Genomic DNA, 48,966 nt, shown 5'->3' with positions numbered 1-48,966 from the left:
CCCAGGACCAGCCAGAACTACACCATCCACGCCACCGTCACGTTCTTCGAACACGGACTCGCAAACCGCTCACGGACGTAAACGCAACGGTGTTGATGTCCATCCCCGCAATCGATCACCAGACGAAGTCCTACAATCTGCAGCACGCCTACTGGATGTGCCGGGCTTCCGAGCTCGCCTACAAGGACGAGGCCACTATCGAGGCCCAGGCCGAGCGGTGGGGCTTCGATCGAGTCCATCACCACCACACGGCATTCACGCCGCCCTTCCCCCTCCAGGACACGCAGGCGTACACCATGGCGAGCGACCACATGATCGTCCTCGCCTTCCGGGGGACTGAGCCACTGAACATGAAGGACTGGCTCTCGGACATCACCACGCCGCCGTGGCCTGGTCCGGGGCAGAAGGGGTTCGTCCACTACGGCTTCGGCGAGGCCCTGAACTCAGTCTTTCCGCAGGTCAAGAAGGCGCTGGAGACGTCGCGGACCAACGGCCAGACGGTCTGGATCACCGGGCACAGCCTCGGGGGCGCTCTCGCCATGCTCGCCGGCGCGCGGCTGCACTTCGAGGAGCCGAATCTGCTGGCCGACGGCATCATCACCTTCGGTCAGCCCCGCGTGTGCGACCGGGTGCTTGCCGCCGCCTGTGACAAGGCGTTCGCCAAGCGCACACACCGCTTCGTGAACAACAACGACATCGTGCCCCACCTGCCACCCGAGCCCGTCTACACCCACACCCAGCTGCTGCGGTACCTCGACTCCACCGGCAAGCTGCGCGAATCCCTGCCTCTGCTGAGTGGGCTGACCGACCGGGCCAAGGGCCTGACGGCCGACCTCCTCGCTCCGGGAAGCGATGGCATCAGGGACCACTTCATCTTCAACTACATCAATGTCATGGAGAAGAACCTGGTCCGGAGCTGAGCTTGGCGGCGGCTGGTGCAGAGTGACCGTCAGCACCAGCGGGGTGCTGGGCATACCAGCTTCAAGGTGGGGTGATCCAGACGCTGACGCGACAGCTTCTGGACAGGCCAAGCCTTCAGACGGACAGGTATCGCCCCGTACCCGTACAACAGAGCTCCAGCACCCTGCAGGAAGGCTTTGCCATGGAGCTCGGAACGACAGGTATCTGGAGCCTGGCGTTCACCCACGGGGATCGCATCGAGGCGAGGGACGCTGCAGCTGAGCTGGAGGAGCTCGGGTACGGTGCCGTCTGGCTCGGCGGCAGCCCGGGGGGAAATCCCCGCGGGGACTTGGTCACGGCAGCTGAGGTCCTGGCCGCGACCAACCGAATCGCTGTCACAACGGCGTGCATATCCATCTGGGAAAGATCCCCGGACCGGCTCGCCGCCACCTACCACGGGCTCCCGCAGCAGCAACGGAACCGGCTTCTGATCGGACTCGGCGTCAGCCACGCCGACTTCGTCAACCGATACCGCGAGCCGTACCACGCGCTGCGCTCCTACCTGGACGAATTAGACGCGGCGGCTCCTCCCCTGCCGTCAGCGGCACGGATTGTCGGTGCGCACGGGCCGCAGATGACCCGGCTGGCAGCCACAAGATCGACGGGAGTGCACCCCTATCTCGTCGACCCGGCCCACACCGCGTGGGCCAGGTCGATGCTGGGTGAAGGCCCCCTGCTGGCACTGGAGCAGACCGTCATCCTGCACACCAGTGCCGAAGCAGCCCGCGCCAAAGCCAGAACGATGCTCGCTCCCTACCTCAAGCTGCGCAACTACCGTTCAGCGTGGCTACGCGGGGGATTCACCACCGAGGACTTGGCCCTTGGCGGGAGCGACAGGATGATCGATGCGCTGTTCGCCTGGGGAAGCCCGGACAAGATCGCTGCCCGGCTCACCGAGCACCGTCAGGCCGGCGCCGACCATGTTGCCGTCCAGGTGGTCACTGACACCCCAGGTACCTTCGCCCGTCAGGCGTGGCGTGACCTCGCCCCAGAACTGGTCACCGCACAGGCACAGCCCGAAGCGTAGATGGAGACGGTCGGCGAGGTAGTTCACCTGGATCGGCGTTGGCTCCGCGATCGTCCTCACTCCGGGCGACGGCGGATGAGTCGTGCGCGAGGGCAGGCTGGTGAAACCGTGAGAGCGGATCGAGCATGTCCCGACCGACTACGGTGCTGTCGGCCGGGGCCGGCAACCATAGCTTCCACATCTACGGCTGCGGGCAGCACCTGCGGCACCCGCAACTGAGCGGCGGGGTCGTGGTGCTGCTGGACGGCACCCTCGCGCGCACGCGCCGCCGCACCGGGGCGGACGACCGGAAGAACCTCTCCGGCAAGCACAAGGCCCACGGTGATATCACCCTCGGCGGCTCGCTCGTGCGACGGACGGCACTCGGGCTTGTCCACCCGACCTGCCCATCCGGCTTTGCGTAGACACGGACCCGGCCGTGGCCGCCCGGCGCGCCGGCACCAGAGCCGGGGTCTCTCTCCGGCCCCGCCGCCGACTACCTCACGACCGGCATGACGTCGCTCCAGACCCTCCGCATCACGTCGAACCCGGGTGTCGCGAGGCGCGCTGAACAGCGTGCTCCGGCGCCCGGAGCGCCCGGAGTAATGCTGTTGCTGCCTCCTTGCGCCCGTGGTCGTCACCCGGATGGCGGAGTCACCGGACCCGTCCGCACGCGAGCCTGTCGGTGACCGATGGTTACCAACTGCCGTAGGGGTGTCGCCTGTGCCGACCGAATCCTCCCATCCCCGAACCGTCGGACCGACCGAAGTCGGGCCCGGCGACCTGCGCTACGAGGCACTGCGCCGGGGATTCAACCAGCGCTGGATCGCGAACCCCGAATACATCGTGGTGGCCTCCACCACCACGGACGTGGTCACCGCCCTCGACACCGTTCTCGCCCGCACCGCCGCGGGCTCGTCACCGGGCCGGATCACCGTCCGCTCCGGCGGGCACTGCTACGAGAACTTCGCCTGCGGCGACGATGTCGGCGTCATCATCGACGTCAGTACCATGGACCGCGTCTACTACGACGCGGAGATGGACGCATACTGCGTCGAGGCCGGCGCGACGAACTGGCAGACCGTCACCCAGCTCTACCGCCGGTTCGGCCTCGCCGTACCCGGTGGCTCGTGCTACTCCGTCGGCGCGGGCGGCCACATCTGCGGTGGCGGCTACGGGCTGCTCTCCCGGCTGCACGGCCTCACGGTCGACTACCTCTACGCGGTCGAGGTGGTCACCGTGCGCGATGTGACCCACGCCGAGGTCACCGTGGCCCGCAAGGACTCCCCCGAGGCCGCGCTGCGCGACCTGTGGTGGGCGCACACCGGCGGCGGGGGCGGCAACTTCGGCGTGGTCACCCGGTACTGGTTCCGCGGCCTTCCCCAGCCGCCCGCCCAGGTACTCACCAGGGCGCTGTCCTGGAGTTGGAGCAACTTCGAGAACGATCGGGACAAGTTCAAGGCCCTGGTGCGCCGCTACGGCGCGTTCTTCGAAGGCGAGCGGACGGGCGAAGGGCCGGACATTCTCCGCGAGTTCGACTTCCGCGACATGTTCACGCTGCTCAAGCTGACCAATCGCGCGGCCGGCAAGGTCGGCCTCATCCTCCAGCTCGACGGCACCCGCGAGGACTCGATCCACCGCCTCAACCAGTTCCTCCACTGGCTCGCCCCCACCGACGAATACCCCCAGAGCCCGTTCGACGTGCAGATGGGTGAGCACCCCGCGCTCTACGAGCACTACATCCCCACCAGGCTGCCCTGGCTCACGGCGACCCAGAACCTCAACGACTCCGGCCCGAGCCGGTGCGGCAAGTACAAGTCCGCCTACCACACCTCGAACTTCACCGAGCCCCAGCTCGACACGATCTTCGACCACCTCACCGACCCGGTGTACAAGAACGACCAGGCCCTGCTCCAGGTGGACTCCTACGGCGGGCGGATCAACGACGCCACCACGTCGGCGACAGCGGTACCGCAGCGCTCGTCCGTGCTGAAACTCCAGTACCAGGCGTACTGGTCCTGGGGCGAGGACGCCAACCGCGACGGCGTGTACGACTACCAGGACGCCCTGGAAAACCCGGGCATCGCCGAGCCTCACCTGGACTGGATGCGCACCTTCTATCAGGACATGTACGCGGCCACCGGCGGCGTTCCGGTCGTCCCGGCCCCGGAACAGCTCGAACCGCCCAACACCGACGGCTGCTACATCAACTATCCGGACATCGACCTCGCCGATCCCGACCTCAACACGTCCGACCAGCCGTGGTCCCACCTGTACTACGGCGCCAACTACAACGGGCTCCAACGCGCCAAGGCCCACTGGGACCCACGGAACGTCTTCCGACACGCACAGTCGATCCGCCTCCCGGCAACGCAGTAGCGCGCACGCCGGTCCAAGCAGGAACGGAACAGGGAACCGGGGCTGCGGCGGCCGGGACCGGTGGCCCTCGCGACGGCCTCGTCCCCGAGCGTCACACAGCGCCGCACCTCTGCTCGCCGTAGCCCTACGAGGAAAGGGCACAACGGGAGAAGAATCGGGCTCCGGCGGGAAGACATGGCCTGTGACCAGTGAAAGAAGAGGTACGCCCCTGAACACCGGGCCGATGCCGTCCGACTGCCCGTCGCCGCTGAGCGAGCCCGCGCGGAGTTCTCCCAACTGCGGGCCCGACTGGGGCCGGTGTGGGGACGAGACGGTCGCTCACTCATCTGTCGGATGCTCAACCACAAGAATGTTGACGGCCCAGTACAGGTCGTTGTCCTTGAGTGTTTCGTCGAACTTGAGGTAGAGGGGGTAACGGTCGGACGGCAGGCCCATCTGCTGAAAGGCCCACCCGTGCTCGCCGATGCCGCCCTGCAGCGGCCGGATGGCTCCTTCGCCAGTGTTCGGGTTGTAGTTGTCGAGGGTTCCCTGAGGCATGATGTTCCTCCTGTAGGTGCTCGCCAGATCAATGCCATGGACTCGCACCCACCTGGGCCGGCGCCGGTCGAATCAACACCCGGACGCGCGTCCGGGTCATCCAACTGGCCGCCGATACTCATGTCGTCCGGTACGAGTGGATCCGATTCCGGCGGAGGAGATCACCCTCACGCGGTGATCAAGACTCTGGCCTGCTGGAAGAGCGTGAGAACCTTGGACGACTTCCTCCGCCGGTAGGCCCTCGTGCGGCACCGCGGCGAGCATTGCACCGTGTCTGTTGCGCTTCCGCAGGGGCTTCGGGACCTCTCCGGTCAGCCACCGGCTGTGACGGTTCTCCTGCAGGCGTTACGGCTGGCCTGCCGGTGCGGCACGCCCTGCGCCATCGAACGGATGACCTAGCTCCGGGGTGGGGGCGGACCTGCGCCGGCCGGCCGCACGACGTCACCGCGCGGCCCCCGCAGTGAGCCCAGCTCAGCGACCTGGGCCTTCGCCTTCGGCGAGGGTGCGGTTGAGGACCCTGCGGCGCGGGCGGGCAGGGCCGCGACCCCGACAAGGAGAGCGCGCAGCTCGTCGTTCTGGCACAACTCCGATGCCAGCCTGGGCCCCTGGGTAATGACGTGGCCGCCGAGGGTGGTCATGCGGTCTCGCCCGCGGGCCGCCCGGAGCGTGGCGCGTCTTCGTCACCCGAGCGGTGCGCGACGGCGGTCCCTGCGGAGGTCGAGGGTGGCGCAGTGGAAGGAGCCGCCCAGTGCCTGGACGTTGCGGAAGGGCAGGGGGAGCGGAGTCATCCCGTACGAGTCGAGCAACGCCTGGAGCTTCTCGTCGCGGGCCTCGACCAGGACGTGCTGGTGGTCGACCACCAGCAGGTTCATGCTCACCCAGGGGCTGGTCATGTACAGCGGCGGGTCGTCGCGGGCGTCGGGGAAAGGAGCGGGGACCAGCTCCCAGCCGCCCAGCGGGCCGTCCGCGAGGAGGGCGGGATCGATCCGCTCCGGGTTGTACAGCGCCAGGCCCTCGCGCAGCGGGCACAGCGTCGCATCGATGTGCATGGCGTGCGGATCCCGCACCGGCAGGAGGTACACCGATACGCCGGCTCCCAAACGGGCGCGCAGGTGGGCCACGCCGGAGCGGTTGGTGACATGGCTGAGCTGGCCCACGACCGTGTCCGGGCCCAGTCGCAGGAAATCGGCGGCGTCCCATGCCGGTCTGGCGTCCCCAATCGCCCACCGGCCCAGTGAGGACGGCCCGCCGTCGAGGGGATCAACGCGGAGGTCCACCTCCGACCGCAGCCAACGCGCCCCCGAACGGCGCAGCTGCTGAAGCAGTGGCCGGTAGGCGAGTAGCTCGCGGCGGCGGCTGCGCCAGGCCATCGGCGCCTCGACCACCCTGTCCCCCATGACGAGCAGGGCGTCGCGGGGCATGGCCGCGCAGTAGCCGCCCAGTTCGGACCAGGGCACCCTGTGCGGCCGGTGTACGACGCACCCCATGCCCTCCAGCAGTTCGGCCAGAGTCTGCAGCTCCTGCTCCGCCGCCTCGACGATCCACGGCGGGAAGGGGTGGCCCGGGCGGAACTCGTCCCAATGCTCGCGGGGCATGGTCGCCTCGACCATGCCCCGGTCCTCGGCGGGGAACATCGCCCCGTACGCGATGCCGACCACCGACTCGCGCAACGGACTCCACTCGTCGCACGCACCCACCACGGCCATCCCGCCTCCTTGGGCTCGGCCGCTCGCGCCCGCGAGCCGCTCCGCCATCATCCAAGGAACCGGCCTCTACGGGTGATCCCCGCGCCGAAGCGTCCACCCGAACCGGGGAGACGACAACGACGCCGGCGGACCGGCGCCCCTTCTGTTCGTCGTGCGGCATCCCCGGCCGCGACACGCCCACCCACAATCCCTGAGGGAACCCCGCCATGGACAACGGCACCCGGCGAACGGCGCCAGGTGGGTGGGCCCGTGGTATCCGTGGGCTTGGGGAGTGCCTTCGCGGTTCTCGCCTACGAAGTCGCCCTGTTGTGCGGGTTTCTCCTGCGGTCCGACGGAGGCCCCGGCGGTCGGCCCAGGGCGCGACGATCAAGGGCAGGCAGTTTTCACGGTCCGGGGTCGGGACCCTCCGGTTCATCCTGAGGGGAGCGGGCGAAAGGCAGGCTGTGACGTTTCCTTGATCGAGTACGCCTGGCGCCGGACATGGCTTGTGGGGCCCAGGCCGTCCAGGGTCTGAGCCATCTGCACGAGGCCCCGCCCGTCGGCTGTGGCATCCACGACCGTGATCGTCGCGGCGTCGATGTCTTCCGGACGCAGGCGGTCCAGCGTCGTCACGGCACGCACTCGTAGGGTGGTGCGAGCTGCCTGTGTGATTGCCGCTCTGGTTGCGGGGGTGGTGTCGCGGCCGACGACCAGGAGTCTGTCGGACTGGGCGAGTGCTGCCCCGACCGCTGTGTGCAGGTCGTCCATGGTGTAGCACCACTCGTGTGGATGCTGGCCGCGCAGGCGCGGATAGCGGCGGCGCAGCACGTTGAGGATGTCCGCTGCCTCGGACACGACGGCACCGGGAGCGACGACGAAGGCGAGGCGGTCCGGGTCGGTGACGGCGAGGGTCTCGGCCTGTTGCGGGGTGCCCACTGTTTGGGGGTTTGGTTGGAGGGTCCGGCCCGCCCATGCGCCGGATCCGGCGGCGGGTGTGCCCACCACGACCACCTCGTCCCCCCGGTCCAGAAACCGGTGCAGCGCGCGTTCCGCGTTCTCGGCCGAGGGGCACGCGACGCCGGTGGGGCAGCCGCAGATCCGCCACCGGTTACGGGAGTCTGCGGGGGGCTGCGCCGGTACCGGGGCGCTCGACGGCCCCGGGGCGGGGGAGCTCTGCGCGGCCACGTGGAGCACTCGCCGCGTGCGCAGTACCGCGCGCCAGGACTCGATCTGACGGCGGGCGAAGGAGACCGCGGTGGCATCATCGCTGTGGGCCGCGAGAGCGAGGCCGCGGTGTCCGCCCTCGGGCCGCTCGTAGGAGACGGTGAAGACGGTGGTCGGCGCCGTCGTGAGGCCGTCGCGGAGGTCCTCGTTCGGTAGGGAGCGGGAGTCGGCGGCGAGACCGGACTGCCGGGCGTGTGCGGCGAGCAGGTGCTGCGCCGGACAGTCGACCGGGCCGCGCGTGGGGTGCTGCCAGGAGGTGGCCACGGTGAGACTGCCGGGGGTGACGTGGAGGCTGGTGGAGTGGAGTACTTCCGTGAGGACGCTTCGGTTCATCTTCCTGGTGGGGGTCGAAGGAGCGCGAGTACGGCAACGTCATCCAACAGGTTCGCGCGGCTCTGCCCCTCCCCTTGCCTGCGGGTGTCACTCCAAGGGGCCCCTGTGTCGTCCGTGCGGGCGTATTGGACGTGCTCGTGCGAGGAGTGCCGCGGCGGAGGGGTTCGCGGCGTTCGGCCGGAGTGCGGCGATCAGGGCGCGCAGGCGGTCGTCGGCGCGGGCGCTGCGTATGCCGGGAAGGATGTCGAGGAATTCGTGCCAGGTCCGGCATGCGTGTTCCAGATGGCCGGATGCCAGCTGGGTCTGAGCCAGTTCGGCCAGGCTGAGGGCCCGGGAGCGGCGTTCGTCGGCGGGCCTGTGGCGCAGCGAGAGGGCGAGGGCCCGGGCGGCCGTAGGGTGGTCTCCCTGGTTCTTGGCCACGGTCGCTCGCTGGAGCGCGAGTGAGCCGGTGTGGAAGGCGCCGACGGCGGAGGCGCCGTCTGCCGACTTTTCCAGGCACTGCTCGGCCGCTATGAGGTGGCGGGTGTGGCGGCGGTCGCCCCGGGCGGCCTGCGTGACGGCCAGCTGGCCGAGGAGGAAGGCTTGTTGGTGCGGCGGTGCGTGACGCGCGCCGGTCTGTACGGCGTGTTCGGCGAGCTGGTCGGCCTGGGTGAGGTGTCCCAGTTCGTGGGCCTGCACGCTGAGGCCGCGCAGGGCGAGCGCACAGCTGATGGTGTCGCCCGCCTCATGGGCGAGTTCGACGCTCGTGAGATAGAGACGCTGCGCCGCGGCCTGGTGGTTCATGTCGAAGTGCGCGAACGCGCAGAGATAGGTGAGCTGTGCGGCCACCGTGAACAGATCGCGTCGGACGGCGGGTTTGATGTCGCTTCTGAGCCAGGGAAGCAGCGTGGTGGACAGGTAGTGGCGCAGGGGTTCGCGCACCGATCCGGCTCCGAAGACGTTGTCGCTGCGGGAGCACACGGTGAGCAGCTGCCGGGCGGAGGCCACGTGTGCCGGGCCGACGGGCGACGGCGGGGACAGCGCGGCGGGCCGGCCTTCTCCGGCGGCCGGCAGAGGGGACGCCATCGCCAGGGCCGCCAGCGAGTAGGCGCCGACGAGGGCGAGGCGGCGGCGGTCGGTGTCCTGCAGTATCCGGTCGAGGTGGTCCACGGCGCTCCCTTCACCGGAAGGCGCCCCGGCGCCATGTCCCGGCTGCCTGGTGTCGAGTAGCCCAGCGTCCTGTAACAGGACCGGTCTGCCGAGACGTCGGGAGAGAGCTTCCGCGACGAGGGCGGGCACCGGCGGGCGGGGGCGGCTGCCGGCCAGCCAGTGGGCGACCGTGGTGCGGTCGTAGTGCAGCGGGGTGCCCCGCTCGGCGCCGAGTGAGTTGACCTGGCGGGCGAGTTGGGCCCCGCTCCACCCGGCCTCGGACAGGAGGAGTCGCAGGGCTTGGTTCGGCGTACGGGGCGATCGCACACCCCTCCCCTTGTCCCGCTCATCCGTTTGCGAGTACTGCCGTTCAACGTCCGCATGTGTTCAACACGCTTGCCGCCCGCATACGCGGTGCAAGCGCTTTCGTTCAGGCAGGCTCAGAGTGCGGCCCCGCTCGGGGCAGCACACAGTGCGCACCGCGGGCGCATCCTGGGCGGCCGTACGCCCCTTGTGCACCATTGACCTGTCCGAAGAGAGGGACGAGATGCGCACCAACGCCCCGCGCGGACCCGATCGCCTGTCCTCATGGTGGCGCTCCGTCCATCTCTTCCCAGGGCAGGGCGACTTCTCCGCCGCGTCCCTGGCACGCGCCGTCCATGCCAACGGCATGGGCTCGGCCGTCTATGAGGTCTTCGAGCAGATCGACGAGGTCGCGGTCGAGCGCGGTCTGCGACCCCTGGGCCCCTGGCTGCTGGGACAGGACCCGCCCGGCGGACGCGAGTTGGCCGAGGCGGCCACGGGCTCCTCCCAACTGGCCCTGTTCGGCGCCTCGGTGGCGGTACACCGAGCGCTGAGCAGCTCCTACGGTGTGCCGTCGGCGGTCGTCGGGGTGAGCTTCGGGGAGATCGCCGCACTGACCGCCGCCGGGGTCCTCACCGTCGGCGACGGCACCCGCGTGGCCCACGACCTCGCCGTCGTGCTGTCCTCCTGTCCCGGGGGGCTGAGCCTGCTCGGCTGCGCGGAGGAGGCGGCCCGCGGACTGCTGGACCGCGCCGGAACGCCGGACGCGGTCCTCGCCGTGGTCAACGACGACCGGTCCACGGTGATCGCGGGCCCCGCGCCCGCCCTGCTCCGGGTCGAGAAGGTGGCCGCCGACGCGGGGGTGAGAGCCGTACGGCTGCGGCTGCCGTTCTCCTCCCACCATCCGGCCCTGGCCGCCCAGTCCGAGGTGTTCGCCGCGTCGGTGCGCGCCTACCCCCTGTCCGCGGCGCGCATTCCCGTCTACTCGGCCGTGGCCAGACGCGCCTACCGCCCCGACGACGACCTGCCGCGGCGCCTGGCCGACTGTCTGGTGCTGCCGGCCGTGGTACCCACCGCGCTGCGCCAGGCTGCGGCGCACCGGCCGGACGTCTTCTTCGAGGCGGGCACGGGCGACGCCCTGGCCTCCAGTGCCCGCAGGGTCCTTTCCGCGAGCCTCGCACCGCCCGTGCACGCCCCAGTTGCCGAACTCGATTTCCCCTGGTGAGACCCGCTCCCGGTCCTGGAGGACCAGCGATGCCCCATGCGCCCCTGCCGACGACCACTCGGGACGAGATACAGCGGCTCGTCCACGGTCCCTGCGACCCCGCCTTCCTTGCCGCCCTGCACAAGGCTCTGACCACCGACATCCCGGCCGACAGCGGAGGCAGACAACTGCTGCACCGCCTGAGCCTGTTGGGCGAGACATTGCCGGACGACCTCTTCGACGACCCGGCACGGCTGGCCGCCGTCCACGCCTGGGCCGCGGTCGCCGACCCCTCCCTGTGCCTGGCGGCACTCGTCCATCACCTGCTCTGCCTGGGATCCATGACCCAACTCGGCGACGAATCCGGCGCCTTGACATCCCGCGTGGAGGCCCTGCGGTCCGGCCGGGCCAAGGGCGTCTACCTGATCACCGAGGCCGGACAGGCCAACAGCCACCTCGCCACCCAAACCCGGGCCGAACTCGACCCGGTAACCGGCGAGTTCGTCCTGCAGACCCCCAACGCGCGGGCCGCCAAGTTCGGCAGCGCCGGGACTGTGGACGTACCGCAGACAGCGGTGGTGCTCGCCCGTCTGGTCACGGACGGCACCGACCGCGGGGTCTTCGCGATCGTGGTCGACCTCACCGACGACGAGGGGCTGCTGCCCGGCGTCGAGGTCTCCTCGCCCATCGGCCTGGGCGCGCTGCCCCTCGACTACGTCCAGGTACGCTTCCACCACGTCCGGCTGCCGCACACCCACTGGCTCGCCGACGGCGCCCGCATCGCACCCGACGGCACTTTCCACGACCCCGCAGGGTCGGCGCAGCGGCGCCTGCAACGCACCCTGCGCACAGGCCAGGGACTGTGGGCGACCATGCCGGCGGTCGCCGCCGCCACCAGCCGCCAGTCCGCCGTACAGGCCGTCACCTACGCGCAAGGGCGAAGCACCCAGGGGCGACTGGCCCCTGGCGTGCCGTTGCTCACGTACCGGACCCAGCAGCGCGCCGTGCTGGGCGCGCTGGCCGACGCGTTCGCCCTGACCTGCGCCGCTCAGGGCGCGCGCGCCCTGTGGGAGGAGTCGCGCGCGACCCCCGCCGACCGGAGCGGTCCGGAGATGGGCTTCACCCCGTGGACCGCCGTCAACCAGCCGCTGGCCGCGTACAAGGCCGCGGCGGTACGGCTGGCCGCCCGCGTCAGTGCCGAATGCCAGCGCCGCTGCGGCTTCTCCGGACACCTGGACGCCAACCGGCTGGCCGCCTACCACGGCTTCCACCACGCCTTCGATGCGGCCGGCGGGGACAGCCAGCTCATCTTCTACGACATCGGACGCGCCCTCGCCGAAGCCGGAACAACTGGGCAGACAGCACAACCCCCGCCGCCGGCCGGTACACCGCCCACGTCCGCGCACTGGTGGCCGGCGGTCGTACGACGCCACCAGTACGACCTGACCCGGCACATCGCCGAGCGGTCGCACGCCACGGACCCCGGCACCCCCTTCGAGCGGTGGAACCCCCTGCTGGAGGATGCCGGTCTCCTCGGCGAGATCTACGCCAACGCCCTCGTCGCCGGGGATGTCACCCGCACCCTCGCCGGGATCCGGGACCACGAACTGGCCGACGCTCTGCGGGCGTTGGCGGCCCTGCACGGCGTCACGGCGGCCCGCCGCTGGTCGGGTCCCCTGCTCGCCCTCGAAACGCTGCGCCCGGCGGACGTCCAGGCGCTGTCCGATGCCGCCGACGAACTCTGCGACGAGATCCTTCCCCATCTGCCGCTGCTGACCGAGGCGTTCGCCCACCCCGACGACATCGCCCCGACGGCCTGCGACCCCGCGCTTGCGGCCGAGGGCGCCTGGACCCGAGGAGGCACGGCATGACGGGCGAGCGCCCTATCGGGATCCTCGGCATGGGCACCCACCTGCCGCCCACAGTGCGCACCAACGCCGAAGTAGCGCGCGGCGCCGGCGTGACAGCCGAATGGATCAGCGAACGCACCGGAGTCCTCAAACGCCATGTGGCCGGCCCCGAGGAGGCCGCCTCGGACCTGGGGGCGCACGCCGTCCGGGCGGCGGCCGACGCCGCCGGCATCGATGTGGCCGACATCGGTCTGCTGATCTGCGGCACCTCCACCCCCGACGAACTGGGGCCGTCGACCGCCTGCCGCATTCAGACGGCGGTGGGCGCCACCGGCGCGGTCGCCCTCGATGTCGTCGCCGCCTGTTCCGGCTGGCTGTTCGCGGCGAAGGTGGCGCACGACTGGTTGCGCGGTGACGCGGGGGTCCGGTACGCGGCCGTCGTCGGCGTCGAGGCGTACTCGAAGTTCGTCGACCCGGCCGACCGCGCAACCGCGGTCCTGTTCGCCGACGGGGCCGCCGCGGCCGTGCTGGGGCCGGTACCGGACGGCCAGGGCTTCACCCACTTCAGCCTCGGCTCCGACGGCGCGCTCGCCGACCGTGTCCTGATCCCGGCCGGTGGCAGCCGCCGCCCGGCCAGCACGGCCACCGTGACCGCCAACGGCCATCGCATCCACATGGACGGCCGCACCATCGGCCGGTTCATCACCGACGTCTTCCCCCGGCTCATCACCGACGCCCTCGACCGCGGCGGGCTGAGGATCGAGGACGTCGACTGCTTCGTCGCCCACCAGCCCAACCCTGTGCTGCTCAGGCGTATCGGCGCCGACCTCGGCATCCCCGCCGACCGCTTGGTGGTGGTCGGCGACGAGGTCGGCAACATCGGTGCCGCCAGCGCACCCTACGCACTGGCCCGCGCCGCCGGAGGCCGACTACGGCCAGGTGACCGTGTCCTGCTGGCCGTCTTCGGCGCCGGTATGACCTGGGGCAGCGCCCTCCTCACCTGGAGCGGGGCACCCGGCCTCACCTCGGCACAGACCGCCGTACGTCCCGCATCAGAAGGAGTGTTCCGATGAACGCCCTGGACCTGTTCCGCCTGGACGGCGCCCGCGCCCTGGTGACCGGCGCGTCCCGCGGCATCGGCAAAGCCGTCGCCGAGGCGCTGGCCGACGCGGGCTGCGACCTGGCGGTCACCGCCCGCACCCTGCCCGCGCTCGACCGCACCCGCAAGGCCGTGGAGGAGCGAGGCCGCACGGCGGTGGCCCTCGACGGGGACCTCGCCGTACCGGGCACGGCGGCCGACCTGGTCGACCGGGCGGCCGCCGCACTCGGCGGCCTGGACGTGATCGTCCACAACGCGGGCACGCTGCCCACGGCCGAGGACGGCAGCCCCCGGCTGGCGCCGCTTCAGCACGCCCGCCAGCAGGACTGGGACACCGTCGTCACCGTCAACCTCAACGCCACCGCCGCCCTGTGCCGGGCCGCCCACCCGCACCTGGCCGGCTCGGATCGCGCCAGCCTGATCTTGATGTCGTCCGTCGCCGGACTCGTCGGTACCCCCATGATGGAGGCGTACGCCGCCACCAAGGCCGCGCAGCTCTCCCTCACCCGCAGCCTCGCGGTCGGCTGGGCCCGCCAGGGCATCCGCGTCAACGCCCTGTGCCCCGGCTGGACCCGCACCGACATGACCGCGTTCGCCAGCGAGACCGGCCCGCTGTCGGACTGGCTCACCAGCCACGTCCCGATGGGCCGCTGGGCCACCGCGGACGAGGTCGTCGGCGCCACCCTCTTCCTCGCCTCCCCGGCCGCGTCGTTCGTCACCGGACACGCGCTCGTCGTCGACGGCGGACTCGCCGTACCCGACGGCGGCCTGGCCGGTCACCCCAAGCCCGCCTCCCCCTTCACCGTGGCATGAACACCCTTACCTCTACCGGCGGTTCCATCGCGGTGATCGCGGGAATCGGCGCCTGCCTCCCGCCATACGTGATCGACAACGCCACGGTCGTCGCGCGCGGCGCCCTGCGCACCGACGACACCTGGATCCGCGACCGCACCGGCATCGTCCGCCGCCGCCACGCCGAGCCCGGCACCAGCACCGGCGACCTCGCGGTCGGCGCCGGTCGGGCCGCGCTCGCCTCCGCCGGGGACCTGCGCCCCGGCATGCTGCTGCTCGCCACCAGCACACCCGACCACCCCTGCCCCGCCACCGCTCCCTCGGTGGCCCACCGGCTGGGCCTGGGCACCATCCCCGCCTTCGACCTCGGGGCGGTCTGCTCGGGTTTCCTGTACGCCCTGGCCACCGCGACCGCACTCATCCGCAGCGGTACCTGCACGACCGCCCTGGTCATCGGGGCCGACACCTACACCACCATCGTCGACCCCACCGACCGCGAGACCGCGCCGATCTTCGGCGACGGCGCCGGAGCCATCCTGCTGCGCCCCGGCACCGCTGACGAACCCGGGGCCGTCATCGCCACCGACCTCGGCGCCGACGGCAGCGGCAGCGACCTCATCACCGTCCCGCACGGCGGCTCCCGCCACCCGCAGCACCTGCCGCCCGCCACCCCCCGGGACCGCCACTTCCAGATGCAGGGCCGCACGGTCTACGCCCACGCCGTACGCCACATGACGCAATCCGCCAACTCGGCGATCCAACAAGCGGGTTGGGCCCCGAACACGGTACGGGCCTTCGTCGGCCACCAGGCCAACCAGCGCATCCTGGATTCCGTCGCCGAGCGCCTGGGCATCGCGCCCGCCCACCGCTTCGGCAACATCCGCGACCTCGGCAACACCGCGGCCGCCTCCATCCCCCTCGTCCTGGCCGACCCGGCCGTCCACCAGGCCGTCCCACCCGGCGAGCGCTCCCTGCTGACCGCCTTCGGCGGCGGACTGACCTGGGCCTCCGTCGCCCTGCACTGGCCCGCCTCCGTCCCGGCCACCGAAGCACCGCCCACCGACCTGGCCACCGCCCCCCTGAGCACCCCCGACCTCTCAAGGAGCCACCCGTGGACCGCTTCTACGACCACCTCGTGACCCTCCTCAGCGACAAGTTCGAAGTCGACCCCGACCGCATCGCCCCGGACGCCACCCTCGACACCCTGGACCTGGACTCCCTCGCCGTCGTCGAGCTCTACGTCACCCTCCAGGAACAGTGGCAGATCCCGCTCGACGACTCCGCCGCCTCCGGCGAACTCACCGTCGCCGACGTGGCCCGCGCGGTGACCGCGCTGCTGGACGCGGGCGAACCCGCCCAGGAACACAAGGCCGCACAGTGAGCAACGAGGTGGCCGTCACCGGCATCGGCCTCGTCACCCCCGGCGGCATCGGTGTGACGGACACCTGGGAAACGGTCTGCGCCGCCCGGCCCACCGCGCGCACCGACCCCGTGCTGAGCGACCTGCCGGTGACCATGTCCTGCCGCGTACCGGCCCTCCCGCCCGGCCGGGGCCGCCTGTGGCGCTTCGACCGCGGCACCCGGTTCCTGCTGACCGCAGCCAGGGAGTCCCTCGACTCCGCCGGCCTGGACCCGGCCGACTGGGACCCCGCCCGCGTGGCGGTGGTCATCGGCACCGCGGCCGGCGGCATCGACAGCCTCGAAGCCCAGCACCACAAGTTCCTCACCACCGGCCCCACCGCCCTGTCCCCGCTCACCATGCCGGCCTTCCTCCCCAACATGACGGCCGGCCACCTCGCCCTCGACCTCGGGATCACCGGCCCCTCCATGCAGACCTCCACAGCCTGCGCCTCCGGGGCCACCGCCCTCATCACCGCCTGTCTGCTCCTGAAGGCCGGGGCCTGCGACATCGCCCTCGCGGGCGGCACCGACGCCATGGTCACCCCCCTGTGCGCCGCCGCCTTCGCCAAGATGGGCGCACTGTCGAAGCGCAGCCACGACCCTTCTCGTGCCTCCCGGCCCTTCGACAAGGACCGCGACGGCTTCGTCCTCGGCGAGGGATCCGGCATTCTCGTCCTCGAACGCCGAGGCCACGCGGACGCCCGCGCCGCCCGCACACTGGCCCACCTCGCCGGCCACGGCACCACCAGCGACGCCCACCACCCGACGGCCCCGCACCCCCGAGGAGCGGGCCTGCGGGCGGCGACCCTGACCGCCCTCGCCGAGGCCGACGCGAGGCCCGACGACGTCGACCACATCAACGCCCACGGCACCAGCACCCCGCTCAACGACAGCGTGGAGGCCGCGGTGATACGCGACCTCTACCCCCGCCGGCCTCCATCCGTCACCTCCGCCAAAGGCGCCCTGGGACACACCATGGGAGCCGCCGGCGCCATCGAGGCCGCCCTCACCGTCCTGACCATCGCCCACGAAACCACGCCGCCCACCGCCAACTTCACCGCTCCCGACGACGCCACCACCGGCATCGACATCATCGCCGCGGCCTCCCGCCCCCACCCCGCCCGCCTCGCACTGAGCCACTCCCTGGGCTTCGGCGGCCACAACACGGTGCTGGCCTTCACCGCCCCGTGACGGCGTTCCCGCCGGGGCCCGACCCAGCCGCCGCTCACTCTCCCGAGTTTATTCGAGCATGAGCACGACATCGGACGGCCGCGCGAGGCCCTGGCGCAACAGCCACCCCAAGCCACCGAAGGCCAGGCAATCGGACATCATCCGCGCTGGTGTGGACGGCTCCCCGGCAGCCCCTTCCAACGGCGAGCTGAAGTACCTGTGGCGAGCCGTCGACCAGGACGGCAACGTGCTCGACATCCTCGTGCAGAACCGTCGGGACACCGCCGTGGCCAGGCGTTTCTTCCGCAGGCTGATGAAGAAGACGCGTTCGGTACCGCGGGTGGTCGTCACCGACAAGCTGCGCTCCTACGGCGCCGCCCACCGCGAAGTCATGCCTTCTGTCGAGCACCGCTCGCACAAAGGACTGAACAACCGGGCGGAGAACAGCCACCAACCGACGAGGCAACGTGAACGTGCGATGCGGGGCTTTTGCAGCGTCGGCGCCGCCCAGCGGTTCCTGTCCGCGTTCAGCGGCATCTCACCCCACTTCCGGCCCCGCCGCCACCTGATGACCGCTCCCGAACTCCGTCTCGAGATGACCGTCCGCTTCACCATCTGGGACCAGATCACCGCCGCTGCCGGCCAGCCCACCACGGCCTGACCACAGGCCCGGAACACGGCACCACCACACCCGGACGCAACGTCAAGTACTCACGCACTCAACAACGTGACAGTGCCTGCCGGGCGCCGCCTGGCAGCTGAACAACGCGCTGCGCAACTGCCCTAAAGGTCCGTTCTGTGGGTGTGCCCTGACCCCGTTGGCGAACCGGCGACCAAGACGAATTGACCGTTCCTGTGGTGAAAGCTGCCGTCCACCTGGGTGAGGACTCGGTGGGTCCGCCTGGGGCTCGCAGTCCGGTCCCGCTACATCCGGTGTGTGATCAAGAACCTGTTGCGCGCTCTGCCCGCGCTCGTCCTGTCCGTTGTCTCTCTGGTTTGTCCCGCGACGCCCGCCACCGCGCGGTCGGCCGTTGGGTCTGCCGCTCCCGGCCCGGCTGCTGCGGCCGTCAAGGAGGTCGCCCCGCCCACAGGGATGGACGTGCCGCTGTTCCAGGCGCTTGCCTGGATCGAGGAGGCCGAGGAACCGGAGCCGCGTACCGGCTACAGTCGCGCACAGTTCAGGCACTGGAATAAGGGACTGAACGCCACCGACGGCTGTGATACCCGCAGGGAGGTCATCCTTGCCGAGGCACTGCTGGCCCCGCAGGTCGGTCCGAAGTGCGCGCTGGCCGGCGGGCGGTGGTGGTCGGAGTACGACCAGGTGTGGATCACTTCGGCAGCCTCGCTCGATGTCGACCACCATGGTCCCACTCGCCGAGGCGTGGGACTCCGGCGCGGATACCTGGACTGCGGCCCGGCGTGAGGCGTACGCCAACGACCAGGGCGCCCCGAACAGCCTGATCGCCGTTTCCGGCACTTCTAACCGCGCCAAGGCGGACAAGGACCCGGCGGACTGGCGGCCTGTGCCGGCGGCCCGGTGCCAGTACGCCGCAGACTGGGTGGCGACCAAGCTCCGTTGGCAGTTGACGGCGGATGCCGCCGAGCGGGACGCGTTGAGCCGCCTCGCCGAGGTGTGTCCGACCACCACCGTCGCTTACGAGAAGGTCCCGTAGCCGGTCTGAGGCCGCACCTCTACCGGCTGCCTCAGGTTCGGCCGTCCAGCACCCCGTGACAAAGTTCGCCTCTGCCGGAGGGACCTCGACCTCGAGACCGCGAAGATGGGTGAATCGTGAAATTTAGATGTATAGCAGTTACTTCATCCAACAGGATCCCGAATGGGCCGCACGCCGACCCGTGTCCCGGCTGAACGAACTCCATGACCGGGTCACCCGCTATCCGTTGGAGACCGTTGGGTGAACCTGCGAGGGGAGGACCCAAGTGGTTCTGACCGGGGTGACACCCTTGCCAGATAGAACCTCTACCTGCGGCTGCTAAGCGCCAGAGTCAAGGTGAGAGGCGTGACGGAGGGGAGCCGTTCGGTTCGTCCCCTGCTGGGCGCACCCCTGCGCCCCCGCGGTCTCCCGCACCCCCTGTTTCCCTGCGATTAAATGATCGTGCTGACGGTAGGAATGACGTTGCTTGGGGGAGGGCCACCGGCGGCGGAGGGATGGTCTTCGGCAGTGCGCGTGAGACTGCGAGAGCGATTGCGGTACTGGTTCGACGGGACGATGGCTCGGGGGACGCGGGCCCTGATCGGCTGGCTGGGCCTGGCCTGCGTCGTGTTGATTGTCCTGGTGACGTCTGTGGTGGTTGTGTTCACCGACGAGGACACCGAGAAGAACGGCGGCTGGCTGGGCGTGGCCTGGATGAGCCTGCTGCGTACGCTCGATCCCGGCACGATGGGCGGGGATACCGGAGGCCCGCTGTTTCTCGGCCTCATGCTCGCAGCGACCCTCGGCGGGATCTTCATCGTCAGTGCACTCATCAGTGTGCTGACCGCCGGTCTGGAGGCCCGGATCCACGAACTGCGACGGGGGAAGTCCCGGCTGATCGAGCGCCGGCACACCGTCGTGCTCGGCTGGTCGGAACAAGTCTTCACGGTGATCGCCGAGTTGGTCGAGGCCAACCAGAGTGAGCGGCGTTCGTGTGTCGTGATCCTCACCGAGCGCGACAAGGTCGAGATGGAGGACGAGATCCGCAGAAGGATCCCGGACACCGGACACACGCGGGTGATCTGACGCTGCGGCAGCCCACTTCAGCGGGCGGATCTGGAACTGGTGGGCCTGGACGCAGCCAAGTCCATCATGGTGCTGCCGCCCGGCGGGGACGACGGGGACACCGATGTCATCAAGACCCTGCTGCTCCTGAACAACCGGCTGTGGAAGGGCCCGCGCCCGAATATCGTTGCGGCCGTGCGCAGGTCGCCCAACCTGGCGGCGGCCCGCCTCGCCGCCGGCGAGGACGCCCTGGTGATCGACGTCGACGACATCGCTGTGCGCCTCATCGTGCAGTCGCACCGGCAGACGGGCCTGTCCACCGTCTTCAACGAAATGCTCAGCTTCGTCGGTAATGAGCTGTATCCCTACCCTGTGACCGGGCTGGCCGGCAGCGCGTACGGGGAGGCGCTCAACAGATTCGACCTCGGCATCCCGGTCGGCCTGCGCAGGAAGGACGGTGAGTCCCTGGTCAACCCGCCGATGAACACGGTCATCGCCCGCGATGACGAGATGCTCGTCCTGGCCGAGGACGACCTGCTCATCCGCCTGGCAGACGCCCGGCCCACGATCGTCGGCTCGGCGATCACCTCGGCACCCGGCCGGCCCCCGACACCCGACCGCACGCTCATGATCGGCTGGAACTCCCGCTCGGCAAAGATCATCACGTTGCTGGACTGCCTGGTCGAGCCCGAATCGCTGATCGACATCGCGGCCATTCAACGCCCCGAGAACGACCTCCAGGAGCACTTGGAGAACCTCACCGTGGGCTACAAGCCCTGTCAACCCACCCTCCGGCCATCGCTGGAGTCCCTGGGACTGGACGGCTACCGCAACATCATCGTCCTGACCGATGACGACATCGACCCCGAATCAGCCGATTCCCACACCTTGGTGACGCTGCTTCACCTCCGCGACATCGCCCTCCGGTACGGCAGTCCGTACTCGATCGTCACCGAGTGTGTGCGGAAGTCCACCCCGTACACCTGCATCACCAGGTAGCCGTCCCCGACGGGCTCCCGGTCCACCTCGAATCGCTTCTCGGACGTCTCCTGCCCGGCATAGTGAGACGACCCAGGGTTGAAATTACTGGGGGGTCTGATCGTCCATGACCGCCGCCCGTCCTTCCGCTCGATCTGCTGGACCCGCAAGTCCCCGACCACCACGTGCCGTGCCACTCGTCCTCCGTACCGACTCCAGAACATGACAGACGTCCCGGACACGGTCGGTAAACAAGCCTGGGACGTGCTGGTCACAGTCCCAGACGGACATCACGGGCAGGACTACCTGCGGTCGGTAAACTCCACGATCACGGGCGCGCCGTTCTCGTCCAGCCCGAGCGAGTCGATACGCCCGCCGTCAACGCAGTCGATCACGTACTCACTCGCGAGGAACGTGACGCCCAGCATCGTCTCCATGTGCGCCTCGACGAGATCCTGCACATCCGCCTCGACCGCAGCAAGATGCGGCGTGACCTCAGTCACGCCGCTACTCGTCGTGTGGAACAGCTTCAGGCCCGACACCTTCCCCTCCTCGACTAGGAGATCGACAACGTCGGGCGGGTGCAGATTTGTTTCCGCAGGAGGCCACGAAGCCGTGAAGAAAGCGTGTAGGCGGAGCCTCGAACCACCCACCCGCGCACCGGGCAGATCACTGTCCGAAATCCAGCACGGGCGCCCCCATCCCATCCCAGCACGACCCCAGCACGGTAGGGATGAGCAGGGGTGATGACAGGTGACGAGGGGTCAGCTATCCCAGCACCATCCCAGCACGGGAAAAAACCAAGGGCCCGACCCCGGAGAGTCGGACCCTATCTGACCTGCATGTTTGCCAGATCATCGACGTGGTGATATGTCACCCGCTACACGTTGAAGCGGAACTCAATCACGAGGCTTTGACCTGCGGAAATGCGGTGTCATCCCAGCACCATCCCAACACGGGCGCCGCGACAAAGTACAAGAAGACCCAAGGCCACCAACGCTACCCGCCAAACGGCCGCACGTGTATGAAGTCGGTGCAACTCCCGCGCAGGCCGTATCAGGCTCGCGGGCCGGCGACAGCGTGTCGTTTCCTGTCCAGAGGCCAACGTCCCGATCCGCCCTGACGGGCGCTCACCCCGAGCCCCTGGTCGCCCTCGCGAACGCCGATGCGTACTTGCGTGCGCCCACACCCGCGTTCGTACGGTTCCGAACCATGTCAGCATCCACGGAAGAAGTCCTCGTCCGGCTGCGCCGGAAGCTCCCCGTTCGCATCAATTCGACCAGCACTTTGGTGACCGACACGGACAAGGCTGCAGCCGCCATCGACCGGCAGCGCGCACGCAAGAAGAATGGGCAGGACGGACAGGAGCAGGGTGCACGCAAGCCCGGTCTACGGCCGTTACGAGGCGCCGACCGCGAGGATCTCGTCCTCACGCCCTGGGAGTTACTCGGTGTCTTCGCCCGCGCCACCACGCTGGCTCGCCAGGGACGCGGCAGAGGGCTGGCCGAACACTGGCAGGGCCTGAAGTACTGCCAGGCACTGGCCGCCGGCGCCGCAGGACATCTGACCCTCACCGAGGAGGGGCAGAGTCCGGAACTCTCCTACCGGGCCATGCAAGCACGGGAGTTGGGGCGCACCTTCGGCCTCGCGGTCGCGGAGCGCGCCGTTCGGAACCGCTTCCCGGATCACCTGGTCTCCACCCTCGACGCAGAGGCCGTACTGCTGGCGGGCTTCGCGCGCTCCGGCCCGCGGCCGACCCTCGGCGCCCGGCCACGGCCCGACTTCTTCATCGAAGCGTGGCAGCCGGGTGAGCCGTCCCGTGCCTTCGCCGTCACGGTCAACGGAAACCACCAAGTGGCCACCAAACGGACCGGCAAGGCCGACCGCTCGGCTTTCAAGCAACTGGCCCGGGGCAGCGAGCGCGCGGAACACTTCCACCTCGCCGAGTGGGACACCACACCCTGCCTGCTGATGTCCACCGAACTGCTTGCGACGAACGGCATCACGGTCAACGCCCTGCAAGCGCCCGGGGAAGGGCTGATACCGGCGAGGCCGGACGCGGGGAGGGGAAGCGCGGATGCCGTACTGGGGGAAGCGAACCCTCCATATGCCGGCGCCGTACGCATACCCGCCGCCGACGGCCGCAGAGAGCGCGTCCAGGACGGGTTCCTGATCCCCCGCAAGGAGGTGGGCTGGTTCGGGCGGCTGTTGGCACGCACCGGAGCCGCGGGACAACTGGCGTTCGCCGGGGCGGGCACGGAGGTCGCCCAGTACCTGACCGACAGCCAGGGCCACAAGCACTACAAGCAGCAGACGTTCGCGGGCTCGGCCAGCGTCCGGGACGCGCGGCACGAGATCGGCTCTGCGTGGTTCGTCGGCACCGATCAGGTGTTCCGTCTCAACCACGTCCGCGTGGAGGCGTTCTCGGGTATGCCCGAGGAGCTGTACGAGCTCCTCGTCAAAGGGAAGGTCGAGGCGTACCGGCACCGGGCCTACGACCTGCGCGACACTCTTCCGACCGGTACGACAGCCTCGAAGTGGGGCCCCGTCTCCTTCGGCGCCGACGGCACCGTCATGGCGCTGCGCATTCTCCCGAAGAAGTACGACACGAGCAGTTCCTGAATGAGAAGGGCTCCTGCAAGGAAGTTCCTTGCAGGAGCCCTTCGTTGTGCAGCCTGCCGGTGAAGGTTGAGAAGACGATCACGAGGCAGGACATCTGTGCGGACGCGGCTACGGCGTCACGGCGCGAGCAGCAGGCTGTCGCCGCGCTCCTTGGCGGCGGCGTAACGCTTGGCCACGTCCTGCCAGTTGACGACGGCCCACATAGCGTCGATGAAGTCCACCTTCTGGTTCTTGTACTGCAGGTAGAAGGCGTGCTCCCAGGCGTCGAAGACCAGGATCGGGGTGGAGCCCTGGCCGACGTTGCCCTGGTGGTCGTAGACCTGCTCGACGATCAGGCGGCCGCTGAGGGGCTCGTAGGCGAGGACGCCCCAGCCCGAACCCTGCGTGGTCGCCGCGGCCTTGGTCAGCTGCCCCTTGAAGCCGGCGAACGAGCCGAAGGACTCGGCGATCGCGTCCGCGAGGTCGCCCACGCCGTCGGCCTCCAGCGGCTCGCCGCCGCCGTCGCCGGTCATGTTGTGCCAGTAGATCGAGTGCAGGATGTGCCCGGAGAGGTGGAAGGCCAGGTTCTTCTCCAGGCCGTTGATCGAGCCCCACGTCTCCTTGTCCCGCGCTTCCGCGAGTTGCTCCAGGGTGTCGTTCGCGCCCTTCACGTACGCCGCGTGGTGCTTGTCGTGGTGGAGCTCGATGATCTGGGGGTTGATGACCGGCTCGAGCGCCGCGTAGTCGTACGGAAGCTCCGGGAGCGTGTAAACCGCCATGTCCAACGTCCTCCGACGTTATTGCCAATGATATGCATCTGCACGCTAGCAGCAGGAACGATACCTTGCCGATCAGGCGTTGGTCCTAGGACCTCTCGCGTGTCAAGGAAGGACAGTGGTGTGAGCAGGGCCTCTCAGTCAGCACACTCCGCCGCGGCGGCCGGGCCGGATCCCGGTGCACTGCTGAGGCGGCACGGCCTGCGCCGCACCCCGAGCCGGCTGCGGATACTGGGCCTGTTCACCGCGTCGGGGCGCCATCTCTCCCCCGCGGAAGCATGCGCGCAACTGGCCCGGTCCGGGGAGCCTGTCCACTACACGACGGTCTACCGCACACTGGAAGCGCTGACCCTGGCCGGCCTGGCGCACGCGGTGCACGGACCCGGCGCGGTGCGCTACGGCATCACCGTAGAGCCGCACCACCACACCGTGTGCCAGCAGTGCGGCGATGTCTCGGCCGTCGCGAGCGAGCATCTGACTCAGGCGGTGGGAACCATCGAGGCACTGACCGGACTGCGGCCCGATTCCTCGGGATCCCTGCTGGTCTACGGCCGTTGCGCCCGCTGCAGCGGCCAGGACTGAAGGCCGGATGGGTGCGAGGCGGCGTCATGGAACGGACGCTGTCAGGCGGGACGACGCCCCGCACCCGCTGCGTGTCGGCAGTTCCGTTGGGACTCGACCGGCCGGCACTTATTGCAACATAGAGGTTATTGCGAACGGATCGCAATAAGAACTCCGGGGTATCACTCCTCGCCTTCGAGATCCCCCTCCGTCTCCAGGTACACCTGCCGCAGTTCCTCCAGGACCGCCGGATCCGGCTTCTCCCACATGCCGCGCGACTCCGCCTCCAGCAGCCGCTCGGCGATGCCGTGCAGGGCCCAGGGGTTGGCCTGCTGGAGGAACTCGCGGTTGGTCGGGTCGAGGACGTAGGTCTCGGTGAGCTTGTCGTACATCCAGTCGGCGATCACGCCCGTCGTGGCGTCGTAGCCGAACAAGTAGTCCACGGTGGCGGCGAGTTCGAAGGCGCCCTTGTAGCCGTGGCGGCGCATCGCCTCGATCCACTTGGGGTTGACGACGCGAGCGCGGAAGACCCGGGACGTCTCCTCGACGAGAGTGCGGGTGCGCACCGTCTCGGGGCGGGTGGAGTCGCCGATGTACGCCTCGGGGGCCGTGCCGCGCAGGGCGCGGACGGTGGCCACCATGCCGCCGTGGTACTGGAAGTAGTCGTCGGAGTCGGCGATGTCGTGCTCGCGGGTGTCCGTGTTCTTCGCGGCCACCTCGATGCGCTTGTACGCCGTCTCCATTTCGTCGCGGGCCGGGCGGCCGTCGAGGTCACGGCCGTAGGCGTAGCCGCCCCAGACCGTGTAGACCTCGGCGAGGTCGGCGTCGGTGCGCCAGTCGCGGGAGTCGATGAGCTGGAGCAGGCCGGCGCCGTAGGTGCCGGGACGGGAGCCGAAGATGCGGGTGGTGGCACGGCGTTCGTCGCCGTGGTCCGCCAGGTCGGCCTGGGTGTGGGCGCGCACGAAGTTGGCGTCGGCCGGTTCGTCGAGGGACGCGGCCAGGCGTACGGCGTCGTCCAGCAGGCCGATGGTGTGCGGGAAGGCGTCGCGGAAGAAGCCCGAGATGCGCAGGGTGACGTCGATGCGGGGGCGGCCCAACTCCTCGTAGGGGATGGGCTCCAGGCCGGTCACTCGGCGGGAGGCGTCGTCCCAGACCGGGCGGATGCCGAGCAGGGCGAGGGCCTCGGCCACGTCGTCGCCCGCTGTGCGCATCGCGCTCGTGCCCCAGAGGGAGAGTCCGACCGACGTGGGCCAGCCGCCGTTGTCGGCGCGGTAGCGCTCCAGCAAGGACTCCGCGAGGGCCTGGCCGGTCTCCCAGGCCAGGCGGGACGGGACCGCCTTGGGGTCGACGGAGTAGAAGTTGCGGCCGGTCGGCAGGACGTTGACCAGGCCGCGGAGAGGGGAGCCGGAGGGGCCGGCCGGGACGAAGCCGCCGCCCAGGGCGTGGACCGTGTGGTCGAGTTCCGCAGTGGTCGCGGCGAGGCGCGGGACGACCTCGCGGGCCGCGAACTCCAGGATGGCGGCGACCTGTTCGCCCCGGTCGGTAGGGACGGCGGCCGGGTCCCAGCGCGCGTCCTCCATCGCCTGGACCAGGGCGCGGGCCTGTTCCTCGGTCGCGTCGGCCGCCGCGCGGCCCGGCGCCGACTCGTCGAGGCCGAGGGCCTCGCGCAGGCCGGGCAGGGCCGTGGCGCCGCCCCAGATCTGGCGGGCCCGGAGGATGGCGAGGACCAGGTTGACCCGGTCGGCGTCGGCGGGCGGGTTGCCGAGGATGTGGAGGCCGTCGCGGATCTGGGCGTCCTTGACCTCGCAGAGCCAGCCGTCGACGTGGAGGAGGAAGTCGTCGAAGCCGTCGTCCTCCGGGCGGTCGTCGAGGCCGAGGTCGTGGTCGAGCTTGGCGGCCTGGATGAGGGTCCAGATCTGGGCGCGGATCGCGGGGAGCTTCGCCGGGTCCATGGATGCGATCTGGGCGTACTCGTCGAGGAGTTGCTCCAGGCGCGCGATGTCGCCGTAGGAGTCGGCGCGGGCCATCGGCGGGACCAGGTGGTCGACGAGGGTGGCGTGGACTCGGCGCTTGGCCTGGGTGCCTTCGCCGGGGTCGTTGACCAGGAAGGGGTAGACGAGCGGGAGGTCGCCGAGGGCTGCGTCGGGGCCGCAGGCGGCGGACAGGCCCGCGTTCTTGCCGGGCAGCCACTCCAGGTTGCCGTGCTTGCCGAGGTGGATCATCGCGTCGGCGCCGAAGCCGCCGTCTTCGTGGGCGGCCGAGATCCAGCGGTAGGCCGCCAAGTAGTGGTGCGAGGGCGGTAGATCGGGGTCGTGGTAGATGGCGATGGGGTTCTCGCCGAAGCCGCGCGGGGGCTGGATGAGGATCAGCAGGTTGCCGAAGCGGAGGGCCGCGAGGACGATGTCGCCGTCCTTGTTGCGGCTGCGGTCGACGAACATCTCGCCGGGTGCCGGGCCCCAGTGCTCCTCGACGGCGGTACGGAGTTCCTTGGGCAGGGTGGCGTACCAGCGGCGGTAGTCCGCCGCCGGGATACGGACCGGGTTGCGGGCCAGCTGCTCCTCGGTGAGCCAGTCCTGGTCGTGGCCGCCCGCCTCGATGAGCGCGCGGATCAGCTCGTCGCCGTCGCCGGAGGCAAGGCCCGGGATGTCCTCGGCGGGCCCGAAGTCGTAGCCCTCGTCGAGGAGTCGGCGCAGGAGTGCGACCGCGCTCGCGGGCGTGTCGAGGCCGACCGCGTTGCCGATGCGGGAGTGCTTGGTGGGGTAGGCGGACAGGACGAGGGCCAGGCGCTTGTCGGAGGCCGGGATATGCCCAAGTCGCGCGTGGTGTAAGGCGATTCCGGCGACGCGGGCCGCGCGCTCCGGGTCGGCGACGTAGGCCGGAAGGCCGTCCTCGTCGATCTCTTTGAAGGAGAACGGCACGGTGATCAGGCGGCCGTCGAACTCGGGGACGGCGATCTGGCTGGCGGCGTCCAGCGGGGAGACGCCCTCGTCGCTCTCCTCCCAGGCGGTCCGCGAACCGGTCAGGCACAGGGCCTGGAGGATCGGCACGTCGAGGCGGGTGAGGGCGCCCGCGTCCCAGGACTCGTCGTCGCCGCCGGCGGATGCCTCGGCGGGCCGGGTGCCGCCCGCCGCGAGGACGGTGGTCACGATGGCGTCGGCGGAGCGCAGTTCGTCGATCAGCTCCGGCTCGGGGGCGCGGAGGGACGCCACGTACAGGGGCAGGGCACGGGCGCCCGCCTCCTCGATCGCGTCGCACAGGGAGCCGACGAAGGCGGTGTTCCCGCTCATGTGGTGGGCGCGGTAGTAGAGCACGGCGACCGTCGGGCCGGTGGTGTGCCTCGGCTGCCGGTCCAGTGGGCCCCAGGTGGGAGCGGGCGCGGGCGGGTCGAAGCCGTGGCCGGTGAGGAGGACCGTGTCGGAGAGGAAGCGCGCGAGCTGGTCGAGGTTGGCGGGGCCGCCGTGCGCAAGGTAGGCGTGGGCCTCGGCGGCGATGCCGATCGGGACCGTGGAGGCGGCCATCAGCTGGGCGTCGGGGGCCTGTTCGCCGGTGAGGACGACGACCGGGAGGCCGCTCGCGGTCAGGTGGTCGAGGCCGTCCTGCCAGGCACGGACACCGCCCAGGAGGCGTACGACGACCAGGTCGACGCCGTCGAGCAGGGCCGGGAGGTCGTCGAGCGGCAGCCGGGACGGGTTGGCGAAGCGGTAGGTCACCGGGCCGTTCGCGGAGCGGGCGCTGAGCAGGTCGGTGTCGGACGTCGACAGGAGCAGGAGCATGCGGCGTCGGCCTTCCTCGGGGTGTCCGCGCCCCGGGCGGTGTCGGACGGCGGGAGTTCCTGACTCGCCCGACCCCTGCGGGGTGGGCTCACAGTGGCGGGACCGCGCCGGATTCGCACCGGGCTTCCTCCCCTGTCGCCGTCGTGGCGATGGCGGACCGGATGATCCACCGAGGAGCATAGTAAGGGTCTCAGAGGGAGTGCGGGGCATACGTTCCGTGTGATGGTCGGTATGCTCGCCGCCATGCCCACCGCCCCCGCCGGATCTCCGCGCCCTGACGCGCCGCGTCGACGGCAGCGCGACGACGCCTGCCCCGGAGCGTTGCGTCTGCACACTGCGGATGATGGTGCGCTTGCCCGGGTGCGGATTCCGGGCGGTGTGCTCACGACCCGGCAGGCACTGGCCCTGGGGGACGCGGCCCGACGGCTCGGTGACGGAGACGTCCACCTCACCTCCCGCGGCAACGTACAGCTGCGAGGGCTGGACGCGAGTAGTGGTCTGGAGCTGGCCGAGCTGCTCGACGCGGCGGGACTGCTCCCTTCCCGGCGTCACGAGCGCGTCCGCAACATCGTCGCCTCGCCGCTGTCCGGCCTCGATGGACACGGGCACCTGGACGTGCGGCCATGGCTGCGCGCCCTGGACGAGATGCTGTGCGGTAGCGAAGAAGCGACCGCCCTGTCGGGCAGGTTCCTGTTCGCCCTCGACGACGGGCGGGGGGACGTGGCCGCGCTGGGCGCCGACATCACACTGCGGGCCGCGGCAGCCGATCGTTCATGGGTGTCGATCGGCCCGGAAACGCTCACTGTCACCGCCGACGACGCGCCAGGCGCCGCGTTGCTGGCCGCCGAGGCGTTCGTCACGGCGAGCGGAGGCGGTGCCTGGCGGATGCCAGAACTGCCCGGGGGCGCTGAGGGGTTGGCGCGAGAGGTCGTACGGCAGCTGCCGACAGCCACACGATCTGCGGAGGCTCCTCCCCGCATCTGTACTTCAGGTCCCACGCCCGGCGTCGTCACCGGCCCCGGCGGCAGGGAGTCCCTCTCCGTCCTGGCGCCGCTGGGCAGGCTCACCGGCGAGCAGTCGGAGATCCTCGCCCGGCTCGGCGACGAGCTGCGGCTCACTCCGTGGCGAGGTGTCGTCCTGCCGGGCGTATCCGCCGGGGAGTTGCCTGAACTGGAGGCCATGGGCCTGGTCACCGGACCGACCTCACCCTGGCTCGGCGTGGGTGCCTGCGTCGGCCGGCCCGGCTGTGCCAAGTCGCTGGCGGATGTCCGTACGGACGCGGCGGCGGCCCTCGAAGGCTCCGGTGCGAACAAGCTGCCCGTGTACTGGTCCGGCTGCGACCGCCGTTGCGGTCGACCGCGTGGCGATCACGTGGACGTGGTCGCGCGCACGGACGGCTATCAGGTCGCTGTCGTGCGCGACGGACGATCGCTCGCCACCACCAGGGCGCACCACCCCTCAGAACTCGCCGCCACCGTGGCGGCGGCACGCACGCACAACCAGTAGGAGCACGGTGTTCGAGTACGAGAAGGACGGCGCGGCCATCTACCGCCAGTCCTTTGCCACCATCCGCGCCGAGGCGGACCTCGCGGGGCTGCCCGCTGACGTCAGCCAGGTCGCGGTCCGGATGATCCACGCCTGCGGGATGGTCGACCTCGTTCGCGACCTCTCCTACACCCCGGACGTGGTGGCCCGGGCCCGCGAGGCCCTGCGCGCCGGTGCGCCCATCTTCACCGACGTGCAGATGGTGGCCAGCGGCGTGACCCGCAAGCGCCTGCCGGCGGGCAACGACGTGCTCTGCACGCTCTCCGACCCGGCCGTGCCGGCACTCGCCGCGAAGCTGGGCACCACCCGCAGCGCCGCCGCCATGGAGCTGTGGCGGGACCGGTTGGAGGGCTCGGTGGTCGCCGTCGGCAACGCGCCTACCGCCCTCTTCCGCCTCCTGGAGATGATCGAGGAGGGCGCGCCCCGGCCCGCCGCCGTCATCGGCGTCCCGGTCGGCTTCGTCGGCGCCGCCGAGTCCAAGGACGCCCTGGCCGCACACCCGTCGGGCCTGGAGCACATCGTCGTACGCGGCCGTCGCGGGGGCAGTGCCATGGCCGCGGCCGCGCTCAACGCGATCGCGAGTGAGGAAGAGTGAGCGGGAACCAGACCACCACGGGGCGGCTGTACGGCGTCGGGCTCGGCCCCGGCGATCCGTCACTGATGACCGTACGGGCGGTCGAGGTGATCGGCGAGGCGGATGTGGTCGCGTTTCACAGCGCCCGTCACGGCCGCTCCATCGCCCGCTCGATCGCGGCGAAGCACATCCGCGCCGATCACATCGAGGAGCCGCTGGTCTACCCGGTGACGACCGGGACCACGGACCACCCCGGCGGCTACCAGGGCGCCATGGAGGAGTTCTACGCCGAGGCGGCGGCCCGGCTCGCCGCGCACCTCGACGCGGGCCGCACGGTCGCGGTCCTCGCGGAGGGCGATCCGCTCTTCTACGGCTCCTACATGCACATGCACAAGCGGCTCGCCGACCGCTACGACACCGAGGTCATCCCCGGTGTCACCTCCGTGTCCGCCGCGGCGGCCCGCCTCGGCACCCCGCTCGCCGAGGGCGAGGAGGTGCTCACCATCCTGCCTGGCACGCTTCCCGAGGAGGAGCTGACCGCACGGCTCGCCTCGACGGACGTGGCCGTGGTGATGAAGCTCGGGCGGACCTTCGCCAAGGTGCGCCGTGCACTGGAGAGTTCGCGTCGGCTGGGCGAGGCCCGGTACGTGGAGCGGGCCACGATGGCGGGTGAGCGTACCGCCCACCTGGCCGATGTGGAAGCGGAGTCGGTGCCGTACTTCTCGGTGGCCGTGCTGCCGAGCCGGGTCGACGCTGAGCGGTCCGCAGCCAGGGAACGGGGTGAGGTCGTCGTGGTCGGGACCGGGCCCGCCGGTCCGCTGTGGCTGACGCCCGAGACACGGGGTTCGCTGGCCGCCGCGGACGACCTGGTCGGCTACGCCACCTACTTGGACCGGGTGCCCGTACGGCCCGGCCAGGTCCGGCACGGCTCGGACAACCGGGTGGAGTCGGAACGCGCCGAGTTCGCCCTCGACCTGGCCCGGCGCGGGCGGCAGGTCGCCGTCGTCTCCGGTGGGGATCCGGGCATCTTCGCGATGGCCACAGCCGTCCTGGAGGTCGCCGCCCAACCCGAGTACCTGGACGTCCCGGTGCGGGTACTGCCTGGCGTGACTGCCGCCAACGCCGCCGCGGCACGGGCGGGCGCGCCCCTGGGTCACGACTACGCCACCATCTCCCTCTCCGACCGGCTCAAGCCCTGGGAGGTCATCGCCGAGCGGCTGCGCGCGGCTGCCTCGGCGGATCTGGTGCTCGCTCTCTACAACCCCGGTTCCCGCAGCCGCACTTGGCAGGTGGGCAAGGCCCGTGAGCTGCTGCTGGAGCACCGGGCGCCGGACACCCGGGTCGTGGTCGCGCGGGACGTCGGAGGTTCCGGCGAGCGGGTCCGCATCGTGCGGCTGGCCGACCTGGATCCGGCCGAGGTCGACATGCGCACAGTGCTGCTGGTCGGCTCGTCGCAGACGCAGGTCGTAAGGCGTGGGGACGGCGAGGAGATCGTCTGGACGCCGCGTCGCTATCCGGAGGTATGAGCCTGGGCGGCGCCGCCTTCCGGGGCGGCGCCGCGACGGGCTGCAGCTACTCGGCGCCTTGTTCGGCGGGGGTCGCCTGAGCGAGGCCCGCCGTCCACTTCTCCTCGATCCGGCCGAACTTCCACACCAGCAGGGCGACCGCCCAAGTGGCGAAGAACAGGCCGACGATGACGTAGCCGATGATGTTGAGGTCGAGGCCGGAGACCCAGTCCCAGAACGGGCCGTGCAGATCGGCCTTCTCGGCGACCAGGCCCAGCAGTTCGACCGTGCCGATGATCAAGGCGACAGCGACGGACAGACCGGTGATCGTGAGGTTGTAGTAGACCTTGCGGACCGGCTTGGAGAACGCCCAGCCGTACGCGAAGTTCATGAACGAGCCGTCGATCGTGTCCAGCAGCGACATGCCGGCGGCGAAGAGGATCGGCAGGCACAGGATCGCGTACCAGGGCAGGCCCGAGGCCGCGCCCGAACCGGCCAGCACCAGCAGCGCGATCTCCGTGGCCGTGTCGAAGCCGAGGCCGAAAAGGACGCCCAGGGGGTACATCTGCCACGGCTTGGTGATCGACTTCATCAGGCGGCCGAGCAGGCGGTTCATGAAGCCGCGGTTGTTGAGCTGCTCCTCCAGGGCCGCCTCGTCGAAGTGACCTTCCCGCATCTGCCGGAAGACCTTCCAAATACCGACCATGATCAGCAGGTTGATGATCGCGATGACATAGAGGAAGGTCCCGGAGACGGTCGTACCGATCCATCCGGTGACGCTGTGGAGTTCGGAGTCGTCGTTCTCGACCGGTCCCGCCAGTTCCTTCACACCGAGGGAGAGCAGGAAGGCGAGCGCGAAGACGATGGAGGAGTGGCCGAGGGAGAACCAGAAGCCGACGGACAACGGGCGCTGGCCCTCGTTCATCAGCTTCCGGGTGGTGTTGTCGATCGCGGCGATGTGGTCGGCGTCGAAGGCGTGCCGCATGCCCAGCGTGTAGGCGGTGACGCCGATGCCGATACCGAAGGTCTTGGTGCCCAGGCTGTAGTGCTCGGGCGCGACGATCGCGACCAGCGTGAACCAGCCGATGACATGCAGGGCCAGGATGAAGGCGGCCATCCCGCCGACACTGGCCCACTCCTTGCGGGTCATCGACGTGCGTATGCGGTGCCACGAGAAACCGCGCCCGCCGGCTGGGGAGTCCGGGCGAGCGGAAGCGGAATCGGGAGCGGTGGTCATGGGGACGTGGGCCTTACTTCTCGGCGAGCGGCTGTTTTCAGCCGCGCCTTCCAGGTTTCTGCGACAAGGTTGCAACTACAAGCCACCCGCGGTAAAGCCCAGGCCAGGTTTCAGTCTGCGCGAGGGAAAACATGCAGGTCGAGACCCTCATCGACCCAGCGGGCCGCCTGCCCCGGGTCCGGCACGACCGGAACGCTCTCGGGAACCGGTGGCCTGCGGACCACGACGACCGGCAGCCCGGCCTCGCGGGCCGCGGTGAGCTTCGGCGCGGTGGCGGCGCCTCCGCTGTCCTTCGTCACGACGACGTCGATGCGGTGGCGGCGCAGCAGCTCGCGCTCTCCGTCGAGGGTGAAGGGGCCGCGGTCGAGCAGCACCTCCATCTGGAGCGGGTGCGGGGGTCCGGGTGCGTGGACGGATCGTACGAGGAACCAGAGATCGGCGAGGTCCGCGAAGGCGGCCAGGCCCATCCGTCCGGTGGTCAGGAAGACGCGCCGGCCGAGCGCGGGCAGCAGCCGCGCGGCCTCGTCGAGGGAGCCCGCGTCGTGCCAGCGGTCACCCTGGACGGGGGCCCAGCCGGGGCGGCGCAGCGCCAGCAGGGGAACATGGGCGGTGGCAGCCGCCTGCGCGGCGTTGAAACTGATCGTGCCGGCGAAGGGATGGGTGGCGTCGATGAGCGCAGCCACCCCGTGCTCGCGCAGCCACGCGGTCAGCCCTTCCACGCCGCCGAAGCCGCCGACGCGGACCTCGCCCGGCGGCAGCCGGGGACTGGCCACCCGCCCGGCGAGGGAGCTGGTCAGCCGCAGTCCGGGCGTGCCGTGCAGCAGCTCGGCGAGGCGGCGGGCCTCCGTGGTGCCACCGAGGATCAGTACGTGCATGGGAGTCCGGGTCCGTTCATGAACAGCATCGACGAGCGAGCGGGCGGCGAGGCGAAGGGCGGCCGCAGCGCCCAACTCAAGCACACCGGTCTACGGCCCGGCTGGACCACCGGTGCCTGTGCGACGGCGGCCACGACCGCGGCGTACACCGCGCTGCTGACCGGCGGTTTTCCCGACCCGGTGACGATCACACTGCCCAAGGGACAGACGCCGTCGTTCGCGCTGGCGGCCGAGAAGCTGGCCGACGGACAGGCCATGGCGGGTGTGGTCAAGGACGCGGGCGACGACCCGGACGTCACGCACGGCGCGCTGGTCCGGACCACGGTACGGCGGCTCCCGGCCGGAGCGGGCGTGGTCTTCAAGGCCGGTCCGGGGGTCGGGACGATCACCCGCCCCGGGCTGCCGCTGCCCGTCGGCGAACCCGCCGTCAACCCGGTCCCCCGCCGCATGATGCAGGACCACATCGCCGAGGTCGCCGCCCGCCACGGCGGCACCGGAGACGTCGAGATCACCGTCTCCGTCGACCACGGCGAGGAGATCGCCCGCTCCACCTGGAATCCGCGCCTGGGCATCCTCGGCGGACTGTCCATCCTCGGCACGACGGGCATCGTGGTGCCGTACTCGTGCTCGGCGTGGATCGACTCGATCCGGCGAGGCGTGGACGTGGCCCGGGCGGCCGGGCGTACGCATATCGCCGGGTGCACGGGGTCGACGTCGGAGAAGACGGTCGTCGCCGAGTACCAGCTGCCCGAGGACGCCCTGCTCGACATGGGCGACTTCGCGGGGGCGGTCTTGAAGTACGTCCGCCGCCACCCGGTGGACCGCCTGACCATCTGCGGCGGCTTCGCCAAGCTCTCCAAGCTCGCCGCCGGCCACCTCGACCTGCACTCCGGCCGCTCGCAGGTCGACAAGGGCTTCCTCGCCGAACTGGCGCGGCGAGGCGGCGCGGACGCGGCACTGGCCGCCGAGGTGGCCACCGCCAACACCGGGCTCGCCGCACTCCAGTTGTGCAGGGCAGCCGGGGTTCCGCTCGGCGATCTGGTGGCAGTGGCGGCCCGTGACGAGGCGCTGGCCGTGCTGCGCGGAGCGCCGGTCGCGGTCGACGTGATCTGCATCGACCGGGCGGGGACGGTGGTGGGGCGCAGCGCGACGGCGTAACTCCGAGTGCCGCTCAGCCGACGCTGAACCAGGTGAACCAGAGGTCCGGGCGTGCCCAGGTAACCTTCGGCGGCTTCGGACGTACCGTCCCCACCCGCTCGGCGCCCCCAGCGCGCCCGAACCCCACGGATGCCTCAGCAGACATGGCGTTCCCGCTCCGGCGAGTACAGGTGACTGTCCCCGAACTGCTCCGCCCCCAGCGTCCGCCCCACCATGATTACTGCCGTGCGCAGCACCCCGGCCTCCTTCACCTTGCCGGCGATCTCGTCGAGCGTGCCGCGGATGATCAGCTCGTCCGGGCGGGATGCGTAGGCGACGACGGCGGTCGGGCAGTCGGCGCCGTAGTGCGGGAGGAGTTCGTCGACCACGCGGTCCACGTACTTGGCGGCGAGGTGCAGCACGATCAGCGCGCCGCTGCGGCCGAGGGTTGCGAGGTCCTCGCCCTCGGGCATGGCGGTCGCGCGGTTGGCGACGCGGGTCAGGATCACCGTCTGACCGACGGTCGGCACGGTCAACTCCCGCTTCAGGGAAGCAGCCGCGGCGGCGAAGGCGGGCACCCCGGGGACGACCTCGTACGGCACTCCGGCCGCGTCCAGCCGCCGCATCTGCTCGGCGATCGCGCTGAACACGGACGGGTCGCCGGAGTGCAGCCGGGCGATGTCGTGGCCTTCCTCGTGCGCGCGGATCAACTCGGCGGTGATCTCGTCCAGGTTGAGCTGCGCGGTGTCCACCAGGCGCGCGTCGGCCGGGCATTCGGCGAGCAGTTCGCGCGGCACCAGGCTGCCCGCGTACAGACAGACCTGGCAGTCGGCGAGCGTACGGGCGCCACGCACCGTGATCAGGTCGGCGGCACCGGGACCGGCTCCGATGAAGTACACGGTCATCTGTCTGCTCCTGGAAGGGGGTTGAGGGTTTTCTGTACGGCCCACTGCGTTACCGGCATCGCCTGCCGCCACCCGGTGAAACCGCCCACGGGCACGGCGTGTGCCACCGCCAGCTTCACCAACTCGCCGCCGTGGCGCCGGTAGGCGTCGACGAGCAGCGCCTCGGACTCCAGCGTCACGGTGTTGGCGACCAGGCGACCGCCGACGGGGAGCGCATCCCAGCAGGCGTCGAGAAGGCCGGGCACGGTGAGCCCGCCGCCGACGAACACCGCGTCGGGCGGCGGGAGTTCGGCCAGGACGGCGGGTGCGGCACCGGTGACGACCCGCAGTCCTGGCACGCCGAGGCGGTCGGCGTTGCGGGTGATGCGCTCGGCCCGTACGGAGTCGCGCTCGACGGTGACCGCCCGGCACGACGGGTGCGTGCGCATCCACTCGATCGCGATCGAACCCGACCCGCCGCCGATGTCCCACAGCAGCTCGCCCGGTTCCGGCCCGAGCGCACCGAGCGTGGCGGCGCGGACGTGCCGCTTGGTGAGCTGTCCGTCGTGCTCGTACGCCCCGTCGGGGAGGCCCGGGACCGCGCCGAGCCGCAGGGCGTCCGGGGCACGGCGGCACTCGACGGCGACGATGTCGAGGGGGTCGCCGGGCGGGTGCGTCCCGGGCCAGTCGTCGGCGGTGGTCTCGTCGGTCGTGCGTTCCTTCGCGCCCCCGAGCTGCTCCAGGACCCGCATCCGGCTCGGCCCGAACCCCCGGTCCCGCAGCAGCGCGGCGACTTCACCGGGCGTGGTGGCGTCCGCGCTGAGCACGAGGAGCCGCCGGCCGTGGTGCAGGACGGCGGCGACGCGAGCAACAGGCCGGCCGACGAGCGTGACGACCTCGATGTCCTTCAGGCACCAGCCGAGTCGGGCGGCGGCATAGGAGACGGAGGAGGGGTGCGGTAGGACGTGCAGGGCGTCGGCTTCCTCGGCGAGGGCGCGTCCAATGCCGTAGTACATCGGGTCTCCGCTGGCCAGGATGGCGATCGTGCGCCCGGCGTGGGCCGCGAGCAGGCCGGGAACGGCAGGCCGGAGCGGCGACGGCCAGGCGATCCGCTCACCCATGCACTCCGAGGGCAGCAGGTCCAACTGGCGCAAGCCACCGATCAGGACCTCGGCGTCGCGCAACGCGGTGCGGGAGGTGCCCGGGAGCCCCTCCCAGCCGTCGGCTCCGATCCCGACGACGGTGACGGCGTGGGGCGGTCCTGGTCGTGCGGGGGTCACTGCTCGGTACCTCGGGATTCAGGGCGGCTGTCGGGGCAACGGGGGCGCACTCTACTGGGCGGTGGCCTGCACATTCACGCTCGGGTACACACCAGCCCCCTCCTTATTGCACACTACTTGCAATAGCTTAGATAGTGCAGGAACTGTCAGAGAGGGGTGGGCATGAGCTCTCCGATCGTGCTGGGCATCGAGTCGTCGTGCGACGAGACCGGTGCCGGGCTCGTCCAGGACGGACGGCTGCTCGGCCACGTCGTGGCGTCGAGCATGGACGAGCACGCCCGCTACGGCGGTGTCGTGCCGGAGATCGCCGCCCGTGCGCACGTGCACGCCCTGCGCCCGGTGATCCGGCAGGCACTGGACGAGGCCGGACTCACCCTTTCCGACATCGGCGCGGTCGCCGTCACCACCGGACCGGGCCTGTCCGGCGCGCTCCAGGTGGGCCTCGCCGGGGCGAAGGGAATCGCCTACGCCCTCGGCGTCCCGCTCTACGGCGTCCACCACCTCGCCGGCCACGTCGCCGCCGACACCCTGGAACACGGCCCCGTCCCCGACCCCTGCATGGTGCTGATCGTCTCCGGCGGCCACACCTCGCTCCTCCTCGTGCGCGACCTCGCCCGCGAGCCGATCCGCCACCTCGGCGACACCCTCGACGACGCCGCAGGCGAGTGCTTCGACAAGGTCGCGCGGGTCTTCGGGCTGCCGTATCCCGGCGGCCCGGCCATCGACCGGGCGGCGCGCGCGGGAAATTCGCGCGCTGTCCCCTTTCCCCGCCCGCTGCCGGGCTCGTACGACTTCTCCTTCTCGGGCCTGAAGACGGCCGCGGCCCGCTGGGCGGAAGGGCACGCGGGCCGTGAGCTGCCGGTCGCCGACGGGGCCGCTTCCCTCCAGGAGGCCGTCGCGGACGTACTGACCCGCAAGGCTGTGGCCGCCTGCCGCGAGCACGGCGTCGGCACGCTGGTCGTGGTCGGCGGGGTCGCCGCGAACTCCCGAGTGCGGTCGCTGGCCGAGGAGCGCTGCCGGGCAGCCGGGATCCAACTGCGCGTACCACCGCTCAAGTTGTGCACGGACAACGGCGCGATGATCGCCGCCGTCGGCGACCTGCTGGTCCGCGCCGGGGCGGAGCCCGCACCCCTGGACGTGTCGATCGACCCGTCGGCACCGCTGGAGTACGCGGCACTGCACCCCGTCGCGGCAGCACGGGCGGTGGCGGCCTGATGGACATCCAGATCCTCAAGGACGACAGCCTGCTCGCCCACACCTCCGCCCTGCACTCCGTGTACGTCGACGCGTTCTGCGCCCCGCCCTGGAACGAGGACGAGGAGAAGGCGGTCGAGTTCGTGGGACGGCTTCCGGTGAACACCCGGCGTCCCGGTTTCCTCGCCGCGGTCGCCTTCGAGGGCTCCGAGGTCGTTGGGTTCGCGACCGCGTGGACCACTCTCGCGCCCTTCCCCACGGACCGCTGCTATCCGCAGGCAACGGCGGGGCTGGGCGACGAACGGACCGTGGAGTGGCTGTGCGGGGCCCGCGAGATCGACGAACTGGCCGTTCGCCCCGACGTCCGGGGCACCGGCCTCGCCGGCGACCTGCTGGAAGCAGTCACGCAGGACGCCCCCGAGGGCCGTTCCTGGCTGCTCACCTCCGTCCAGTCGCCCCGGGCCATGTCCTTCTACCGGCGCCAGGGCTGGATCCAGGCAACGCACCCGTCCCCCGACGGCAAGGGCATCGCCGTCTTCCTCGACCCTCGCCACCCGGCCAGAGCCCTCGCTCCCGAACCGCTGTGAGTATCCGGCGCCCCGCCGGCGGATCCGCGTCCGATCGGGGGAATGCGGACCGGCGCCCTCTCCCCGCACCCGCCGTAAGGGGAGAAAAAGGATCATGACGGTTACCGCACAGATCGACAGCACCCGCCCGGTGACGACGCTCGTCAACGTCTTCACCGTCTCCCCCGACCGCCGGACCGAGCTCATCGGCCTACTCGCACGTGCCACCGAGGAGACCATGAAGCACCAACCAGGCTTCATCTGCGCCAACTTCCACGCCTTGCAGGACGGCGAGCGCGTCATCAACTACGCCCAGTGGGAATCCGAGGAGCACTACCGCGCGATGCTCACCAACCCCGAGGCCCGCGTCCACATGGACCAGGCGGCGACCATCGCGACCGACGTACAGCCGCGGCTGTTCCGGGTGCGCTCCACGCACGGCAAGGGCGCGCAGTGACCGATCCGCTCATAGGCGAGGGCGACCGGACGGACCGGCATGCCGACTTCGGTCGCCTGATCCGCGACGAGGCCGCGGACACCGTGATCTGCCATGTGTGCGGGCGGGCCTTCCGCTCACTGGGAGCACATGTGCGCGTGCACGACATGACCGCGGCGGAGTACCGGCAGGAGTTCGGACTACTGCGCAGCCGGGCCCTGAGCGCACGATCCTTCGCCCAGCAGCAGTCCCGCTCCCGCCGCGCCGCATACCGGGACTCGGAGGAGACCCGGGCACGGTTCGCGGCGGGCCGGGCGATGGCCCGTACCGGCGAGCTGAACCGCAGACGCTGGAACGGCGCCGGCGAGCGGGCGGAGACGGACGAGCTTCGGCGGCTGCGTCTGGAGAGCCTCAGTGCCGGCCGCCGTAGCCAAGCCCGGGACGCGGACGCCCGGTTGGCGGCCGCGTTGCGGGCCGGAGGCTTCGCGGACCTCGAACAGGCGCTGCGGACCGTGTATGTCGACCGCCAGAGCAGCGTCGAGGAAACGGCACGCATCCTCGACGTCGGCAAGGGCAGACTGCGGCGGCTGCTGGAGGAGCACGGCTTCGCGATCCGACCGTCCGGACAGAACTCCGACATCGGGCGGCACGCGCGTGTGCTGCTCAACAACCGGGCAGCAGCCGAGCGCGTGGGTGCCCAGGACATTACGGTGTGGCTGCGTGAGCGCGCTGCCGAGGGGGCCAGGCTGCGGGAACTGGCGGCGGACACCGGCCGCAGCATCACGTGGGTGGCGGCCCGGATCGGCCCGAGGTGAGCCTTCCGACCATGTGTGGGCCGCCCAGGCGACGGCCGTCATGGTCGCGAACACCACCACGTTGTTGGGGTAGTAGTGCCGGTCCGCGTCGAACTCCCCACCACAGGTGACCAGTCGCAGCCCGGCGTAGTCGAGGTTCTTGTACACCTCCAGGGTGGGGAACTCCTTCTTCGCGTACTCCTCGACGCGGTCCGCCGTGAAGGTGGGTGGGCCATGCCCGACGGCACACACTCGAGCGCCGTCGGGCATGGGGCGGACCACGCTCAGGACAGCAGATTGAGGACGTGGTTCGGAGCATTCGTCGGCGAATTCCGGGGCGGGCGCGGGAACTCGGGCGCTCGCTCGTACGACGTGTGTGAGGACAGCGGCCGAACTCCGGTCGCCTGCGGGGTGCCGCGGCGGGTCGTCGACCGGCCGCGGCCCGTCCCGCACGGATGCCGGTGCCCAGTGCGCCGCCTACTCACCGCGAGGTGCCGTTCGATGTCCATCGACTCCGAAGCGCCCGACCTTCCCCGACCGGAAGGGACGGCCGGCGAGAAACCCGAGTCCGAAGCCACCGCGACCGCGACAGCCGCACCCCCGACCACCGGGCAATCGGCCACTGCGCCGGTCCGGCGGCCGCAGGGCTTCGGCGCGATGCTGGCGCGGCTGCACTTCTACGCCGGCGTCTTCGTGGCGCCGTTCCTGGTCGTCGCGGCCGTGACCGGACTGCTCTACACGTTCACACCGCAGCTGGACTCGCTCGTCTACGGCAAGGAACTCACCGTCGCCCACGTTGGTGACACCGCTCTCCCGGTGTCCGCGCAGGTGAGCGCCGCACGTGCCGAGCATCCCACGGGCACACTGACCGCCGTACGCCCGGGCAGCGGTGATCACACCACCCAGGTGGACTTCTCCTTGCCCTCACTCGGCGACAACGCCCACACGGTGTACGTGGATCCGTACACCGGCAAGGTCAGAGGCCAGCTGACCACCTACTTCACCTCGACGCCTCTCACGACCTGGCTGGACGTCCTGCACCGCGACCTCCATCTGGGAACGGTCGGCAACCTGTACTCGGAGATCGCCGCGAGCTGGCTGTGGGTGCTGGTGCTCGGCGGACTGGTCCTGTGGTGGCGGCGTAGGCGCGGCACCCGGACCGCCCGGCGCCTGCTGTTGCCCGACCGGACCGCGAAGAAGGGCGGCGTGCTGCGCACCCGCAGCTGGCACGCCGCGACCGGCGTGTGGATCGCCCTCGGTCTGCTGTTCCTCTCCGCGACCGGCCTGACCTGGTCCACCTACGCCGGAGAGCACTTCAGCAAGGCCCTGCACTCGATGAGCTCCAGCACGCCCTACGTGGACACCTCCCTGCCCGGCGCGAACGCCTCGAAGGCCGACACCAAGAAGAGCGCCGACCCGGGCGACATCGACGGCGTGCTGAAGGCCGCCCGCGCCGACGGTCTGGACGGCCCCGTGTCGATCGGCGTACCGGCGGACGGCGCCACCGCGTGGACCGTGTCACAGACCCGCAACCTCTGGCCGGTCGGACGCGACAGCGTCGCGGTCGACGCCTCGACCGACAGCGTGGTCCACCGTGTGAATTTCGCCGACTGGCCCGTCCTGGCCAAACTGACCACGTGGGGCATCCAGGCCCACATGGGCCTCCTGTTCGGCCTCGCCAACCAGCTCGTGCTCGCCGCCCTGGCCATCGGCCTGATCTGCGTGATCTTCTGGGGCTACCGCATGTGGTGGCAGCGCCGCCCCACCCGCGCCGACCGCCGCGCCCGGTTCGGCACCCCGCCCGCCCGCGGCGCCTGGCGCGGGATGCCGTCCTCGACTCTCGCCGTGGGCATCGTGGTGGTCGCCGCGATCGGCTGGGCGATCCCGCTGTTCGGCATACCCCTAGCCGTGTTCCTGGCCGCCGACATCGTCATCGGCGCCATACGTCGTCGCCGTACGACCACGACGCCACCGGCCCCGTCCGCCACGGGTGGCTGACCGGCAACCCGGCGGGTCGGCCACTCCGAGGTGCCGGCCCGCCCACGACGGACTCGCCGGCGGGGCTGTGCGTCGGTTCGGCGGGCCGATGGTGGCAGGTCCGCCGGGTGGCGTACCCGGTGGCCTGCTCCGGCTCCGCGCCGGGCCGCCCTTCGGCGGACGCGATCGGCCACCGCCTGTGACAGGGCCTCCCGTCGTGGACGCCCGTCACACCAGCAGGACGAACATGACGGCCATCCCCAGTGCCATGGCGGCATGGCACCCCGAGGCCAGCACCCCGGCGGTGCTCACGTCGCCTCTCCTGTTGTCTCTCCCGTTGTCCTCGTTCGCCGCTTCCACGCCGCCCTCCGGCAGGCCCCGTCCCCGCGCCTGGTCGAGCGTGCGAGTCAGCCAGACAAGGCCGATCACTGCCAGCCCGGCGGCGAGCAGCGCCGCCGCCGTCCTGGGCCCGGTCCCGGTCAGGCTCATGGCGGCGAGCCCGGAGCCGCCGGACATGTCCATTCCCGGCATGTCACCGCCCGAACCGGCCCCGGCGTGGCCGGACATCGAGCCGGACACGTCCATCGCCGCCACCATCCAGGCCATCGCCCCCATCATCACGGCGTGCGGGAGAGCACGGCGCAGGGTCCTGCCCCGGGAATCCTCGCCGCGGCGCAGCGGAGCCGCCGTCACGAACCACAGCGCGCCCGCCCCGAACAGCACGATCTGGGGAACGGCCGGGAAGTCCATGCCCCACGGCCAGGCCATGGCGATCATGAACACGCCCATCGCCGCGTGCAGCGCGTGGTCCACCCGTGCGGCGATGTTCGTGCCAGGCAGGACCATGCACCAGATCCCGTGCACGCTGGACAGGGCGAACGCCAGAGTCAGAATCCAGCGCAGTCCGCTTGCGGCAATCACGAGGCCATCCCGGCTCCATGGCGCCAGCGACGCCGACGGTCGGATACACCGTCAGACCGTGGCATCTGCCCCGGCCGACGGCTGCAACAGAAGTCGTGGCGGCACCGGCGCGAGTTCCCGGCCCGCACTGTGAGCGCCATCACCTCCGCGCCGTGTCCGATGAGCGCATCGCCGGATGGATCCGTACGTATCCATGACCAGGAACCGCAACCCGGAGACAACGTGGCGCGACGGCAGCTGAACAGCGGGACGCTTACGGTTCGTTCGCTCCTGGTGGTGGTCGCCGTCCTTGCCGGCGCCGTTCTCCAGGGTGCGGCCCCCGCCTCGGCGCATGCGGTGCTGACCGGCAGTACTCCGGGCGAGAACAGCGTGCTGAAGAGCGCGCCGAAGCAGGTCACGGTGACCTTCGACGAATCGGTAGCACTTGTCGACGACTCCCTGCGGGTCCTCGATCCCGACAACCGCCCGGTGTCGGCGGGCAGTCCGCGGCATGCCGGCGGGCGGGGCAACACCGACAGCGTGCCGCTGGCGAGCGGGCTGAAGCAGGGCACGTACACCGTGTCCTGGCGGGTGGTGTCCGCGGACAGCCACGCCGTGTCCGGTGCCTTCACCTTCTCCGTCGGCAAGCCGTCGGCCACCCGGGCCACGGCCGCTCCCCCACCGGCCGTCGATCCCGCCGTCGGCGCGCTGTACGGCATCGGCCGCTACGTCGCCTACGCCGGCCTCGCGCTGCTGATCGGCCTCGCCGTGTTCGTCCTGGCGTGCTGGCCCTCGTCCACGGCCGTGCGGGTGGTACGGCGCTGGTTCGTGGTCGGCTGGTGGGCGCTGTCCCTGTCCACGGTCGGGCTGTTGCTGTTGCGCGGTCCCTACGACAGCGGCGGCGGGCCGGGCGGGATGCTCGACCCGGCGCTGCTGCGGGACGCGGCCACCGGCCGGCCCGGCATCGCGCTGCTGGCCCGGCTGTTCCTGCTCGCCGTGGTGGGCGTCGCGCTGCGCGGCCGGCCGCCGGAGTCGAGGCCGTCGCGGCAACTGGTGGCGGCCGGCGGGGTGTTCGCGCTCGCCCTGGCCGCGACCTGGGCGGCGGCCGAGCACGCCGCCGCCGGCATCCAGGTGCCCCTGGCCATGGTCTCCGCCGTACTGCATCTGCTCGCCATGGCGGTGTGGCTGGGCGGCCTGACGGCTCTGCTGCTCGCGCTGTTCCGGGCGCCGGACGACCAGCCCCTGCCGCCCGCCGCCGTCGCCCGCTTCTCCCGTATCGCGCTGGCCTCGGTGGCCGTGCTGGCCGCCACCGGCGTCTACCAGTCCTGGCGCGGGCTCGGCTCCTGGGACGCGTTCACCACGACCTACGGCAGGATCCTCGTCTTCAAGATCTGGGCCGTGCTGGTGATGCTGGCGGCGGCGGCGTACTCCCGGCGCTGGACGGGCCGGCTGCTGCAAGTGCCGGACGAGGAACGGGTATTGGTGGCGGCGGGCCACGGCGGGAATCCTCCCGCCGACCCCAGGGTGGACCGGGACGGCAAGGAGGACCGGAACGGCGAGGAGGGTCCCGCGCACGAGTCCCCCCGGCGCGGGCTGCGCCGCTCCGTGCTGGGCGAGGTCGCGGTCGGCGTGGTCGTCCTCCTCCTCACGACCGTGCTGACGGGCACGGAGACGGGCCGGGCCGCCGAGACCGCGTCGGCCACCTCGACGGCCGGACGGCCCGAGGTCTCCCTGACCCTGATCCCGTACGACACCGGCAGGAAGACGCTCTCCGGGCGCGGCAAGGTGCAGATCACCCTGCAGCCGGGCCGGGTCGGCCGGAACGTGGTGGAGGCACTCGTCTACGGCGCCGACGGCAGCCCCGTCGGCGTCCCCGAACTGCGGCTGACCTTCACCCTCGCCGACCAGCAGGTCGGCCCGCTGGACGCCCGGCTCAAGGACGAGCGCGGCTACTGGGGCAGCGACACCCTCGATCTCCCGATCGCGGGCACCTGGACGATGCGGGCCACGGTCCGCGTCTCCGAGATCGACCAGGTCACCGTGGAGAAGACGGTGACCGTCGACCCGTGAGCGTGAACACGGCCGCCCGGTCGTCCGTACGTTACGGCAACCAACATGAGCCCGGGGCAAGCCCGTTGACGTCAGGAAGTGGTCGGATGCCGCAGGGGTGCGGCCGTGGCCTCCCACGGCTGGCGCGGGCCGCGGTGTTCGCGGCCGTCTGTGTCGTCACCACCTCGCTGGGGCACGCGCTCATGTCCGGCGACACCCTGCCCTGGTGGGCGATCGCCTACGCCTTCGCCGGGACGGTCTCCGGCGCCTGGTGGCTGACCGACCGTGAGCGGGGTGCCGCCGCGGTCGTCGGCGCCACCGTCGTCGCCCAGGGGCTGCTGCATCTCTTCTTCGACCTCGCCCACCGACTGACCCATGCGCCGAACGAGGCGCTCTCCCCGAACGGCATGGTGATGCAGCATGCCGGTTCGACGGGGATGCCGTCCCATTCGATGCGGGAGCCCTCCGGATCACCTCTGCCGTCCGTCCTGACTCAGCACTCCATGGCCGGAATGGTTCTGGTCCATCTGCTCGCCGCCGTGGTGTGCGGGCTGTGGCTGTGGCGGGGCGAGGCGGCGACGCACAGGATCGGCGGGGCGCTGACGGCCGTGGTGTTCGCGCCGCTGCGCTGGGTCTGCCGGGTGCTGTTCCACGCCGTGACCGAGACCGGGACACCGTCCTGCGGACCGGCCTTCGGCGCCGGGGAGCATCACCGGCCCACACCCGTCTCCCTGAGATACGCGGTCGTACGCCGAGGACCGCCGTCGAGCCGTGTCGGCACTCAGCCGCCCGTCTCCCGATCCACTGCTCGCCGTACGGCATTGACTCCGGCCTGATTCCGGAAGCTGCCCCGGCCGGGGGACAGGCGGAGGGCCGGCGTGTCCGTATGCGCGCCGGTCCGAATCCCCCACCCTCGACCGGGAGTTCCTTCACCATGTACGACCACAAGCACGACTACATGTACGAGCACGTGCACGACCACACGTCCCGCCCACGTCGTCTCCGCACCCGTCTCGTCGTCTGCTGTACCCCCGTGGCCGCCGCGGCGGTACTGCTCTCCGGATGCGGCGGCGACTCCTCCGACAACACCTCGCAGAAGGCAGCCGCCGCCTCCGCGTCGCCGTCCAAGGGCATGAGCGGCGGCATGTCCGACATGAACATGAACTACGGCGACCCGAAGGCCACGCCTGCCTACAAGCTGTCCGGTGCGTCCGTGGTGAAGGGCGCGTTCAAGCTGCTGGACACACGCCCGCCGGGCATGGACGACGTCAAAGGCACCGCCTGGCTGGCCCAGGGCTCCAAGGGCACCAAAGGCACCACGGTGACGGTGTCCCTGACCGGCCTGAAGCCGGGCCACCACTACATGGCCCACCTCCACGCCCAGCACTGCTCCGCCGCCGACGGCGGACAGCACTTCCAGTTCACCAAGGGCGGTCCGGCCAAGCCTCCGAACGAGGTGTGGCTGACCTTCACCGCCGACAAGTCCGGCATGGGAATGACGACCGTGGACAACCCGAAGAAGACCGGCAAGGGCGCGGTCGCCCTCGTCGTCCACCCCATGGAAGCGATGGACAACCGCATAGCATGCGCGGACTTCGACTTCTGAGGGCGTCGGCCGCCCTGCTGGGGTGTCTGGGCGTGCTGCTGCTGTCCGGCGGCACGCCCGCCTACGCCCACACTGCGCTGAACACCGCGACACCGGCGCCCGGTTCCAAGGTCGGCACCGGCACCAGCGTCGTCGAGTTGACCTTCGCCCGGCTACGGCCGGGCACCACCCCGAAGGTCGGCATCGTCGGCCCGGACGGGACCGAGGTGTCCGTCGGCCGACCCGTGGTGGCCGACGCCTCCGTCACCTGCGCCGCCGTCGGCCCACTTCCCGCCGGCGTCATCACGCTCACCTACACGATCACGGCCGCCGACGGCGACACGCAGACCAACGCGTTCCAGTTCGAGGCCGCCGACGACGCGAAGGCCGTGAGCGCGCCCGCCGCCTGCAAGGGCCTGAAGCTGACAGCACCGGTCGTCGACACGGGCGACACGATCATGGGGCTCGGCCGCACCACGGCACTGGCCGTCCTGGCGGCAGCCGCCGCCGTGGTCGTGGGCGGGTCGGTCATGGCCGTACGGAGGAAGCGCGGGCCGCGGCCCGCCGTGACCGGGGAGGAGGCCACCTGGTGAGAGGAGGACGCGCCGCGACCGGGTCACGTTCACCCGGTCCGGCCTGAGCCGCGGGCGCCGGTGGCGTGATGACGGGGGTCAGTGCGAATCCACTTGCCCGCGGCGGAACTCCGAGATCCGTTCGTCCGACTGTTGGAGGGACGGGGCAGGACTGAACACCGGCCCCGCCCCGTCCGTAGACCACCCAAAGCCCTACCCATGTCCAGGAGTTGTGCCATGGCCCAGAAGCACTACAGCGTCACCGGAATGACCTGCGAACACTGCGCGGCGAGCATCAGGGAAGAGGTCTCCGTCCTTCCCCTCACCGCCGCGGCCCGTCACCAGCAGGCCGCCGAGCACGACGGCCGCCGTTCCGCCCCGCACACGAGAACGCGTCGAGAGTCTCCAGGCTCCACCGGTACGCGGGGATCCTTCGCCGGCCGGTCCAGCAGCCGGGGCGAACACGCCCTGGTTCCCCGCCAGTTGGAGATCGGTGTGCCCGAGGGTGTCGGGGCGGTTGGCCGTCCCGACACCCCCGTATAGAAGGGCTCAGACCGCCGCCAGCGCAGCCGGCGCCTCTGCCTCGTCCAGCAGGTCCAGCAGGGTTGACCGGGCCCTGGCCACGCGGGAGCGGACCGTGCCGACCGGGCAGTCGCTGACCTCGGCCGCCTCCGCATACGGGAGGCCGACCAGCTGGGTGAGGACGAACGCCTCCCGGCGCTCGTCGGGCAGCGCGGCCAGCAGGTCCAGCAGCGCGACGCCGTCGTCGAAGCCGGGCAGGTCCCGGGGCTGGGCAAGTTCGACGGCCAACTGCCAGTCCGGTACGTCGGACAGCCGCGGCCGGGCGGCGGCGTACCGGTAGCTGTCGATCACCGCGCGGCGGGCGATGGACAGCAGCCAGGCCCGCGCCGAGGAACGCCCCTCGAAGCGATGCAGGCTGCCGAGCGCACGCAGGAACGTGTCCTGCGCGAGGTCGTCGACAGCCTGCGGATCGCCGCACAGATGGGCGACGTAACGCTGCACATCGCGCTGCAGAGCGTTGACGAACTGCTCGACGGCGTCCGGGTCACCGCTTCGGGCGGCCAGCGCCCAGGCGGTTATCGACTCGTCGACAGACGCCGATCCTCCCTTTCCATCCGTCTTGTTGTGCGCATCAGACAGGGCAGAGGTGATCACGTGGTGTCCTTCTCGGGATCCGTGACCGGACCGGGACGCGCGAGGGCGCGGTCGGTCCGGTGAGTGGGGAGACGGCCCTACGGCCCGAAGCGCGACGGCGTGATGACGCAATGCCGCGAAGTTAAGGATTGCCCGCGAGCGTCAAGGTGTCCGGAAGGATCAGTTTGTAGGTGTTGGGGGCGGTGCGGGTCAGCAGGCCGCGG

General features: G+C 70.8%; 41 protein-coding genes, 3 pseudogenes and 1 riboswitch. Of the genes and pseudogenes, 31 read left to right on the top strand and 13 right to left on the bottom strand.

All coding sequences use genetic code 11. From position 1 onward, the window contains the following. Nucleotides 1-95 precede the first annotated feature (95 nt). The 4 genes from AB0N07_RS33320 to AB0N07_RS33305 all read left to right on the top strand — a co-directional run bounded on the left by AB0N07_RS33320 (nucleotide 96) and on the right by AB0N07_RS33305 (nucleotide 4,345). Complete coding sequence (locus AB0N07_RS33320) at nucleotides 96-920, top strand: lipase family protein (RefSeq protein ID WP_365841510.1); 825 nt, start codon at nucleotides 96-98, stop codon at nucleotides 918-920. 71 nt (nucleotides 921-991) lie between these two features. After that, nucleotides 992-1,987 carry a TIGR03620 family F420-dependent LLM class oxidoreductase gene (locus tag AB0N07_RS33315; protein ID WP_365841508.1) on the top strand — a complete coding sequence of 332 codons (996 nt, stop codon included), beginning with the start codon at nucleotides 992-994 and terminating at the stop codon, nucleotides 1,985-1,987. Nucleotides 1,988-2,112: 125 nt separating this feature from the next. Beyond that, nucleotides 2,113-2,391 carry a hypothetical protein gene (locus AB0N07_RS33310; protein WP_365841506.1) on the top strand — a complete coding sequence of 93 codons (279 nt, stop codon included), beginning with the start codon at nucleotides 2,113-2,115 and terminating at the stop codon, nucleotides 2,389-2,391. A gap of 298 nt (nucleotides 2,392-2,689) precedes the next feature. Then, the gene (locus AB0N07_RS33305) at nucleotides 2,690-4,345 is read left to right on the top strand and encodes a BBE domain-containing protein (RefSeq protein ID WP_365841504.1); all 1,656 of its coding nucleotides are present in this window, start codon (nucleotides 2,690-2,692) and stop codon (nucleotides 4,343-4,345) included. A gap of 318 nt (nucleotides 4,346-4,663) precedes the next feature. On the opposite strand, the gene AB0N07_RS33300 is transcribed toward AB0N07_RS33305, so the two are convergent. The 4 genes from AB0N07_RS33300 to AB0N07_RS33285 all read right to left on the bottom strand — a co-directional run bounded on the left by AB0N07_RS33300 (nucleotide 4,664) and on the right by AB0N07_RS33285 (nucleotide 9,579). Continuing rightward, on the bottom strand, nucleotides 4,664-4,882 hold the full coding sequence (locus tag AB0N07_RS33300) for a hypothetical protein (protein WP_365841502.1): 219 nt from the start codon (nucleotides 4,880-4,882) through the stop codon (nucleotides 4,664-4,666). A gap of 680 nt (nucleotides 4,883-5,562) precedes the next feature. After that, a complete protein-coding gene (locus tag AB0N07_RS33295) occupies nucleotides 5,563-6,588 on the bottom strand; it encodes an amidinotransferase (protein ID WP_365841500.1) in 1,026 nt (341 codons plus the stop codon). A 411-nt stretch (nucleotides 6,589-6,999) separates the two neighbouring features. Next, nucleotides 7,000-8,124, bottom strand: coding sequence for a 4-hydroxy-3-methylbut-2-enyl diphosphate reductase (locus tag AB0N07_RS33290; RefSeq protein ID WP_365841498.1), 1,125 nt, complete (start codon nucleotides 8,122-8,124; stop codon nucleotides 7,000-7,002). An 87-nt stretch (nucleotides 8,125-8,211) separates the two neighbouring features. Further along, on the bottom strand, nucleotides 8,212-9,579 hold the full coding sequence (locus AB0N07_RS33285) for a hypothetical protein (RefSeq protein WP_365841496.1): 1,368 nt from the start codon (nucleotides 9,577-9,579) through the stop codon (nucleotides 8,212-8,214). 220 nt (nucleotides 9,580-9,799) lie between these two features. On the opposite strand from AB0N07_RS33285, the gene AB0N07_RS33280 reads away from it, so the two are divergent. The 11 genes and pseudogenes from AB0N07_RS33280 (at nucleotide 9,800) to AB0N07_RS33230 (ending at nucleotide 20,787) form a co-directional block, all read left to right on the top strand. Then, nucleotides 9,800-10,780 (top strand): acyltransferase domain-containing protein, encoded by a 981-nt coding sequence (locus AB0N07_RS33280; RefSeq protein ID WP_365841494.1) that lies wholly within the window; start codon nucleotides 9,800-9,802, stop codon nucleotides 10,778-10,780. A 29-nt stretch (nucleotides 10,781-10,809) separates the two neighbouring features. Next, complete coding sequence (locus AB0N07_RS33275) at nucleotides 10,810-12,630, top strand: acyl-CoA dehydrogenase (protein WP_365841492.1); 1,821 nt, start codon at nucleotides 10,810-10,812, stop codon at nucleotides 12,628-12,630. Then, on the top strand, nucleotides 12,627-13,682 hold the full coding sequence (locus tag AB0N07_RS33270; protein WP_365841490.1) for a ketoacyl-ACP synthase III: 1,056 nt from the start codon (nucleotides 12,627-12,629) through the stop codon (nucleotides 13,680-13,682). The genes AB0N07_RS33275 and AB0N07_RS33270 overlap by 4 nt, the downstream gene beginning before the upstream one ends. Further along, nucleotides 13,679-14,521, top strand: a complete 843-nt coding sequence (locus tag AB0N07_RS33265; protein WP_365841488.1) for an SDR family oxidoreductase — start codon at nucleotides 13,679-13,681, stop codon at nucleotides 14,519-14,521. The genes AB0N07_RS33270 and AB0N07_RS33265 overlap by 4 nt, the downstream gene beginning before the upstream one ends. Beyond that, nucleotides 14,518-15,639 carry a beta-ketoacyl-ACP synthase III gene (locus AB0N07_RS33260; protein ID WP_365841486.1) on the top strand — a complete coding sequence of 374 codons (1,122 nt, stop codon included), beginning with the start codon at nucleotides 14,518-14,520 and terminating at the stop codon, nucleotides 15,637-15,639. The genes AB0N07_RS33265 and AB0N07_RS33260 overlap by 4 nt, the downstream gene beginning before the upstream one ends. Further along, on the top strand, nucleotides 15,612-15,881 hold the full coding sequence (locus AB0N07_RS33255; protein ID WP_365841484.1) for a phosphopantetheine-binding protein: 270 nt from the start codon (nucleotides 15,612-15,614) through the stop codon (nucleotides 15,879-15,881). Before AB0N07_RS33260 ends, AB0N07_RS33255 begins: the two co-directional genes overlap by 28 nt. Then, nucleotides 15,878-17,092 (top strand): beta-ketoacyl-[acyl-carrier-protein] synthase family protein, encoded by a 1,215-nt coding sequence (locus AB0N07_RS33250; RefSeq protein ID WP_365841482.1) that lies wholly within the window; start codon nucleotides 15,878-15,880, stop codon nucleotides 17,090-17,092. The genes AB0N07_RS33255 and AB0N07_RS33250 overlap by 4 nt, the downstream gene beginning before the upstream one ends. A 190-nt stretch (nucleotides 17,093-17,282) precedes the next feature. Next, nucleotides 17,283-17,732 (top strand): annotated as a pseudogene (locus tag AB0N07_RS33245) (DDE-type integrase/transposase/recombinase); the annotation flags it as partial. A 276-nt stretch (nucleotides 17,733-18,008) separates the two neighbouring features. Next, nucleotides 18,009-18,744: pseudogene (locus tag AB0N07_RS33240) on the top strand (HNH endonuclease family protein). A 513-nt stretch (nucleotides 18,745-19,257) separates the two neighbouring features. Then, nucleotides 19,258-19,809 (top strand): hypothetical protein, encoded by a 552-nt coding sequence (locus AB0N07_RS33235; RefSeq protein WP_365841480.1) that lies wholly within the window; start codon nucleotides 19,258-19,260, stop codon nucleotides 19,807-19,809. Between the two features lie 39 nt (nucleotides 19,810-19,848). Further along, nucleotides 19,849-20,787 carry a hypothetical protein gene (locus AB0N07_RS33230; protein ID WP_365841478.1) on the top strand — a complete coding sequence of 313 codons (939 nt, stop codon included), beginning with the start codon at nucleotides 19,849-19,851 and terminating at the stop codon, nucleotides 20,785-20,787. A 296-nt stretch (nucleotides 20,788-21,083) separates the two neighbouring features. Here AB0N07_RS33230 and AB0N07_RS33225 read toward each other — a convergent pair. Then, nucleotides 21,084-21,308, bottom strand: a pseudogene (locus AB0N07_RS33225) (transporter); the annotation flags it as partial. A 670-nt stretch (nucleotides 21,309-21,978) separates the two neighbouring features. Between AB0N07_RS33225 and AB0N07_RS33220 the strand changes: the two are divergent. Beyond that, nucleotides 21,979-23,388, top strand: a complete 1,410-nt coding sequence (locus AB0N07_RS33220) for a hypothetical protein (RefSeq protein WP_365841476.1) — start codon at nucleotides 21,979-21,981, stop codon at nucleotides 23,386-23,388. A gap of 116 nt (nucleotides 23,389-23,504) precedes the next feature. Here the strand turns inward: AB0N07_RS33220 and AB0N07_RS33215 are convergent, their stop codons facing one another. After that, nucleotides 23,505-24,146, bottom strand: coding sequence for a superoxide dismutase (locus tag AB0N07_RS33215; RefSeq protein WP_365841474.1), 642 nt, complete (start codon nucleotides 24,144-24,146; stop codon nucleotides 23,505-23,507). 120 nt (nucleotides 24,147-24,266) lie between these two features. Between AB0N07_RS33215 and AB0N07_RS33210 the strand changes: the two genes are divergently transcribed. Further along, nucleotides 24,267-24,725: a transcriptional repressor gene (locus tag AB0N07_RS33210; protein WP_365841472.1), complete on the top strand. Its 459-nt coding sequence runs from the start codon at nucleotides 24,267-24,269 to the stop codon at nucleotides 24,723-24,725. Nucleotides 24,726-24,886: 161 nt separating this feature from the next. Here the strand turns inward: AB0N07_RS33210 and cobN are convergent, their stop codons facing one another. After that, nucleotides 24,887-28,477: a cobaltochelatase subunit CobN gene (cobN, locus tag AB0N07_RS33205; RefSeq protein WP_365841470.1), complete on the bottom strand. Its 3,591-nt coding sequence runs from the start codon at nucleotides 28,475-28,477 to the stop codon at nucleotides 24,887-24,889. 53 nt (nucleotides 28,478-28,530) lie between these two features. Then, nucleotides 28,531-28,607, bottom strand: a riboswitch (cobalamin riboswitch). A gap of 113 nt (nucleotides 28,608-28,720) precedes the next feature. Here cobN and cobG point away from each other — a divergent pair. Genes cobG through AB0N07_RS33190 form a run of 3 tightly spaced genes read left to right on the top strand, consistent with a single transcriptional unit; the run spans nucleotide 28,721 to nucleotide 32,122 of the window. Further along, nucleotides 28,721-29,983: a precorrin-3B synthase gene (gene cobG, locus AB0N07_RS33200; protein ID WP_365841468.1), complete on the top strand. Its 1,263-nt coding sequence runs from the start codon at nucleotides 28,721-28,723 to the stop codon at nucleotides 29,981-29,983. Between the two features lie 7 nt (nucleotides 29,984-29,990). Continuing rightward, nucleotides 29,991-30,617 carry a precorrin-8X methylmutase gene (locus tag AB0N07_RS33195; protein WP_365841466.1) on the top strand — a complete coding sequence of 209 codons (627 nt, stop codon included), beginning with the start codon at nucleotides 29,991-29,993 and terminating at the stop codon, nucleotides 30,615-30,617. Continuing rightward, nucleotides 30,614-32,122: a precorrin-2 C(20)-methyltransferase gene (locus AB0N07_RS33190; RefSeq protein ID WP_365841464.1), complete on the top strand. Its 1,509-nt coding sequence runs from the start codon at nucleotides 30,614-30,616 to the stop codon at nucleotides 32,120-32,122. Before AB0N07_RS33195 ends, AB0N07_RS33190 begins: the two co-directional genes overlap by 4 nt. A gap of 46 nt (nucleotides 32,123-32,168) precedes the next feature. On the opposite strand, the gene AB0N07_RS33185 is transcribed toward AB0N07_RS33190, so the two are convergent. Both AB0N07_RS33185 and AB0N07_RS33180 read right to left on the bottom strand, forming a co-directional pair. Then, a complete protein-coding gene (locus AB0N07_RS33185; protein ID WP_365841462.1) occupies nucleotides 32,169-33,338 on the bottom strand; it encodes a HoxN/HupN/NixA family nickel/cobalt transporter in 1,170 nt (389 codons plus the stop codon). 110 nt (nucleotides 33,339-33,448) lie between these two features. Continuing rightward, nucleotides 33,449-34,213, bottom strand: a complete 765-nt coding sequence (locus AB0N07_RS33180; protein ID WP_365841460.1) for a cobalt-precorrin-6A reductase — start codon at nucleotides 34,211-34,213, stop codon at nucleotides 33,449-33,451. An 18-nt stretch (nucleotides 34,214-34,231) separates the two neighbouring features. On the opposite strand from AB0N07_RS33180, the gene AB0N07_RS33175 reads away from it, so the two are divergent. Then, nucleotides 34,232-35,371: a cobalt-precorrin-5B (C(1))-methyltransferase gene (locus tag AB0N07_RS33175; protein WP_365841458.1), complete on the top strand. Its 1,140-nt coding sequence runs from the start codon at nucleotides 34,232-34,234 to the stop codon at nucleotides 35,369-35,371. A gap of 134 nt (nucleotides 35,372-35,505) precedes the next feature. Here AB0N07_RS33175 and cobM read toward each other — a convergent pair whose 3' ends face one another. Together cobM and cbiE are read right to left on the bottom strand one after the other, a co-directional pair. After that, nucleotides 35,506-36,255, bottom strand: coding sequence for a precorrin-4 C(11)-methyltransferase (gene cobM, locus AB0N07_RS33170; protein ID WP_365841456.1), 750 nt, complete (start codon nucleotides 36,253-36,255; stop codon nucleotides 35,506-35,508). Continuing rightward, entirely contained in the window at nucleotides 36,252-37,514 is a 1,263-nt protein-coding gene (gene cbiE / locus AB0N07_RS33165; RefSeq protein WP_365841454.1) for a precorrin-6y C5,15-methyltransferase (decarboxylating) subunit CbiE, read from the bottom strand. Before cbiE ends, cobM begins: the two co-directional genes overlap by 4 nt. Before the next feature lie 162 nt (nucleotides 37,515-37,676). Between cbiE and tsaD the strand changes: the two genes are divergently transcribed. From tsaD to AB0N07_RS33140, 5 genes are all read left to right on the top strand, one after another. Continuing rightward, nucleotides 37,677-38,729: a tRNA (adenosine(37)-N6)-threonylcarbamoyltransferase complex transferase subunit TsaD gene (tsaD, locus tag AB0N07_RS33160; protein WP_365841452.1), complete on the top strand. Its 1,053-nt coding sequence runs from the start codon at nucleotides 37,677-37,679 to the stop codon at nucleotides 38,727-38,729. After that, nucleotides 38,729-39,295, top strand: coding sequence for a GNAT family N-acetyltransferase (locus tag AB0N07_RS33155; protein ID WP_365841450.1), 567 nt, complete (start codon nucleotides 38,729-38,731; stop codon nucleotides 39,293-39,295). The genes tsaD and AB0N07_RS33155 overlap by 1 nt, the downstream gene beginning before the upstream one ends. A gap of 94 nt (nucleotides 39,296-39,389) precedes the next feature. Then, entirely contained in the window at nucleotides 39,390-39,731 is a 342-nt protein-coding gene (locus tag AB0N07_RS33150) for an antibiotic biosynthesis monooxygenase family protein (protein ID WP_365841448.1), read from the top strand. Further along, a complete protein-coding gene (locus tag AB0N07_RS33145; RefSeq protein ID WP_365841445.1) occupies nucleotides 39,728-40,525 on the top strand; it encodes a MucR family transcriptional regulator in 798 nt (265 codons plus the stop codon). Before AB0N07_RS33150 ends, AB0N07_RS33145 begins: the two co-directional genes overlap by 4 nt. A 480-nt stretch (nucleotides 40,526-41,005) precedes the next feature. Next, on the top strand, nucleotides 41,006-42,502 hold the full coding sequence (locus tag AB0N07_RS33140; protein ID WP_365841443.1) for a PepSY domain-containing protein: 1,497 nt from the start codon (nucleotides 41,006-41,008) through the stop codon (nucleotides 42,500-42,502). A 207-nt stretch (nucleotides 42,503-42,709) separates the two neighbouring features. Here AB0N07_RS33140 and AB0N07_RS33135 read toward each other — a convergent pair whose 3' ends face one another. After that, entirely contained in the window at nucleotides 42,710-43,402 is a 693-nt protein-coding gene (locus AB0N07_RS33135) for a DUF5134 domain-containing protein (RefSeq protein WP_365841441.1), read from the bottom strand. Nucleotides 43,403-43,624: 222 nt separating this feature from the next. On the opposite strand from AB0N07_RS33135, the gene AB0N07_RS33130 reads away from it, so the two are divergent. The 5 genes from AB0N07_RS33130 to AB0N07_RS33110 all read left to right on the top strand — a co-directional run bounded on the left by AB0N07_RS33130 (nucleotide 43,625) and on the right by AB0N07_RS33110 (nucleotide 48,130). Further along, on the top strand, nucleotides 43,625-45,451 hold the full coding sequence (locus AB0N07_RS33130; RefSeq protein ID WP_365841439.1) for a copper resistance protein CopC: 1,827 nt from the start codon (nucleotides 43,625-43,627) through the stop codon (nucleotides 45,449-45,451). 86 nt (nucleotides 45,452-45,537) lie between these two features. Then, the gene (locus tag AB0N07_RS33125; RefSeq protein ID WP_365841437.1) at nucleotides 45,538-46,266 is read left to right on the top strand and encodes a hypothetical protein; all 729 of its coding nucleotides are present in this window, start codon (nucleotides 45,538-45,540) and stop codon (nucleotides 46,264-46,266) included. Between the two features lie 98 nt (nucleotides 46,267-46,364). Then, nucleotides 46,365-47,036: a superoxide dismutase family protein gene (locus tag AB0N07_RS33120; RefSeq protein ID WP_365841435.1), complete on the top strand. Its 672-nt coding sequence runs from the start codon at nucleotides 46,365-46,367 to the stop codon at nucleotides 47,034-47,036. Then, nucleotides 47,015-47,608, top strand: a complete 594-nt coding sequence (locus AB0N07_RS33115) for a copper resistance protein CopC (protein WP_365841433.1) — start codon at nucleotides 47,015-47,017, stop codon at nucleotides 47,606-47,608. Before AB0N07_RS33120 ends, AB0N07_RS33115 begins: the two co-directional genes overlap by 22 nt. 216 nt (nucleotides 47,609-47,824) lie before the next feature. Then, nucleotides 47,825-48,130 carry a heavy-metal-associated domain-containing protein gene (locus AB0N07_RS33110; RefSeq protein ID WP_365841431.1) on the top strand — a complete coding sequence of 102 codons (306 nt, stop codon included), beginning with the start codon at nucleotides 47,825-47,827 and terminating at the stop codon, nucleotides 48,128-48,130. A gap of 6 nt (nucleotides 48,131-48,136) precedes the next feature. Here AB0N07_RS33110 and AB0N07_RS33105 read toward each other — a convergent pair whose 3' ends face one another. Next, entirely contained in the window at nucleotides 48,137-48,763 is a 627-nt protein-coding gene (locus tag AB0N07_RS33105; protein ID WP_365841429.1) for a sigma-70 family RNA polymerase sigma factor, read from the bottom strand. Nucleotides 48,764-48,966: the final 203 nt, after the last annotated feature.

The organism is Streptomyces sp. NPDC051172 (assembly GCF_040682555.1).
Classification (GTDB): Bacteria; Actinomycetota; Actinomycetes; order Streptomycetales; family Streptomycetaceae; genus Streptomyces.
Note: the sequence above shows the minus strand (reverse complement) of the source record. Positions and strands in the feature narration are given on the sequence as shown.

Bases quoted from the DNA above. Each gene is read 5' to 3' on its own strand.
- AB0N07_RS33320 (WP_365841510.1), top strand. From the start codon at position 96: ATGTCCATCCCCGCAATCGATCACCAGACGAAGTCCTACAATCTGCAG.
- AB0N07_RS33310 (WP_365841506.1), top strand. From the start codon at position 2,113: ATGTCCCGACCGACTACGGTGCTGTCGGCCGGGGCCGGCAACCATAGC.
- AB0N07_RS33300 (WP_365841502.1), bottom strand. From the start codon at position 4,882: ATGCCTCAGGGAACCCTCGACAACTACAACCCGAACACTGGCGAAGGA.
- AB0N07_RS33295 (WP_365841500.1), bottom strand. From the start codon at position 6,588: ATGGCCGTGGTGGGTGCGTGCGACGAGTGGAGTCCGTTGCGCGAGTCG.
- AB0N07_RS33290 (WP_365841498.1), bottom strand. From the start codon at position 8,124: ATGAACCGAAGCGTCCTCACGGAAGTACTCCACTCCACCAGCCTCCAC.
- AB0N07_RS33280 (WP_365841494.1), top strand. From the start codon at position 9,800: ATGCGCACCAACGCCCCGCGCGGACCCGATCGCCTGTCCTCATGGTGG.
- AB0N07_RS33275 (WP_365841492.1), top strand. From the start codon at position 10,810: ATGCCCCATGCGCCCCTGCCGACGACCACTCGGGACGAGATACAGCGG.
- AB0N07_RS33270 (WP_365841490.1), top strand. From the start codon at position 12,627: ATGACGGGCGAGCGCCCTATCGGGATCCTCGGCATGGGCACCCACCTG.
- AB0N07_RS33265 (WP_365841488.1), top strand. From the start codon at position 13,679: ATGAACGCCCTGGACCTGTTCCGCCTGGACGGCGCCCGCGCCCTGGTG.
- AB0N07_RS33260 (WP_365841486.1), top strand. From the start codon at position 14,518: ATGAACACCCTTACCTCTACCGGCGGTTCCATCGCGGTGATCGCGGGA.
- AB0N07_RS33220 (WP_365841476.1), top strand. From the start codon at position 21,979: ATGTCAGCATCCACGGAAGAAGTCCTCGTCCGGCTGCGCCGGAAGCTC.
- AB0N07_RS33215 (WP_365841474.1), bottom strand. From the start codon at position 24,146: ATGGCGGTTTACACGCTCCCGGAGCTTCCGTACGACTACGCGGCGCTC.
- cobN (WP_365841470.1), bottom strand. From the start codon at position 28,477: ATGCTCCTGCTCCTGTCGACGTCCGACACCGACCTGCTCAGCGCCCGC.
- cobG (WP_365841468.1), top strand. From the start codon at position 28,721: ATGCCCACCGCCCCCGCCGGATCTCCGCGCCCTGACGCGCCGCGTCGA.
- AB0N07_RS33185 (WP_365841462.1), bottom strand. From the start codon at position 33,338: ATGACCACCGCTCCCGATTCCGCTTCCGCTCGCCCGGACTCCCCAGCC.
- AB0N07_RS33180 (WP_365841460.1), bottom strand. From the start codon at position 34,213: ATGCACGTACTGATCCTCGGTGGCACCACGGAGGCCCGCCGCCTCGCC.
- AB0N07_RS33175 (WP_365841458.1), top strand. From the start codon at position 34,232: ATGAACAGCATCGACGAGCGAGCGGGCGGCGAGGCGAAGGGCGGCCGC.
- cobM (WP_365841456.1), bottom strand. From the start codon at position 36,255: ATGACCGTGTACTTCATCGGAGCCGGTCCCGGTGCCGCCGACCTGATC.
- tsaD (WP_365841452.1), top strand. From the start codon at position 37,677: ATGAGCTCTCCGATCGTGCTGGGCATCGAGTCGTCGTGCGACGAGACC.
- AB0N07_RS33155 (WP_365841450.1), top strand. From the start codon at position 38,729: ATGGACATCCAGATCCTCAAGGACGACAGCCTGCTCGCCCACACCTCC.
- AB0N07_RS33150 (WP_365841448.1), top strand. From the start codon at position 39,390: ATGACGGTTACCGCACAGATCGACAGCACCCGCCCGGTGACGACGCTC.
- AB0N07_RS33140 (WP_365841443.1), top strand. From the start codon at position 41,006: ATGTCCATCGACTCCGAAGCGCCCGACCTTCCCCGACCGGAAGGGACG.
- AB0N07_RS33125 (WP_365841437.1), top strand. From the start codon at position 45,538: ATGCCGCAGGGGTGCGGCCGTGGCCTCCCACGGCTGGCGCGGGCCGCG.
- AB0N07_RS33120 (WP_365841435.1), top strand. From the start codon at position 46,365: ATGTACGACCACAAGCACGACTACATGTACGAGCACGTGCACGACCAC.
- AB0N07_RS33115 (WP_365841433.1), top strand. From the start codon at position 47,015: ATGCGCGGACTTCGACTTCTGAGGGCGTCGGCCGCCCTGCTGGGGTGT.
- AB0N07_RS33110 (WP_365841431.1), top strand. From the start codon at position 47,825: ATGGCCCAGAAGCACTACAGCGTCACCGGAATGACCTGCGAACACTGC.